At 71.3% G+C, this 57671-nt stretch carries 49 protein-coding genes and 1 pseudogene (2 of these 50 cut by a window edge); 22 read left to right on the top strand and 28 right to left on the bottom strand.

The window, feature by feature from the left end; translation table 11 throughout:
• Positions 1-607 carry the 5' portion of an FAD-dependent monooxygenase gene (locus ABH941_RS15500; protein WP_370129739.1) on the bottom strand. The gene continues 527 nt to the left of window position 1, outside the view, so the window shows 607 of its 1134 coding nt (coding positions 1-607); it begins with the start codon at positions 605-607; the stop codon falls past the left edge of the window.
• Between the two features lie 93 nt (positions 608-700).
• Here ABH941_RS15500 and ABH941_RS15505 point away from each other — a divergent pair, with 93 nt between their 5' ends.
• Positions 701-1297 (top strand): TetR family transcriptional regulator, encoded by a 597-nt coding sequence (locus tag ABH941_RS15505; protein ID WP_370129740.1) that lies wholly within the window; start codon positions 701-703, stop codon positions 1295-1297.
• Positions 1298-1494: 197 nt separating this feature from the next.
• Positions 1495-1878 (top strand): hypothetical protein, encoded by a 384-nt coding sequence (locus ABH941_RS15510; protein ID WP_370129741.1) that lies wholly within the window; start codon positions 1495-1497, stop codon positions 1876-1878.
• A 70-nt stretch (positions 1879-1948) separates the two neighbouring features.
• Here the strand turns inward: ABH941_RS15510 and hemQ are convergent, their stop codons facing one another.
• Positions 1949-2653 (bottom strand): hydrogen peroxide-dependent heme synthase, encoded by a 705-nt coding sequence (gene hemQ / locus ABH941_RS15515; RefSeq protein ID WP_370129742.1) that lies wholly within the window; start codon positions 2651-2653, stop codon positions 1949-1951.
• Complete coding sequence (hemG, locus tag ABH941_RS15520; protein WP_370129743.1) at positions 2650-4092, bottom strand: protoporphyrinogen oxidase; 1443 nt, start codon at positions 4090-4092, stop codon at positions 2650-2652. The genes hemQ and hemG overlap by 4 nt, the downstream gene beginning before the upstream one ends.
• Positions 4093-4236: 144 nt before the next feature.
• Between hemG and ABH941_RS15525 the strand changes: the two genes are divergently transcribed.
• The gene (locus ABH941_RS15525; RefSeq protein WP_370129744.1) at positions 4237-5307 is read left to right on the top strand and encodes a DUF4349 domain-containing protein; all 1071 of its coding nucleotides are present in this window, start codon (positions 4237-4239) and stop codon (positions 5305-5307) included.
• Between the two features lie 4 nt (positions 5308-5311).
• Here the strand turns inward: ABH941_RS15525 and hemE are convergent, their stop codons facing one another.
• Positions 5312-6385: a uroporphyrinogen decarboxylase gene (gene hemE, locus ABH941_RS15530; RefSeq protein ID WP_370129745.1), complete on the bottom strand. Its 1074-nt coding sequence runs from the start codon at positions 6383-6385 to the stop codon at positions 5312-5314.
• 89 nt (positions 6386-6474) lie between these two features.
• On the opposite strand from hemE, the gene ABH941_RS15535 reads away from it, so the two are divergent.
• The 8 genes from ABH941_RS15535 to ABH941_RS15570 all read left to right on the top strand — a co-directional run bounded on the left by ABH941_RS15535 (position 6475) and on the right by ABH941_RS15570 (position 16294).
• Positions 6475-7146, top strand: a complete 672-nt coding sequence (locus tag ABH941_RS15535; RefSeq protein WP_370129746.1) for a DUF3000 domain-containing protein — start codon at positions 6475-6477, stop codon at positions 7144-7146.
• 251 nt (positions 7147-7397) lie between these two features.
• Positions 7398-8123: a LuxR C-terminal-related transcriptional regulator gene (locus tag ABH941_RS15540; protein ID WP_370129747.1), complete on the top strand. Its 726-nt coding sequence runs from the start codon at positions 7398-7400 to the stop codon at positions 8121-8123.
• 186 nt (positions 8124-8309) lie between these two features.
• On the top strand, positions 8310-9644 hold the full coding sequence (locus ABH941_RS15545) for an HRDC domain-containing protein (RefSeq protein ID WP_370129750.1): 1335 nt from the start codon (positions 8310-8312) through the stop codon (positions 9642-9644).
• Between the two features lie 179 nt (positions 9645-9823).
• Positions 9824-11044, top strand: coding sequence for an acetyl-CoA C-acyltransferase (locus tag ABH941_RS15550; protein ID WP_370129752.1), 1221 nt, complete (start codon positions 9824-9826; stop codon positions 11042-11044).
• Positions 11044-13173: a 3-hydroxyacyl-CoA dehydrogenase NAD-binding domain-containing protein gene (locus tag ABH941_RS15555; RefSeq protein ID WP_370129753.1), complete on the top strand. Its 2130-nt coding sequence runs from the start codon at positions 11044-11046 to the stop codon at positions 13171-13173. Before ABH941_RS15550 ends, ABH941_RS15555 begins: the two co-directional genes overlap by 1 nt.
• 159 nt (positions 13174-13332) lie before the next feature.
• Entirely contained in the window at positions 13333-14886 is a 1554-nt protein-coding gene (locus ABH941_RS15560) for a phenylacetate--CoA ligase family protein (RefSeq protein WP_370129754.1), read from the top strand.
• A 5-nt stretch (positions 14887-14891) separates the two neighbouring features.
• Positions 14892-15362: a DUF4188 domain-containing protein gene (locus ABH941_RS15565; RefSeq protein WP_370129756.1), complete on the top strand. Its 471-nt coding sequence runs from the start codon at positions 14892-14894 to the stop codon at positions 15360-15362.
• The gene (locus ABH941_RS15570) at positions 15359-16294 is read left to right on the top strand and encodes a hypothetical protein (RefSeq protein ID WP_370129758.1); all 936 of its coding nucleotides are present in this window, start codon (positions 15359-15361) and stop codon (positions 16292-16294) included. The genes ABH941_RS15565 and ABH941_RS15570 overlap by 4 nt, the downstream gene beginning before the upstream one ends.
• Here the strand turns inward: ABH941_RS15570 and ABH941_RS15575 are convergent.
• The 10 genes from ABH941_RS15575 to ABH941_RS15620 form a co-directional block, all read right to left on the bottom strand.
• Positions 16260-17579, bottom strand: a complete 1320-nt coding sequence (locus ABH941_RS15575) for an alpha-amylase family protein (RefSeq protein WP_370129759.1) — start codon at positions 17577-17579, stop codon at positions 16260-16262. The genes ABH941_RS15570 and ABH941_RS15575 overlap by 35 nt on opposite strands.
• A 202-nt stretch (positions 17580-17781) precedes the next feature.
• Complete coding sequence (locus ABH941_RS15580) at positions 17782-18654, bottom strand: thioredoxin domain-containing protein (RefSeq protein ID WP_370129760.1); 873 nt, start codon at positions 18652-18654, stop codon at positions 17782-17784.
• Positions 18655-18720: 66 nt separating this feature from the next.
• Positions 18721-20289 carry an ArnT family glycosyltransferase gene (locus ABH941_RS15585; RefSeq protein ID WP_370129761.1) on the bottom strand — a complete coding sequence of 523 codons (1569 nt, stop codon included), beginning with the start codon at positions 20287-20289 and terminating at the stop codon, positions 18721-18723.
• Positions 20290-20358: 69 nt separating this feature from the next.
• A complete protein-coding gene (gene dxs, locus ABH941_RS15590; RefSeq protein ID WP_370129762.1) occupies positions 20359-22263 on the bottom strand; it encodes a 1-deoxy-D-xylulose-5-phosphate synthase in 1905 nt (634 codons plus the stop codon).
• Positions 22264-22529: 266 nt separating this feature from the next.
• Entirely contained in the window at positions 22530-23795 is a 1266-nt protein-coding gene (locus ABH941_RS15595) for a sugar ABC transporter permease (protein ID WP_370129763.1), read from the bottom strand.
• Positions 23792-24571, bottom strand: a complete 780-nt coding sequence (locus tag ABH941_RS15600; RefSeq protein ID WP_370129764.1) for an ATP-binding cassette domain-containing protein — start codon at positions 24569-24571, stop codon at positions 23792-23794. Before ABH941_RS15600 ends, ABH941_RS15595 begins: the two co-directional genes overlap by 4 nt.
• Before the next feature lie 246 nt (positions 24572-24817).
• Positions 24818-25942 (bottom strand): sugar ABC transporter substrate-binding protein, encoded by a 1125-nt coding sequence (locus ABH941_RS15605; RefSeq protein WP_370129765.1) that lies wholly within the window; start codon positions 25940-25942, stop codon positions 24818-24820.
• A gap of 121 nt (positions 25943-26063) precedes the next feature.
• Positions 26064-27284: an ROK family transcriptional regulator gene (locus ABH941_RS15610; RefSeq protein WP_370129838.1), complete on the bottom strand. Its 1221-nt coding sequence runs from the start codon at positions 27282-27284 to the stop codon at positions 26064-26066.
• Between the two features lie 239 nt (positions 27285-27523).
• Complete coding sequence (locus ABH941_RS15615) at positions 27524-28804, bottom strand: MFS transporter (protein ID WP_370129766.1); 1281 nt, start codon at positions 28802-28804, stop codon at positions 27524-27526.
• A gap of 84 nt (positions 28805-28888) precedes the next feature.
• Positions 28889-30235, bottom strand: a complete 1347-nt coding sequence (locus ABH941_RS15620; protein WP_370129767.1) for a GH1 family beta-glucosidase — start codon at positions 30233-30235, stop codon at positions 28889-28891.
• Between the two features lie 109 nt (positions 30236-30344).
• On the opposite strand from ABH941_RS15620, the gene ABH941_RS15625 reads away from it, so the two are divergent.
• Positions 30345-30962 (top strand): TetR family transcriptional regulator, encoded by a 618-nt coding sequence (locus ABH941_RS15625; RefSeq protein WP_370129768.1) that lies wholly within the window; start codon positions 30345-30347, stop codon positions 30960-30962.
• Positions 30963-31023: 61 nt separating this feature from the next.
• On the opposite strand, the gene ABH941_RS15630 is transcribed toward ABH941_RS15625, so the two are convergent.
• Both ABH941_RS15630 and acnA read right to left on the bottom strand, forming a co-directional pair.
• Positions 31024-32364: a glycoside hydrolase family 18 protein gene (locus ABH941_RS15630; protein ID WP_370129769.1), complete on the bottom strand. Its 1341-nt coding sequence runs from the start codon at positions 32362-32364 to the stop codon at positions 31024-31026.
• A 153-nt stretch (positions 32365-32517) separates the two neighbouring features.
• On the bottom strand, positions 32518-35226 hold the full coding sequence (gene acnA / locus ABH941_RS15635; RefSeq protein WP_370129770.1) for an aconitate hydratase AcnA: 2709 nt from the start codon (positions 35224-35226) through the stop codon (positions 32518-32520).
• Between the two features lie 196 nt (positions 35227-35422).
• Here acnA and ABH941_RS15640 point away from each other — a divergent pair, with 196 nt between their 5' ends.
• The gene (locus ABH941_RS15640) at positions 35423-35608 is read left to right on the top strand and encodes a hypothetical protein (RefSeq protein ID WP_370129771.1); all 186 of its coding nucleotides are present in this window, start codon (positions 35423-35425) and stop codon (positions 35606-35608) included.
• 28 nt (positions 35609-35636) lie between these two features.
• Here the strand turns inward: ABH941_RS15640 and argF are convergent, their stop codons facing one another.
• The 6 genes from argF to ABH941_RS15670 form a co-directional block, all read right to left on the bottom strand.
• Positions 35637-36638 (bottom strand): ornithine carbamoyltransferase, encoded by a 1002-nt coding sequence (argF, locus tag ABH941_RS15645; protein WP_370129772.1) that lies wholly within the window; start codon positions 36636-36638, stop codon positions 35637-35639.
• Between the two features lie 100 nt (positions 36639-36738).
• Complete coding sequence (locus ABH941_RS15650) at positions 36739-37257, bottom strand: GNAT family N-acetyltransferase (protein WP_370129773.1); 519 nt, start codon at positions 37255-37257, stop codon at positions 36739-36741.
• A gap of 48 nt (positions 37258-37305) precedes the next feature.
• Entirely contained in the window at positions 37306-39864 is a 2559-nt protein-coding gene (locus ABH941_RS15655; RefSeq protein ID WP_370129774.1) for a polynucleotide kinase-phosphatase, read from the bottom strand.
• On the bottom strand, positions 39861-41354 hold the full coding sequence (locus tag ABH941_RS15660; RefSeq protein ID WP_370129775.1) for a 3' terminal RNA ribose 2'-O-methyltransferase Hen1: 1494 nt from the start codon (positions 41352-41354) through the stop codon (positions 39861-39863). The genes ABH941_RS15655 and ABH941_RS15660 overlap by 4 nt, the downstream gene beginning before the upstream one ends.
• Positions 41355-42085: 731 nt before the next feature.
• The gene (locus ABH941_RS15665) at positions 42086-42340 is read right to left on the bottom strand and encodes a hypothetical protein (protein ID WP_370129776.1); all 255 of its coding nucleotides are present in this window, start codon (positions 42338-42340) and stop codon (positions 42086-42088) included.
• Positions 42341-42567: 227 nt separating this feature from the next.
• Positions 42568-43098, bottom strand: a complete 531-nt coding sequence (locus ABH941_RS15670) for a cupin domain-containing protein (RefSeq protein ID WP_370129777.1) — start codon at positions 43096-43098, stop codon at positions 42568-42570.
• 82 nt (positions 43099-43180) lie between these two features.
• Between ABH941_RS15670 and ABH941_RS15675 the strand changes: the two genes are divergently transcribed.
• A complete protein-coding gene (locus ABH941_RS15675; RefSeq protein ID WP_370129778.1) occupies positions 43181-43783 on the top strand; it encodes a TetR/AcrR family transcriptional regulator in 603 nt (200 codons plus the stop codon).
• Between the two features lie 353 nt (positions 43784-44136).
• On the opposite strand, the gene ABH941_RS15680 is transcribed toward ABH941_RS15675, so the two are convergent.
• Positions 44137-44802 carry a maleylpyruvate isomerase family mycothiol-dependent enzyme gene (locus ABH941_RS15680; RefSeq protein ID WP_370129779.1) on the bottom strand — a complete coding sequence of 222 codons (666 nt, stop codon included), beginning with the start codon at positions 44800-44802 and terminating at the stop codon, positions 44137-44139.
• A gap of 83 nt (positions 44803-44885) precedes the next feature.
• Here ABH941_RS15680 and ABH941_RS15685 point away from each other — a divergent pair, with 83 nt between their 5' ends.
• The 6 genes from ABH941_RS15685 (at position 44886) to ABH941_RS15710 (ending at position 51241) form a co-directional block, all read left to right on the top strand.
• On the top strand, positions 44886-45347 hold the full coding sequence (locus ABH941_RS15685) for a MarR family winged helix-turn-helix transcriptional regulator (RefSeq protein WP_370129780.1): 462 nt from the start codon (positions 44886-44888) through the stop codon (positions 45345-45347).
• A gap of 145 nt (positions 45348-45492) precedes the next feature.
• Positions 45493-47151, top strand: a complete 1659-nt coding sequence (locus ABH941_RS15690; protein WP_370129782.1) for a LuxR C-terminal-related transcriptional regulator — start codon at positions 45493-45495, stop codon at positions 47149-47151.
• 128 nt (positions 47152-47279) lie between these two features.
• Positions 47280-48464: a flavin-containing monooxygenase gene (locus ABH941_RS15695; protein WP_370129783.1), complete on the top strand. Its 1185-nt coding sequence runs from the start codon at positions 47280-47282 to the stop codon at positions 48462-48464.
• A gap of 347 nt (positions 48465-48811) precedes the next feature.
• On the top strand, positions 48812-48952 hold the full coding sequence (locus tag ABH941_RS15700; protein WP_370129785.1) for a hypothetical protein: 141 nt from the start codon (positions 48812-48814) through the stop codon (positions 48950-48952).
• A 481-nt stretch (positions 48953-49433) separates the two neighbouring features.
• Complete coding sequence (locus ABH941_RS15705) at positions 49434-50717, top strand: molybdopterin-dependent oxidoreductase (protein ID WP_370129786.1); 1284 nt, start codon at positions 49434-49436, stop codon at positions 50715-50717.
• A gap of 11 nt (positions 50718-50728) precedes the next feature.
• Entirely contained in the window at positions 50729-51241 is a 513-nt protein-coding gene (locus ABH941_RS15710) for a hypothetical protein (protein WP_370129787.1), read from the top strand.
• A gap of 1674 nt (positions 51242-52915) precedes the next feature.
• Here ABH941_RS15710 and ABH941_RS15715 read toward each other — a convergent pair.
• The 4 genes and pseudogenes from ABH941_RS15715 to ABH941_RS15730 form a co-directional block, all read right to left on the bottom strand.
• Complete coding sequence (locus tag ABH941_RS15715; protein ID WP_370129839.1) at positions 52916-53635, bottom strand: DUF2064 domain-containing protein; 720 nt, start codon at positions 53633-53635, stop codon at positions 52916-52918.
• Positions 53612-54289 (bottom strand): annotated as a pseudogene (locus tag ABH941_RS15720) (glycosyltransferase family 2 protein); the annotation flags it as partial. The gene ABH941_RS15715 and the pseudogene ABH941_RS15720, both read right to left, overlap by 24 nt.
• A gap of 81 nt (positions 54290-54370) precedes the next feature.
• Positions 54371-55300: a GlxA family transcriptional regulator gene (locus tag ABH941_RS15725; RefSeq protein ID WP_370129788.1), complete on the bottom strand. Its 930-nt coding sequence runs from the start codon at positions 55298-55300 to the stop codon at positions 54371-54373.
• Between the two features lie 10 nt (positions 55301-55310).
• Positions 55311-55871 carry a cysteine hydrolase family protein gene (locus ABH941_RS15730; protein WP_370129789.1) on the bottom strand — a complete coding sequence of 187 codons (561 nt, stop codon included), beginning with the start codon at positions 55869-55871 and terminating at the stop codon, positions 55311-55313.
• Between the two features lie 140 nt (positions 55872-56011).
• Between ABH941_RS15730 and dapD the strand changes: the two genes are divergently transcribed.
• Together dapD and ABH941_RS15740 are read left to right on the top strand one after the other, a co-directional pair.
• The gene (dapD, locus tag ABH941_RS15735; protein ID WP_370129790.1) at positions 56012-57004 is read left to right on the top strand and encodes a 2,3,4,5-tetrahydropyridine-2,6-dicarboxylate N-succinyltransferase; all 993 of its coding nucleotides are present in this window, start codon (positions 56012-56014) and stop codon (positions 57002-57004) included.
• A gap of 308 nt (positions 57005-57312) precedes the next feature.
• On the top strand, positions 57313-57492 hold the full coding sequence (locus ABH941_RS15740) for a hypothetical protein (protein WP_370129791.1): 180 nt from the start codon (positions 57313-57315) through the stop codon (positions 57490-57492).
• Positions 57493-57518: 26 nt separating this feature from the next.
• Here the strand turns inward: ABH941_RS15740 and ABH941_RS15745 are convergent, their stop codons facing one another.
• A protein-coding gene (locus tag ABH941_RS15745) for a DUF6099 family protein (protein WP_370129792.1) crosses the window boundary here: on the bottom strand, positions 57519-57671 show its 3' end. Its footprint extends 381 nt past the window's final position; only the last 153 of its 534 coding nucleotides appear in the window; its start codon lies off the right edge, out of view; it ends in the stop codon at positions 57519-57521.

The following is a 57671-nucleotide window of genomic DNA, read 5'->3' on the forward strand; positions in this document are numbered from 1 at the left end:
GCGAGACCTCCTCCGCCCCCGGCGCCCAGTCCATCTCGACGTCGGCGAGGACGAAGGACTCGCCGTAGGCGGATCCGGCGAAGCCGATCCCGGCCGCCTCCCTGACCGCGCTGTGCATCCCGTCGGCACCGACCGCGTACTCGGCCCGGAGGGTCTCGCCGGTGCCGGTGGTGACGGTGACTCCGCCTTGGTCCTGGACCACGCCGGTGACCTCGTACGGCCGGTGGACGTCGCCGCCGAGCTCGCGCAGCCGCGCCAGCAGCACCGCCTCGGTCCGGTCCTGCGGCACCATCAGGGCGTACGGGTACGGCGTGGGCAGCTTGCCGAAGGTGGTGGAGAGCAGCGTGCGGGCGCCGTCGCGGACGGTGAAGCGGTCGATCTTCAGGCCGCGGGCGATCAGTTCCCGGTCCGCCCCGAGCTCGTGCAGCACCTCCAGGGTGCGGGCGTGCACCACGGCGGCACGGGAGGTGTTGGCCCCCTCGGGCAGCCGGTCGAGCAGGACGTGGTCGATGCCGGCCTGGGCCAGCGTGGCGGCCAGCGCGAGCCCGGTGGGGCCGGCCCCGACGATCGCGACGGTGGTGCTTGCGGGAAGAGCTGTGGCGTTCATCCGAGCCTCCGACGGTCGTGCCAACGTCTGTTGGCATTACTGTGTCGCAGCTCCCGCTTGAGTGTCAACACATGTTGGCCTACAGTTGTTGGCATGACTTCCGACCACGAGCCCCGCGCGTCCGGCACCGCGGAGAAGCGCTCGGACCGCACCAAGGCCGCCATCCTGCGCGCGGCCCGCGACCGCTTCGCCGCCGACGGCTACGAGCGCACCACCATCCGCGCCGTCGCGGCCGACGCCGCCATCGACCCGTCCATGGTGATGCGCTACTTCGGCAGCAAGGAGCGGCTGTTCGACGCCGCTCTCGCCATCGACCTGCGACTGCCGGACCTCAGCGCCGTCGCCCCGCAGGATCTGGCCGCAACGCTGATCCGCCACTTCCTCGCCCGCTGGGAGAGCGATCCGGCCGACGACGCGCTGCTGGTGCTGCTGCGCTCGGCGGTCACCAATGAGCGGGCCGCGCTGCGGATGCACGAGATCTTCGCGACGCAGGTGGCCCCGGCGCTGGGCGCCGCGCTCGGCCCGCGGGCCGCCGCGGTGGCCCCGGTGCTCACCACGCAGCTGCTCGGACTCGCCCTGACCCGCTATCTGATCCGGCTCCCCGCGGTCACCGCGCTCGACCCGGAGCAGGTCGTCCAGGCCCTGCTGCCGTCCGTTCAGGCCACCGTGCAGTCCACCCCCGCACACTGACCGCACACTGACGGCCCGCCGGGCCGCTGGGCCGCGAAAGGGGCGAAGGGAGCAAGTTGCGCGACGCGCCGCAGGAAAGCTCAAATCTAGCTCTGAGAATTGCGGCCGCCTCTTCCCCCATCGACAACCCGGGGAGATGCTCAGCAGCATGGAGCCGGGTGCGGGGGACCCGGCTCCTCTGCCTTTGGAGGTGCGGGGTGAGCCTTGACGTCTCGTTCGCCGTTTCCGGAGCCGCTGTGGGTGCGGCCTCGCTGAACCTGGTGAGATGCGCGGTCCGGGGGCAGCGCCGCAGCAGGTCCGGGCTCGCACCCGCCAACCGGCTGATGTCCTGGGCGCTGCTGCTGACGCTCGCGCTCGGAACCGTGGCGACGCTCGGCTGGGCCGACGACAGCATCCAGGGCAACCAGGGGCTGGACCGCAATCCGCCGCTGCTGGGCACCGCCGTGCTGTGCGTGGTCGGCGTCGTCGTCATCGTCGCCGTCAACGCCCTGGCCCGCAGGCTTCCTGACAGGCCGTCAGTCGGCCGCGACGCCGTGCCCGCGCGCCGGGACCGCTGGAGATCGGCCTCCGGCACCCACTAGGGGCCGGGGCAGGTGCGGCGCGGACGCTGCCCGGTGACGCTTCGTCAGCGCCGCACTGTGTGACGACGGCTCAGGCCAGACCGGCCAGCAGCTCTGCGACCGGCTTGCGGCGCCCGGTGAAGAAGGGCACCTCCTCGCGGACGTGCCGCCGGGTCTCGGAGGCGCGCAGGTCGCGCATCAGGTCGACGATGCGGTAGAGCTCGTCGGCCTCGAACGCCAGCAGCCACTCGTAGTCGCCCAGCGCGAAGGAGGCGACCGTGTTGGCGCGCACGTCGGGGTAGCCGCGGGCCAGCATCCCGTGCTCCATCAGCAGCCGGCGGCGCTCGGCGTCCTCCAGCAGGTACCACTCGTAGGAGCGGACGAAGGGGTAGACGCAGACGTAGTCGCGCGGGGTCTCGTCCGCGAGGAACGCGGGGATGTGCGACTTGTTGAACTCGGCCGGGCGGTGCAGCGCCATGTTCGACCAGACCGGCTCCAGGGCGCGGCCCAGCCGGGTACGGCGGAAGCGGTTGTACGCCTCCTGCAGGTCGTCGCTGTCCTCGGCGTGCCACCAGATCATCAGGTCGGCGTCGGCGCGCAGCCCGGAGACGTCGTAGGTGCCGCGGACGGTGACGTCCTTCTCGGCGAGCTGCGCGAAGAGCTCCTCGACCTCGGCCGCGTGGGCGGTGCGGTCGTCCGGGAGCACGTCCTTGAGCCGGAACACCGACCACAGGGTGTACCGGATGACCTTGTTGAGGTCGCGGGCCTTCGGCTTGTTCTCACTGCTTTCCGTCATGCGCCCATTGTCCCTTCCCGGGCGAGCGCCCCCTGCACCAGGGTTGCCGCCCGCCAGGCGCCGGCGATGCAGGCGGGGATGCCGACGCCCTGGTAGGCCGCCCCGCACAGGGCCAGCCCCGGCAGTGCGGTGACCTCCTTCTCGATCCGGTCGACCCGGTCCAGGTGCCCGACCGGGTACTGCGGCAGTCCGGCCCGCCAGCGGGTGACCGTGCTGGCGAAGGGCACGGCGGTGATGCCGGCGGCCTCGGCGAGGTCCCGCAGCGAGCGGGCGACCAGGTCGGCGTCGTCCCGGTCGAGGTCCTGCTCCTCGCGGTGCCGGCCGACGGAGGTGCGCAGCACGAAGGTGTCGGGGGCGGCCTCGGCCAGCCAGCGCCACTTGTTGCTGGAGAAGGTGGAGGCCTTGATCGAGCGTCCGTCGACCGGCGGCACCAGGAAGCCGCTGCCGGTGAGTCCGCCCAGCTCGGAGCGGTGGAAGGCCAGCGTGACCAGCGCCATTCCGGCGTACTCGACGGCGGCCAGCTCGGCCGAGGCGGCCGGGGCCTCGTCGGCCAGCAGCCGCGCCGCGGCCGGGGCCGGCACGGCGAGGACGACCGCGTCGGCCGTCAGCAGCTCCTCCCCGGCGCGGACCTGCCACCCGTCGACGGTACGGCGCAGCGCGCGCACCTCGGCGCCGAGCCGCAGCTCGACCCCGGCGGCGCGGCAGGCGTCCGCGACGGCGAGCGGGAGCCGGCCGATGCCGCCGTCGATGCCCTGGAAGACCGGGGCCGGATTGGCCGGATTGGCCCGATTGGCAGCCTGCAGCGCACGTACGCCCTGGACCAGCGAACCGCCGCCGCGCGCGGTGGCCAGCAGCTGCGGAACGGCGGCGCGCAGCGACAGTTGGTCGGCGTGGCCGGCGTAGACCCCGCCGAGCAACGGCTCGACCAGCCGGTCGACGACCTCGCGGCCGAGCCGTTCGGCAATGTAGGCGCCCACGGCGACATCGTCGCCGACGTCCGACGCCGGACGGTCGGGATCCAGGTCCTCGCTGATCCTGGCCAGGCCCTCGGGCGAGACCACGCCGGAGGCGGCGAGCGCGTCCAGGTCCCCGGGCACGCCCATCACGTGTCCGGTGGGCATCGGGCGCAGCGCGCCCCGGGTCCAGATCGCGGCCTTGGCCGTGGCCGGTGGCTGCAAGGCGTCGCCCAGGCCGACGGCGCGGGCCAGTTCGACCGCCTCCGGTCGGCGGGCCAGCATGGACTCGGCGCCGAGGTCGACCTGAATGCCCGCCAGCTCGCCGGTTCTGAGCTTGCCGCCGAACCGGTCGCCTGCCTCCAGCAGGGTGACCCGGGCGCTGCGGGGCGAGCCGTCGGCGCCGGACAGCCGCGCGGCGGCGGCAAGACCGGCGATACCGCCGCCGACGACCACGACATGGGGCAGGGAACCTGTACTGTGCATGCCCTTCACTCTCGCACACGCGGTTGGGCGCCCGAATCGTGACCTCGACGTGACGCCGCGTCGGGAACCCGCCGCGCGGTCGCGGGGTCCAATCGCCGGATCTGCCCGCCGATGGCGGGCCCGGGAAGGCGGGGAGAACAGGACATGAAGCAGAACAGACGCCGGGGTACGGCGCTCGGAGCCATGGTGCTGGCGGGCGGACTGGCGCTCGGAGCGTGCGGGACGAGCGGAGGGAGCAGCGCGAGCTCGGCCGGGAACGCGGCGGTCCGGGCCCCCGGGGCAGCGCCGCAGGCGGGAGCCGCCGACAAGGCCGCCGCGGGCAACGCTGGCAGCGGCGCCAAGACCACCGGCGGCACGACCTCGGCGCAGCTGCAGGCCGCGCAGGCGGCGCGGTCGATGATCTACACCGGTGAGATCCAGCTGCGCACCGGCGGGGTGGCCGCGGCCGCGAAACTGGCCGAGACGCTGGTGAAGTCGGTGGGCGGCTATGTCGACTCGGAGGTCACCGGCACCGTGGGCACCCTCCCCTACGTCCCCTACCCGCAGGCCTCGACCGCCACCGGCGGCGGCTCGACGACCCAGTCCCTCGCGACGCCCACCGACGCCAGCGGGGAGTCCGCGCAGCTGGTGCTGCGGGTACCGGCCGCCGCCTACGACGGCGTCTACAACCAACTGCTGACCTTCGGCACGGTGCTGGCGCAGCAGCGCGCGGCGCAGGACGTCACCCAGCAGGTCGTGGACATCAACAGCCGGGTGAAGTCGGAGCAGGCCAGCGTGGACCGGGTGCGGGCGCTGTACGCCAAGGCTCAGAGCATCGCCGACGTCACCGCGCTGGAGCAGGACCTCACCCAGCGCGAGTCGGACCTGGAGTCGCTGGAGGCGCAGCAGCAGGCCCTGGCGTCGCAGACGTCGATGTCGACGGTGACTCTGGAGCTCTACGCCAAGGCGACCGCCCCGGCCGCGCCGCACGGCAAGAGCGTGGGCGGTGCGGCGGGTTCGGCCCTGAAGAGCGGCTGGCACGCCCTCTACCTGACGTTCCGCTGGCTGCTGGTCGCCCTCTCGGCCGTGCTGCCGTTCCTGGTGCCGATCGGGCTGCTGATGTGGCTGGTCCAGGTCCTCGCCAGGCGTCGGCAGCGGCCCCAGAAGGACGCGGAGCAGCAGCACGAGGCTCAGCCGGAGCCGGCCGGGAACGGCCCGTCCTCCTCCTCCGACTGACCCGTCAGCTCCGGGCGGTGGCCTCGTGGACGTGGGCGACCAGGCGGGTCAGGGTGTCGGGGTCGGTGCTGGGCAGCACCCCGTGGCCGAGGTTGAAGACGTGCCCACGTCCGCTCGCCTCGGCCGCCGCCAGCACCTCCTCGGTCTTGGCACGGATCGCCCGCTCCGGGGCGAACAGCAGCGTCGGGTCGAGGTTGCCCTGCAGCGCCTTGCCCGGGGCGACCCGGCGGGCGGCCTCGTCCAGCGGGACCCGCCAGTCGACGCCGACGACGTCCGCACCCGCGTCGCCGATCAGTCCGAGCAGCTCACCGGTGCCCACGCCGAAGTGGATCCGGGGCACCCCGTACCCGGCGACCGCGTCGAACACCTTGGCGCTGGCCGGCATCACCGAGCGGCGGTAGTCGTCGGGGGCCAGCGCGCCGACCCAGGAGTCGAACAGCTGCACCGCCGAGGCTCCGGCCTCGATCTGCACCTTGAGGAAGGCGGCGGTGATGTCGGCGAGCCGGTCCAGCAGCTCATGCCACAGCTCCGGGTCGCCGTACATCAGCGCCTTGGTGTTCTCGTGGTTCTTGGACGGGCCGCCCTCGACCAGGTAGCTGGCCAGCGTGTAGGGGGCGCCGGCGAAGCCGATCAGCGGGGTGCCGCCCAGTTCGGCGGTGAGCAGGCCGATGGCCTCGGTGACATAGGTCACGTCCCCGGGCTCCAGCGGCCGCAGCTGCTGCAGGTCGGCGCGGCTGCGGATCGGGTTGGCGACGACCGGGCCGATGCCGGGCTTGATCTCCAGATCCACGCCGATGGCCTTGAGCGGCACCATGATGTCGCTGTAGTAGATCGCGGCGTCCACGTTGTGGCGGCGCACCGGCTGCAGGGTGATCTCCTTGACCAGCTCCGGCATCATGCAGGAGTCCAGCATGGCGATGCCCTCGCGGATCTTCAGGTACTCGGGCAGCGACCGCCCGGCCTGGCGCATGAACCACACCGGGGTGTGCGGCACCTCCTCGCCCCGGCAGGCCCGAAGGAACGCCGACTCCTGCACCGCACCGGACTTGGCCACCGTCTCACTCCCGCTGTCGCTCACGCGACAAATCCTCGCACGCGCGGAACGCTGCTCACGCCCGCCCGTGGTGCCTCCCGCACGCGAAGGTGCCCGCGTCTTACTCTTCCGGCATGGCAGCGGTCAGCGGGCACCCAGCGAGTGAGGACGGAACCCCCGGCGTACCGCCGGTCTTCCGCGAGGCCGTGGAGGCGCTGCGCGGAACGCGGCTGCGCCCCGAGGTGGTCATCGGCGACACCCCGGCACCGCGCAAACTGGCCTCCTTCGCATACGCCCTGACCGCCACGGTGGAGGTGGACGGGGAGGAACTGGCGGACGGGCGGCTGGTGCTGCTGCACGAGCCGGGCGGCCACGAGGCCTGGAACGGCGAGTTCCGGCTGGTCTCGATGGGCCGCGCCGAGCTGGAGCCGGAGATGGGCTCGGACCCGCTGCTGGGCGAGGTCGGCTGGTCCTGGCTGATGGACGCGCTGGCCCAGCAGGGCGCCCGCTGGACCGAGCCCAGCGGCACGGTCACGCGCTGCTCCTCGCAGTACTTCGGCGGCCTCGCCGAGCGCGAGGGCTCCACCGAGATCGAGATCCGCGCCTCCTGGACCCCACTGCCGCACGACCTCCCCGGCGGCGGCTTCGCCGAGCACCTGCGGGCCTGGTGCGAGCTGCTCTGCCAGTGCGCCGGACTGCCCCCGGCCCTGCCCCCGGCCCTGCCCACGGCCTCGGCCGGACCCGCCGCGTCCGGGTCCGGCGCGGCCGGCGTGGTCCCGATGCCGATGCGCCGTCGCCCGCTCTGACCCGAGAAGGCAGACCGAAGAAATTCGGGCAGGCGTTCGGCGTGTCGACCGCTTTTGATCACTTTAGGGTGACTTACGCTCGGTCGAGTTGGTCAAAATGCACGAAGTGCCCGATTTGACGCTCACTCAATCGTGATCATTCGCTAAAGCCGGGCAACCATCATGCCGAAGCAGTCAGTGACCCTTTCCACCCGAGGACCCCACCCCATCTGCAACTGACCGGGTCTTCGAGCCATCCCTCAGGAGGCCTGGTGTCTGTTCTTCTCGAGCACCCCGCAAACCTGGTCGCCTATCGTCCGACCAAGCCCACCGCCATGGTGGTCGTCGCGGACCCCCGGGTCCGCAGCACGGTCACCCGGCACCTCTGGGCCCTGGGCGTTCGCGACGTGATCGAGGCTTCCTCACTCGCCGAGGCCCGCCCCCGGGTCGGCACCCCGCGCGACATCTGCATCGCCGACGTCCACCTCCCCGACGGATCGGGGCTGGCGATCCTCGCCGAGACCCGCGCCGCGGGCTGGCCCAACGGCCTGGCCCTGTCCGCGGCCGACGACATCGGCGCGGTCCGCAGCGCGCTGGCCGGCGGGGTGAAGGGCTACGTGGTCACCGGTACCCGGGTCAACACCGGCCTGCCGCAGCGTCCGGGGATGGCCGGCGCCCCCGGCCTGGGCGGCCGACCTGGCCTGTCGGGCCACCTGCGCCGTCCGGGAATGCCCGCCGGCGCACCGGGCAGCGCGCCCGGAACCGCCCAGGGCGCCCCCGGCACTCCCCCGCCGCCCGCCTACCGCGAGCTGTCCGGGCGCGAGGTGGAGGTGCTCCGCCTGGTCGCCGAGGGGCAGTCCAACAAGGCCATCGGCGTCGCCATGGGCCTGTCCGCACTCACCGTGAAGAGCCACCTCGCCCGGATCGCGCGCAAGCTCGGCACCGGCGACCGCGCCGGGATGGTGGCGGTCGCCCTGCGCACTGGGATCATCCACTAGTACGACCAGCGCCTCACCGTATGAGGGAACGTTCCTCCGCTCCCCTGCGGTGAGGCGCCGCCCTTGTGCGGACGGCACACCAGGGGCCCTCGGCGAGCGCGGGGCCAGGCCGCCACGACCGTGCGACCCCTGTGCGACCCTGTGCACGCAGGCGGACGGGCAGGCGCACGGGCGTAGGCTTGGCGCGTGACCGACGCCCGCGAAGCCACCACCGACAGCACCGACGACGCCACAGGCAGCCAGGCTGCCGGCGACGGGGCCGACGCCCCGGAGGCCGGCGGTCCGATTCCGCTGCTGGAGCCGCGTGAGGGCATCCCCCCGGTGGTCGCCGACGCCACGGCTCTCGCCGAGGTCGTCGCCCGCTTCGCAGCCGGGACCGGCCCGGTCGCCATCGACGCCGAACGGGCCTCAGGATACCGCTACGGCCAGCGCGCCTACCTGGTGCAACTGCGCCGCCAGGGCGCCGGCAGCACCCTGATCGACCCGGTCGGCTGCCCCGACCTCTCCTCGCTGGGCGCGGCCCTGGCCGACACCGAGTGGGTGCTGCACGCCGCCACCCAGGACCTGCCCTGCCTGGCCGAGCTGGGCATGCGGCCGACCTCGCTGTTCGACACCGAGCTGGCCGGACGCATCGCCGGCTTCCCCCGGGTCGGCCTGGGACCGATGGTCGAGAGCGTGCTGGGCTTCACCCTGGAGAAGGGGCACTCGGCCGTCGACTGGTCCACCCGGCCGCTGCCCGAGCCGTGGCTGCGCTACGCGGCGCTGGACGTCGAGGTCCTGGTGGACCTGCGGGACGCGCTGGAGGCGGAGCTGGACGCCCAGGGAAAGCTGGACTGGGCCAAGGAGGAGTTCGCCGCGATCGCCGCCGCCGGACCCCCCGCACCCAGAGTGGACCCCTGGCGCCGGACCTCCGGCGTGCACAAGGTGCGCCGCCGCCGGCAGCTGGCCGCGGTCAAGGAGCTGTGGCAGACCCGCGACCGGGTCGCCCGGGACCGCGACATCTCGCCGGGACGGATCCTCTCCGACGCCGCCATCGTCGCCGCCGCGCTGGCCATGCCGGCCAACATCCACGCACTCCAGGCGCTGCCCGGTTTCGGCCCGCGGGTGCACCGCCGGGCGCTGGAGCAGTGGTTCTCGGCCGTCGAGTCGGCCCGGGCCGTCCCCGAGGCGCAGCTGCCGCCCCCGTCGGCCCCGCACGAGGGCCCGCCGCCGCCGCGTTCCTGGGCCGAGAAGGACCCGCTGGCCGCCGCCCGGCTCGCGGGCGCGCGCAGCGCGGTGGGAACGCTCGCCGAGTCGCTGAACCTCCCGCAGGAGAACCTGGTCTCGCCGGACCTGGTGCGCCGGGTCTCCTGGGCCCCGCCCGCACCCGCCACCGCCGAGGCGGTCGCCGCGGCGCTGCGCGGCCACGGTGCGCGCGGCTGGCAGTCCGAGCTGGTCGCGCCGGTGCTCGCCAAGGCGTTCGCGCAGGCCCGCACCCCTGCCCCGGGCGTCGCGACTGCTCCCTTCAACGGCCAGGGCTGACCTGCCGCAGGGCGCCCGGAGGACTGCTCCGGGTTCGGTATGGGAAACGAAGTTACTAGCAGGTAGCATCTCTTCCAGGGACGTCGTCGACCCAGTGCGGCCGACGTCTGCCCGGACCGGTCCAGCAGGGCCGCTACGACATTTGGGCCCCCACATGGGGACTTGGGAGGAGAGCCACCGTGCCTCGTACCGCGAGGGACGTCGTCTTCGTCGACGGCGTCCGCACCCCGTTCGGCAAGGCCGGACCGAAGGGCATCTACGCGGAGACCCGCGCCGACGATCTGGTGATCAAGGCCATCCGCGAGCTGCTGCGCCGCAACCCGAGCCTGGACCCGGCCCGCGTGGACGAGGTGGCCATCGCCGCCACCACGCAGATCGGCGACCAGGGCCTCACCCTGGGCCGCAGCGCGGCGCTGCTGGCCGGCCTGCCGAAGACGGTGCCCGGCTACTCCATCGACCGGATGTGCGCCGGTGCGATGACCGCCGCCACCTCGGTCGCCGGCGGCATCGCCTTCGGCGCCTATGACATCGCCATCGCCGGCGGCGTCGAGCACATGGGGCGCCACCCCATGGGCGAGGGCGTGGACCCCAACCCCCGCTTCATGTCCGAGAAGATCGTCGACGAGTCGGCGCTGTTCATGGGCATGACCGCGGAGAACCTGCACGACCGGTTCCCGCACCTGACCAAGGAGCGCTGCGACGCCTACGCCGTCCGCAGCCAGGAGAAGGCCGCCAAGGCGTACGCCAACGGCGTCATCCAGCCCGACCTGGTGCCGGTCGCGGTGCGCCGTACCAACGAGGCGGCCGGAGAGACCGGCTGGGGCCTGGCCACGGTCGACGAGCCGATGCGCCCGGGCACCACCATGGAGATGCTGGCCGGTCTGAAGACCCCGTTCCGTCCGCACGGCCGGATCACCGCGGGCAACGCGGCCGGACTCAACGACGGCGCCACCGCCTCGCTGATCGCCGCCGAGGACGTGGCCCGCGAGCTGGGCCTGCCGGTCAAGATGCGCATGGTCTCCTACGCCTTCGTCGGCGTGGAGCCCGAGGTCATGGGCATCGGCCCGGTCCCGGCGACCGAGAAGGCGCTGCGCCAGGCCGGTCTGACCATCGCCGACATCGGCGCGTTCGAGATCAACGAGGCCTTCGCCATCCAGGTCCTCTCCATGCTGGACCACTTCGGCCTCGCCGACGACGACGAGCGGGTGAACCCGTACGGCGGCGCGATCGCCTACGGCCACCCGCTGGCCTCCTCCGGCGTCCGGCTGATGACCCAGCTGGCGCGGCGCTTCGAGGAGCGCCCCGACGTCCGCTACGGCCTGACCTCCATGTGCATCGGCATGGGCATGGGCGGAACGGTCATCTGGGAGAACCCCAACCACGTCGAGGGTGGCAAGTGATGAGCGACACCACTGAGCTGCTGAAGCGCGCTCACGAGCTGTTCCCGGACGAGGTCGTCACCAGCGCCCACGTGCGTCACCTGGACCTGCCGCTCGGGGCCGGCCGCTTCGCGCTGGTCACGCTGGACAACGGCTTCGACCACACCAAGCCGACCACCTTCGGCCCCGGCTCGCTGGCAAAGCTGAGCGAGGCGCTGGACCAGGTCGAGCGTGAGGCCGCGGCCGGCGAGATCGCCGCCGTCGGCATCACCGGCAAGCCGTTCATCTTCGCGGTCGGCGCCGACCTCAAGGGCGTCGAGGTGCTCAAGGAGCACAGCGACGCGCTGGCCATCGGCAAGGGCGGCCACGACGTCTTCAAGCGGATCGCCGCACTGCCCGTCCCGACCTTCACCTTCTACAACGGTGCGGCGATGGGCGGCGGCGTCGAGATCGGCCTGCACTGCGACTACCGCACGATCAGCGCAGGCGTCCCGGGGTTCTCGCTGCCGGAGTGCTTCCTCGGCCTGGTCCCCGGCTGGGGCGGCTGCACCATCCTGCCCAACCTGATCGGCCCGGCGAAGGCGATCTCGGTCATCATCGAGAACTCGCTCTCGCAGAACCGCCAGCTCAAGGGCAAGCAGGTGTTCGACCTGGGCATCGCCGACGCGGTGTTCGCCCCGGCCGACTTCCTGGAGCAGTCGCTGCTCTGGGCCGCCACCGTGCTCAAGGGCGAGACCGTCGTCGAGCGCCCGGAGATCGACCGCGGCGAGGCCTGGGACGCGGCGGTCGCGCACGGCCGCGCCATCGCCGACTCCAAGGTGCACGGCGCAGCCCCGGCCCCGTACCGGGCACTGGACATCATCGCCGCCGCCAAGGATGGCGACCTCCAGGCCGGCTTCGACGCCGAGGACGCGGCGCTGGCCGACCTGATCATGGGCGGAGAGCTGCGCAGCGGCATCTACGCCTTCAACCTGGTGCAGAAGCGCGGCAAGCGCCCCTTCGGCGCGCCGGACAAGTCGCTGGCCCGTCCGGTCACCAAGGTCGGCGTCGTCGGCGCGGGACTGATGGCCTCGCAGCTGGCGCTGCTGTTCGCCCGTCAGCTCAAGGTGCCGGTGGTGCTCACCGACATCGACCAGGAGCGGGTCGACAAGGGCGTGGGCTACGTCCACAGCGAGATCGACAAGCTGCAGGCCAAGGGCCGGCTCAACCAGGACGGCGCCAACCGGCTCAAGGGCCTGGTCACCGGCTCGCTGGACAAGGCCGCCGCGTTCGGCGACGCGGACTTCGTGATCGAGGCCGTGTTCGAGGAGCTGGGCGTCAAGCAGCAGGTGTTCGCGGACGTCGAGGCCGTGGTCTCGCCGACCTGCATCCTGGCGACCAACACCTCCTCGTTGTCGGTCACCGAGATGGCCGCCAAGCTGGAGCACCCCGAGCGGGTCGTCGGCTTCCACTTCTTCAACCCGGTCGCGGTGCTGCCGCTGCTGGAGATCGTCCGGGGCGAGAGCACCGACGACGCCTCGCTGGCCACGGCGTTCGGCGTGGCCAAGAAGCTGAAGAAGACCGGCGTGCTGGTCAAGGACGCCCCGGCGTTCGTGGTCAACCGCATCCTCACCCGCTTCATGGGCGAGATCCAGACGGTCATCGACGAGGGCACCCCGATCGACACGATCGAGAAGGGCGTGGAGCCGCTGGGGCTCCCCATGTCGCCGATCGTGCTGATCGAGCTGGTCGGCCCGGCCATCGCGCTGCACGTGTCGGAGACGCTGCACGGGGCGTTCCCGGAGCGGTTCAACGTCTCCGAGAACCTGCGCCGGGTCGTCGCGGCCGGCAAGCGCGGGTTCTACACCTGGGCCTCCGGGCAGCAGGAGATCGACCCCGAGGTGGCAGCGCTGCTGCAGGTCGGCGACGTGGTGCTGACGCCGGAGCAGGTTCTCGACCGGGCCCTCACCGCGGTGGCGCAGGAGATCGCGCTGATGCTGGACGAGGGTGTCGTGGCCGAGGCACAGGACATCGACCTGTGCCTGATCACCGGCGCGGGCTGGCCCTTCCACCTGGGCGGGATCACTCCCTACCTGGACCGCAGCGGGGTCTCCCAGCGGGTGAACGGCAAGCCGTTCCTGGCACCCGGGATTGCCAGCGTGCCTGCTTAAGACCCACAGGGGGCGCGGGGAACTGCGCGACCAGCCCTCTACGGAGGTGCATGGTTGGCAGCGCAGTTCCCCGCGCCCCCTGGTGAGTGGTGCACTACTCAGCGCAAGTTAGGTATCCGTACGGTTCCTTCCGCGCTGATGCGCCGTCAGTCTTGGTTCATGGGGACCTTTCTGCGCCAATGGATGCTTCGCATCCTGAGCTTCGGGTTGACCGGGATGTACCGGGTCTACCGCTCGCACCCTGCGATCTGGCGGGCGATAGCGCGCAACTACCGGCCGTGGATGGGCGACTTCGCCCGCCTGCACGCCTGGATGACTTGCCAGTTCGCCGCGTTGGACGTCCCTGCCTACCGGGAGCACCTGGAGCGCGGGGGCTGGCGGTTCCGCTGGTTCTCGCTGGCCTCGTACCCGCCCACCGACAAGGTGGGCTACGTCAAGGCGTACCCGGAGGACGCCCGCTGCTGGAAGGGCCGGGTCGAGGTCGCGGGCAGCGTGGTGGACGAGTCCTCGGGGTCGTCCGGGACCCCGTACAACTGGGTGCGCAGCCGGCGCGAGCTGAACACCGTGCACCGCAATGTCGCCGGGTACACCTCGCTGGTGTTCCCCTCCCGGCGGCTGTTCGTGATCAACGCCTACTCGATGGGCGCCTGGGCCACCGGCACCAACACCGGCATCGCGGTGGCGAGGATCGCCACCGTCAAGAACACCGGCCCCGACCTCGACAAGATCGTCGACACCCTGCGCCACTTCGGACCGCGCTACGACTACCTGGTCACCGCCTATCCCCCGTTCCTGAAGCACCTCCGGGACCGCTTGGCCGGGGAAACGTGGTTCAAGGGGTATCGCATGGCGGCCATGGTCGGCGGCGAGGGGATGACCGAGGCCCTGCGCGACTACGTCGGCGATGTGTTCGCCAAGGTCCGCTCCGGGTACGGAGCCTCGGACCTGACGATCGGCATGGGCGGCGAGACCACCTTCAGCGTCTGGCTGCGCCGCCGGATCCGCGAGGACGCCGCGTTCCGTACGGCCTTCCTCGGCCCGGACGAGCAGCGGCTGCCCATGGTGTTCCAGTACAACCCGCTGGAGACCTATCTGGAGACCACCGGCGAGGGACGCACCGGGGAGATCCTCTGCACCATCAACTCCACCGCCGTGATGGCCCCCAAGCTGCGCTACAACATCGGCGACGAGGGCACCCTGCTCAGCTTCCCCGAGGCCTGGGAGCGGATCACCGCACTCGCCGCCGACCGCCCCGAACTGCTGGAGCAGGCCACCCGCACCCATCTGCGCGAGCGGATGCAGCTGCCGCTGCTGTTCCTCTACGGGCGGGCCGACTCCACCGTCTCCTACATGGGCGCCAACATCTACCCCCAGGACGTCGAGTACGGGCTCTACCAGGACAATCCGCTGGCCGACGCCATCGAGGGGTTCGCGCTCGGGCTGGAGGAGGGCGCCGATCTGGAGTCCCGTCCCGTCGTGCATGTGCAGCTGCGGCCGGGCGCCGTGGAGACCGATCCGGAGCGGGAACAGCTTGCCAAGGCATGCCGGGCCGGGGTGCTCCGTCATCTCGCCTCCTGCAGCCGGGACTTCGCCCAGTCGATGGCCGAGGACGCCTCGGCGGCGGAGATCGCGGTACGGATCCACCCGCACGGCACCGGGCCCTTCGTCGGCGGCACCCGCATCAAGAACACCTATCTGGTCAAGGAGAGTTGAGCCGGATGCGCAGTGACGACTTCTCGCTCGCGCCGCCGCCGGCCCAGGCCGGTGCGATGTTCGTGGGGGCGACCCAGTACTCCGGGCTGTGGTCGATCCTGGCCCTCGGGCCGGGCTGGCTGCGGATGGTCCGCGAGATGAAGCGGATGAAGGGCTACGTCTGGCACAAGGTGTACTGGCGCGCGCCCTTCACCCTGGGCACCATCGCCTTCTTCAGCGACCGCGACGAACTGCTGAAGTTCGCCCGAGGCACCGCTCATGCCCGGCTGATGTGCTGGCTCACCGACGAGGGCGCCAAGCGGGCGACCGCCGGGTGGATCAGGATCTACACCGCCGACGCGCATGGCTACACCAACGGCGTCTGGCGCGCGGAGGACGGTGCGCTCAACCATGTCGACACCTTCGCCCCGCTCAGCACCGAGACCGAACGCGGCCTCCCCGCCCGCCCGGTGAGGCACCTGGGCAAGCCGTCATGACCTGGACCGAGGACCTCCGCGCCCTGGCGCCCCTCGCCGCCCGCGCGCCGAGCCCGCACAACGCCCAGCCCTGGAGCGTCAGTTACGGCGAGTCCGCGCTCACCATCGGCTGGGACCCGGCCCGCTCGCTGCCGGTCGGCGACCCCACCCGACGGGACCTCCACCTCTGCCTCGGCGGCTATGTCGAGACCTGGCTGATCGCCGCCGCCGACGCGGGCCTGGACGTCCGAGCGGAGATCCAGGTCGACGAGGTCGGCCGTACCGTCGCCCGGCTGGTCCCCGCGGACTCCCGCTATGCCACCGACTTCACCGCCGACGACATCGCCGCGCGCGGCTGTGCCCGGGGCGGGCACCGGGCCGGGCGGCTCGACCCGGAGGAGATCGCCCGCGCCAGGCTCCAGCTGACCACCGCCGGGTTGGCCGAACTGCCCGGGCACGAGCTGGCCGGCCTCGCGGTCCGGGCCGACCGCTGGCTCTGGTCCGCCCCCAGGGTCGCCGCCGAGCTGCGCTCGTGGCTGCGGCTGACGCCAGGTCACCCCCGTTACCACCAGGACGGTCTGACCTACGAGGCACTGGCAATGTCGCGGCCCGAGGCGCTCGCGCTGCGGGCGGTCCTGGCCGCGCACGCGAGCCGGCCGCTGGCGCCGGTGCTGGCGGCCACCCAGTCCGGCCTGCTCCGCGGCGAGGGCAGCGTGCTGGTCCTCAGCGGCAGCCACGAGACCGCCGAAGACATCATCCGCGCTGGGCGTGAGCTGCTGCGGGTCTGGTACGCGCTGGCGGCCCAGGGCATCTCGGTGCACCCGCTCAGCCAACTGATCGACTGCCCGGAGACCGAGCGGGAACTGCGCCGCAGCGTCGGCGCCCGGCCGCTCGCGGTCCTCCGGGCCGGGCGCCCGGTCAGCGCGCCGCCGCGGTCGGCCCGGCTGCCGTAGCCACCAGCCAGCCGGCCGTGGGGAGTTCGGCCTCGCCGTGGTTCACGGCACCGGGGCCGGCGGCATGCTGCCACCCTCCCTCGGGCAGCGGCAGCCGGACCGGCTCCTCCCCCAGGCTGAGCGCCACGGCGAGGCTCTGCCGCCCCTCGCTCAGCGTGTACACCAGGGTGGTGTTGGTCAGCAGCCGGACCGTGCTGCGGGCCCGGGTCAGCCAGGGGTGGCGCCGGCGCAGGCCGATCAGCTGCTGGTGCAGCCGGTGGTGCACGGCGCCGTACGGGGCCAGGCCGCTCGGCAGCGCGGGGAAGGCCGGGCGGACGGCGTCGTCCCCGCCGACCCGCTCCTCCTTGACCCCGCGGAACGCCTGCTCGTCGCCCGAGTAGACGGACGGATGCCCGCCGAGGGTGAGCAGCACGGCGAGGGCCGGGGCCAGGTGCCGCTCGTCGTCCAGTCTGCTGGCGATCCGGGTCACATCGTGGTTGCCGAGGAAGGTCATCGGGACGAAGGTGTCCAGCAGCGTGTTGTGCCGGTCCAGCGCCCAGGCCAGCTCGTAGAGGTTGCGGTCGTTGCAGGAGCTCCACAGCGCCTTCCAGAGCTCGTACTGGGTGACCGAGTCCAGGCCGCCCTTGTCCACGAAGGCCGGGTAGTCCCCGTGGATCACCTCGCCGACGAACCAGGCGTCCGGGAAACGGGCCCGGACCCGGTCGGTGACGGTGCGCCAGAAGGCCTGCGGGACGGCGTAGGCGGCGTCCAGTCGCCATCCGGCGACGCCCAGCCCCAGCCAGTGGCACATCACCTCCACCACATGGTCGGCCACGGCGGGTTCCTCGTGGTTGAGGGCCACCAGCTGGTGATGCCCCTCGAAGGTGCGGTAGTCGCCGGTGGCGGAGTCGACGGTGAACCAGGTGGCGTACCGGGAGTCCCGGCCGCGGGCGTCCACGTCGGCGAAGGCCGGGAAGCCCCGGCCGACGTGGTTGAACACACCGTCGAGGACGATCCGCACCCCGCGTTCGGCGGCCTGGTCGACGAGGCGGCGCAGATCGTCCTCAGTGCCCAGCCGGGAGTCGATCCGCAGATGGTCGACGGTGTCGTAGCCGTGCGTCTCCGAGGCGAAGACCGGGCCCAGCGCCAGGCCGTTGCAGCCGAGCCCGACCAGGTAGTCCAGCCAGTCGGCGATCCGGGACAGCCGGTGCACCGGCGGCGCGTCGGGCGGCTGCGCCTGCGGTTCGGCCCCGGTGAAGCCCAGCGGATAGACCTGCCACCAGATGGCGTGCTCTGACCAGCGCATCGCGGATTCCCCTCGGAGTGACGATGGGTCACGGTTGGGTCGCATGGGTGGAGCCGGAGCCGTCAGCGGCACGTCGGTCCATCTGTGATGCTGCCAGTCGAAGCACGTCCCGCTCGGTAGGCGTGAGCGGGACGTGTCTGCGCGGGACGAGTTACGCCCCGCGGTGGGGTCCGGTAAGAGCGGGCCACACCCGATTCTTCCGTCAGGGAGTGCTTGACGAGGCCGAGGCCGACGCGGAGGCGCTCGGGGCGGTCACCACCGCGGCTTCGCTGGGCAGCGGGGCGACCTTCGCCGCGTTGATCACCGTGTCGGTGAGCTGCTTCAGGGTGGCCTTGGAACCGTTGCCGACCAGGACCACGGGCGTGCTGTCGCCGGTGGTGGCCATGGTGAGCACCGGGGCGCTGCCGTATCCGGCGGCGGTGAAGTTCTTCTGCGAGTCCTGCACCCACACCTTGTGGTCGCCCTTGTCGAGGCAGGCACGGAAGACGTCGGTGTCCAGCGCCTTGACCTTCTTGGCCAGAGAGATCAGCTTCGCGTTCGAGGCGTAGGCGTCGTCGGTCACATCCGCGGGCTGGTGCTCCAGCAGCACCTTGCGGTACTGGGCGAAGTCGGCGACCGAGGTGTCGACGGCACAGGCCAGCGCGTTCCCGGCCTGCAGCGAGCCGGTACCGCCGTGGGCCGCGTCCGTTCCGGTGGTCTCGCGGTAGGTGACATTGGCCGCCCCGGAGGCGACCAGTTGCGCCAGCGTGGCGTCGTACTGCTCGGCGAAGGCCAGCGAGGCCGGGTCGCGCATGTCCTCGTAGACGGTCAGGGTGACCGCCGCGTGGCCCCAGACCGGCACCGCGAGGTTCTGCGTCCCGGTGGCCGTGGCCGGCGGGCTGAGCTGCTTGGACTTGTGGTCGCGGACCAGCGAGCCGACGAAGCCCGCGGCGACGAACACCGCGACCACGCCTATCCCGGCCACCACCCAGCGGCCGGTGGAACTGCGCCGCACCGTGTCGCCGGTGCCGACCGCACCCACCTGGTCCTGCTTCGTCCCGTCGACCGCCGGGACCTTGCCTGCGGAGCGCTTCACCGTGGTTCTCTCTCCTCGCCGTCCAGCCGTGCACCCGACAGGATGCCATGGCCGGCTGGGAGTCCTTCACCCGGGGACGCGGCAGGTCTGCGGATCCTTGAGCCGGTAGATCACCGTGGTGCCGTCGGTGCCCACCTTCTGGTAGTGGGCCGCCAGCAGGGCCTGCATCGGGGCGATGTACCTGGGGGCGTACGGTGCGCTGCCGGAGTCGTCCACGACCACCTCGGGCAGCTGTTCGGACATCTCCGCGTCGAAGGTCTTCCAGGCGTTGGCCATGCCGTCGGCCACGCCCACGCTCTCGGGGTTCCGGCCGCCGGAGTAGTTGGTGAGCAGACCCGCGGTGAGATAGCGGGTGGCCGGCTTGCGGTCGGCCAGCCAGTACATCTCCGGGTGCATGCCCCAGACCAGCACCGAGTCCTGCGGCTTGGTGTCCTTGGTCACCTCGGCGGCCACCGACTCGGCGTGCTGCAGCGGCTGGTGCGGCCAGAGGAAGCCGAGGACCACGAAGGCGGCACTGGCCGCGAGCGAGTACACCAGCACCGGCTTCCAGCGGGCCGCCCCCTTGGCCACGGCGCCGACCCCGAGGAGCACCAGCGGCGGGATCAGCTGCAGGTAGTAGTGGCCGAAGAAGTGGAACCCGGTGATCACGCCGAGCCCGGAGGATCCGAACCAGATCCACAGGTCGACGTCCTCCCGCACCCGGCGCCAGCGGCGGGCCAGCGGCACCAGCAGCCCCAGCGCGGCGACCGCCAGGATCGCGGCGTTGCCGAAGGCCCGGCCGAGCATGTTGAGCCAGGCGCCGTCCAGCGAGGCGTACTCGCTGCTGCCGGTGATCACCCAGAAGGCGAAGTTCTTGACTCCGGTGGAGAGCGCGATCACCGTCACCGGCAGCCCGAAGCCGAAGGCCAGCGCCGCCAGCGAGGTACGCGGCCGGGAGCCGCCCGGCCTGCGGCTGTCCTGGCGCAGCAGCCAGAGCACGGCGAACAGCACGGCGCCGCCGGTCTGCTTGGTCAGCCCGGCGGCGGCCACCGCCGCCCCGGCCGGGCCCCAGCGGCGGTTCTGGGCGAACCAGAAGGCGGCGGCGGTGGCCGGCAGCATGAAGACCTCGAAGGTCGCCGCCTGGCTGTCCTCCGGCGACAGGCCGATGGAGACCAGCAGGTACAGCGCGCCCGCGGCGGCGCCGGCCCGGTTGCCCCAGCGCTTGCGAGCGATGGCGGCCAGCAGTACGGCCGTGGCCAGGTGCGCGCCGATGGCGAGTACCCGCAGCGGCCACAGCGAGGTCGAGCCGAAGAGGGCGAAGGCGCCCTCGTACAGCCAGGGCAGCAGCGGCGGCTTCCGGTCCACCACGGTGTCGTAGAGCACCCCGCCGCCGGCCAGCATTCTGGCCTGGGTGGCGAGGTAGCCCTCGTCCGGGCTCCAGACCGTACGGGCGAACGACGGCAGATGGGTGAGCACGGCCAGCGCCCCGTACAGGGGCACCAGCCGGGCCCAGTAGCCCGTGCGCAGCGCTTCGCGGGCGCGCGCGACCATGATGCCGAGGGCGCCCAGCGAGAGGCTGCCCAGCGGCAGAGCGGCTGAGCCGCCGTTCATCCTCAGCTCGGACGAGCGGCGGCGGTCCGGCGGCTGATTCGACACAAGGGCCACGCTACCCGGTGACTCCGTGGTCACGCAGGCGGGTTTGGCCCTGGCGGACGAACCCGCTGATCAGACCGCGGCGGCCGCCGTGACCTTGGCGACGACGCCGGCCACCCGCTCGGCGATGGCGGGACCGGTGAGCCCGATCTGCTCCAGGATCTCGTTGCGCGAGGCGTGGTCCAGGAACTCCTGCGGGATGCCGAAGTCGCGCAGCGGCACGTCCACCCCGGCGTCGCGCAGCGCCTGCGCGATCGTCGCGCCGACGCCGCCGACCCGGCCGTTGTCCTCGACGGTGACCACGACACGGTGCTCGGCGGCCAGCCCCGGCAGGGCCGGGTCGACCGGCTTGACCCAGCGCGGGTCGACCACGGTGCTGCTGATCCCCTGGGCGGCCAGCAGCTCGGCGGCCTCCAGGCAGGTCGCGGCCATCGCCCCGACCGCGACCAGCAGGACGTCGGCGCGCACCGAGCCGACCGGCTCGCCGCTGTCGCGCAGCACGTCCATGCCGCCGATCCGGCCCACGGCCGGGATCGCCGGGCCGACGCTGCCCTTGGAGTAGCGGACCACGGTGGGCGCGTCCGACACCGCCACCGCCTCGCGCAGCTGGGCCCGGAGCTGGTCGGCGTCGCGCGGCGCGGCCAGCCGCAGGCCGGGGACGACCTGGAGGATGGACATGTCCCACATGCCGTTGTGGCTGGCGCCGTCGGTGCCGGTGACCCCGGCCCGGTCCAGCACGAAGGTGACCCCGCAGCGGTGCAGGGCCACGTCCATCAGGACCTGGTCGAAGCAGCGGTTGAGGAAGGTCGCGTAGACCGCGACCACCGGGTGCAGCCCGCCGGTGGCCAGGCCCGCCGCGCTCACCGCGGCGTGCTGCTCGGCGATCCCGACGTCATACGTCCGTTCGGGGAACTCCTTGGCGAACGGGGCCAGGCCGACCGGGTGCAGCATGGCGGCGGTGATGGCGACCAGGTCGCGGCGCTCGCGGCCGAGCGCCACCATCTCCTCGCCGAAGACCGAGGTCCAGTCCTGTCCGGCCGTCTTCACGGGGAGGCCGGTGTCGGGGTGGATCACCCCCACGGCGTGGAAGCGGTCCTCCTCGTTCTGCTCGGCGGCACGGTAGCCGCGGCCCTTCTGGGTCAGGCAGTGCACGATGACCGGCCCGCCGAAGCCCTTGGCGCGCTTCAGCGCGGACTCCAGGGCCTGCTCGTCGTGGCCGTCGATGGGGCCGATGTACTTCAGGCCGAGGTCCTCGAACATGCCCTGCGGGGCGATGAAGTCCTTGAGGCCCTTCTTGGCGCCGTGCAGGGTCTCGAAGATCTGCTGGCCGACCACCGGGGTGCGCTGCAGCGCGTCCTTGCCCCAGCTGAGGAAGCGCTCGTAGCCCTGGGTGGTGCGCAGGGTGGCAAGGTGGTTGGCCATGCCGCCGATGGTGGGCGAGTAGGAGCGCTCGTTGTCGTTGACCACGATGATCAGCGGACGGTCCTGGGCCTCGGCGATGTTGTTCAGCGCCTCCCAGGCCATCCCGCCGGTCAGCGCGCCGTCGCCGATCACCGCGACCACGCTGCGGTCGGTCAGCCCCTGCAGCTCGTTGGCCTTGGCCAGGCCGTCGGCATAGCCGAGCACGGTGGAGGCGTGCGAGTTCTCGATCACGTCGTGCTCGGACTCGGCCCTGGACGGATAGCCGGACAGGCCGCCCTTGACCCGCAGCCGGGAGAAGTCCTGACGGCCCGTGAGCAGCTTGTGGACGTAGCTCTGGTGGCCGGTGTCGAAGAGGATCCGGTCCTTCGGGGAGTCGAACACCCGGTGCAGGGCCAGGGTGAGCTCGACCACGCCGAGGTTGGGACCGAGGTGGCCGCCGGTCTTGGACACCTCCTCGACCAGGAAGCCCCGGATCTCCTCGGCCAGGACGCTGAGCTGCCCCGGGCTGAGTCGGTCCAGGTCGCGGGGTCCCCGAATGCGGGTCAGCAGGGCCACCCGTTCCTCCTTGCGTCGTCGACTCCGTCGTCGTTGGACAACGGAGAGACCTGAGTCTAGTAGGGACCGCTCCGAACGGTGGCACCTGAGGGCCCGTCCGCGGGCATGCGACTGCCCGGCACCGGAGCGGTTCGGTGCCGGGCAGTCGGCGTGGTGCGGGGAAAGCCCCGCATCCCGCAGCCACCGGCCGCGTCCGCAGCGGACCTCCCCCTCAGAGGTCCGTCCCGGAACTGTCGGGCCGGTGGAGCCGATGGAGCGTCGAAGCCTCAGGCGCGGCCGGAGGACTTCTGGGTGCGGCGCGACAGCGAGTCGACGACCACGGCGGCCAGCAGCACGCCACCGGTGATCATGTACTGCACCGACTGCGCCTCGCCGAGCATGAACAGCCCGGCGTTGATGGACTCGATGACCAGCATGCCGAGCAGCGCCGACCAGACCTTGCCGCGCCCGCCGAAGAGGCTGGTGCCGCCGATGACCGCGGCCGCGATGGCCATCATCAGGTTGTTGGGGTCGGAACCGCCCTGGTTGGCGGAGCTGATGGTCGCGGAGATCACCAGGCCGCCGAGGGCGGCGAAGAAACCGGAGATGGCGTAGACCGAGATCCGGATCGCGGCGACGTTGATACCGGCGCGACGGCTGGCCTCGATGTTGCCGCCGACCGCGAAGATCTTCCGGCCGTAGCTGGTGCGGCGCAGCACGAAGTCGCAGATGATCAGCGCGGCGAGGAAGAACACCAGGTTGTTGGGAACGCCCTTGTGCAGGTTGAGCACATACGCGGCGCCGAAGGCGGCGATCGCGAGCACGACCGTGCGCAGCACGATCTCGCTGGTGGGACGGAACGGGACCTTGGCGGTGCGGCGGCGGCTCTGCTCGCCGAGGCTGCTGATCAGCAGTGCGGCCACGCCGACCCCGGCGAGGATGTAGGCGCCGGCGATGTCGCCGTTCAGGAAGAAGCTGTTGCCGCCGAAGAGGTGGATCAGACCGGTGTCCGGCAGGTTGATGGTGCCGGTGTCACCGAGCAGCCACAGCATCAGGCCGTTCCAGCCCAGGAAGCCGGCCAGGGTGACCACGAAGGCCGGGACGCCGATCTTGGCGAAGACGAAGCCGTGCAGCGCGCCGATGGCCGCGCCGGTGGCCAGGGCCGCGACGGTGGCCAGCCAGAGGTTGACCCCGTGGGTGACCGAGAGCACCGCGAAGATGGCCGCGGACAGACCGCTCACCGAGCCGACCGAGAGGTCGATCTCGCCCAGCAGCAGGACGAACACCAGGCCGATGGAGAGCGTGCCGATGCCCACCATGTAGTAGGCGATGTACTCGAAGTTGGACGCCGACAGGAAGTTGCCGTTGGAGGCGGCGAAGGCGGCCCAGATGATGATCAGTCCGATGATCACGGGCAGCGAGCCGAGCTCGCCGCCGCGGATCTTGCGCTTGAACTCGCTGAGGTAGCCGGAGAAGCCCTGCTCGCGGACGAGCAGCCGCGGGTCGATGGCCTGCTCCACCGCGGGGGCGGGGGTGTCGATGTTGTTGCTCACTTGGTGGCCTCCGCCGTGCGGCTCTGGCGTCGGGTCACCGCGTTGTCGGTGGCACCGGTGATCGCGGCGATGATGGTTTCCTGAGTGGTCCCCTGGACCGGGAACGTCCCGTTGTTCTTGCCCAGCCGCAGCACGGCGACCCGGTCCGCGACCGCGCGGACGTCGACCATGTTGTGGCTGATCAGGATGACGCCGAGGCCGCGCTCGCGCAGCCGCTCGACCAGGTCGAGGACCTGGGCGGTCTGCTCGACGCCGAGGGCGGCGGTGGGCTCGTCCAGGATGACGACCTTGGGGTCGCCGATCAGCGAGCGGGCGATGGCGACCACCTGGCGCTGGCCGCCGGAGAGGCTGGCGACCGGGATGCGCACGCTGGGTATGCGGATGGACAGGGTGCTGAGCAGTTCCTGCGCCTTCTGCTCCATGGAGACCTCGTCCAGGGTCCCGCGGCGCTTCAACTCGCGGCCCAGGTAGAGGTTGTTGACGACGTCCAGGTTGTCGCAGAGCGCCAGGTCCTGGTAGACGGTGGCGACGCCGAGGTGCTGGGCGTCCTGCGGCCGGTTGATGTGGACCGACCGGCCCTCCCACTCGATGGTGCCCTCGTCGATCGGGTGAACGCCCGCGATCGTCTTCACCAGGGTGGACTTGCCGGCGCCGTTGTCACCGACCAGGGCGACCACCTCACCGGCGTGGACCTCAAGCTCGACGTCCGTCAGTACCTGGACGGCGCCGAAGCGCTTGGAGACCCCGCGCAACGCCAGTACGGGTGCGCTTGTCACGTAAACCAACTCCTTAACCACCCGGTGCCTCGGGTGGGTTGCCGCGCCGTCCCGGGCGCAGACGGGTATGCGATGTCCAACTCGGGGCGCTGAGCCCCGGCCCCCTGCGACCAACCGGACGCCCGGGGCTGATGCCCCGTCACTTGTCCATGGTCCCGCGCCGAGCCCCGCGCGGGAATCCTTCCGGCCGGTGGCCGGGATCGGATGTCCCACGCGGGGCGATCGGACTGGGTTGCTGCTCGGCTGCTACTGGATGCCGGCGGCGGTGCAGGCGGTCTTGTAGGCCGCGGTGCAGATGTCGGCGGCGGTCCACAGGCCGTCCTTGACCACGGTGGACTCGACGTTCGCCTTGGTGACCAGCTGCGGGGTCAGCAGGTCCGAGGGGACGCTGTCGCCCGAGCCGCTGGTCTTGGTGGTGGTGGCGACCGAGGAGATGCTGGTGCCGTTCAGCAGGTCGACCGCGAGGGTGGCGGCGGCGTCGGCCTCGGGCTTGTACGCCTTGTAGACCGTGTACGCCTGGGTGCCGGCGATGATCCGCTGGATCGCGTCGAGCTGCGCGTCCTGGCCGCCGATCGGCAGGTTGCTGATGCCGGCGTTCTTCATCGAGGTGACGATACCGGCGGCCATGCCGTCGTTCGCCGAGTAGAAGCCGGCGATGTTCTTCGCGCCGACCTGGTTGATCGCGGCGGAGGCCTTCTGCGCGGCGACGTCGGACTTCCACAGACCCGAGGCGTCGTAGGCGATGGTGAGCTTGCCCTTGACCGCGGCCTGGAAGCCGGACTTGAAGTCGGCGGCGTTGGGGTCGGCCGAGTCGCCGTCGATCTCGACGATCTTGGCGGACGGGGTGGCCTTGGAACCGAGGGCGTCCAGCAGGCCCTGGCCCTGCAGCGTGCCGACGGCCACGTTGTCGAAGGAGACGTAGGCCGAGACCGCGCCCTGGGCGAGACGGTCGTAGGCGATGACCTTGATGCCCTTGGCCACGGCCGCGGTGACCGAGGACTTGATCGCGGCCGAGTCCTGCGCGTCCACGATGAGGACCTTGACACCAGCGTTGATCATGGTGGTGACCTGCTGCGCCTGGGTGGCGGCGCTGCCCGCGGCGTTGGCGTACTGAACCGTGGCGTTGGGAGCGAGCTCCTTGATCTTCGCCTCGATCAGCGGCTTGTCGAACTTCTCGTAGCGAGTGGTCTGGTTCTCCGGGAGAAGCAGACCGATGGTGCCGGTACCGGCAGCGGCGGCGGTGGAGCCGGTCGCAGCAGCCGAGGTGGTGGAGGAGCTGGAGCTGCTGCCGGCCTTGCCACATGCAGCCATACCGAGCGCCATCGAGACTGCAGCAGTCACGACAACAGTGCGGCGAAGAGAAGTGTTCATCTTTTGGGGTGCCTCCCTGACGCGGTCGCCACTTTGCGACCGAGGTGTGAGGGAGTCAACCTCCCTGGTGAGGCTGGCGTCAATAAGTAAATCCTCACCACCGCCAATCCGAACCTTTTCGTTATCTTCCTGAAGGCACGACCGCAACAGAACGGGCCGAATCCCTACCGTCGGTGGCCGGCAATGCCCCAGAGTCACCCATCTCCGACATGACCAGCGCCAGCGCCCCGAGGACCTCGGCGCGGCCCCCCAGCGTGCCCGGGACGACCGACAACTGACGGGCCGCACTGGGGATGGCATAGCGGGCCACGGACTCCCGGATCGGATCCAGCACCAGGTCACCGGCCTCGGCCAGGTCGCCGCCGAGGATCACCCGGCGCGGATTCAGCAGGTTGCAGAGGTTGGCGACACCGGTGCCGATCTGCCGCCCGACGTCCGCCAGCACCCGCCTGCACCCCAGGTCGCCGCGCTGGGCCAGCTGGACCACCTTGGAGAGCGTCAGATCGGTGCCGTGGCTGCTGGCCAGCAGGTTCAGGACGTGACGGGAGCCGACGAAGGTCTCCAGGCAGCCGCGGTTGCCGCAGCGGCACACCGGGCCCGACTCGTCCAGGGTGATGTGTCCGATCTCACCGGCCGTCCCGCCCGGGCCGCGGTAGATCTGACCCGAGATCACCAGCCCCGCGCCGACACCGCTGGCGACCTTGATGTAGGCCAGGTCGGACAGGCCGCGGCCGGCCCCCCAGACCAGCTCGCCCAGGGCGCCCAGGTTGGCGTCGTTGTCGACGTAGACGGGCATCCCCAGCCGGCTGGAGAGCTCACGCCCGGGGGCGATCCCGGTCCAGCCCGGGAGGATGGCGGTGGATCCCAGCGCCCCGGTCTCGCCATCGATGGGCCCGGGCACGCCGAGGCCGACGCCGATCACCTTGTCCGGGCGGAAGCCGGTCTGCTCCAGCAGCCGGGCCACCAGCTGCTCGGCGCGGCCGAAGCCCTGGTCCGCCGAGGCGTCGGTGTCCAGCGGCTCGCTCTCCTCGGCGAGCACCCGGTGGGCCAGGTTCCCCACCGCCACCCGGAGGTGCGAGTGGCCGAAGTCGACGCCCACCACGATCCCGGCGTCGGCGCTCAGCGAGACGCTGCGGGCCCGCCGTCCGCCGGAGGAGGTCGGGGTGACCACGACGGTGCCGACGTCCTTCAGCTCCCGCACGATGTTGGACACCGTGGCGGCCGACAGGCCGGTGGTCCTGGCGATCTCGGCCTGGGTCAGTGAGCCGGCCATCCGGACCGCTCTCAGCACCCGCTCCAGATTGGCCCGATGCAGAGAGGACTGCGATCCTGGCGTGTCCACGGACATGTTCCACCCTCCCAGGACCTGGCGACCCGACCGTCCACCAGGGCCCGCCGCGACGTTGCGGCCAAGCTCAGTTACAACTTATGAAGCCTAAGCTCAGCCAATGGGGTGTTGTCACGTCAAGGCTGAAGGCCGATCGTTGCGAAACCTATGCCGGGATGCGGGGGGATTGGGATGATTTGCCCAGCAGGATTGTTTGGTGTCGCGCGGCTCCGACAACCGGACGCGGCTTCGAGTCAGTCGACCGAGCGGACGTTCCGGACCAGCACTCCGCCCAGCACGGTGACCGCCGCGGTGGCGAGGTAGAGCCCGGTGTAGCCGCCGAGCCAGGCGACGATCGGCGCGGCCAGGGCGGGCGCAAGCACCTGCGGCCCCGAGTTCGCGACATTGATCACACCGAGGTCCTTGGCCCGGTCCAGGGCGGCCGGCAGCACCTGGGTCACCAGTGCCTGGTCCACCGCGAGGTAGATCCCGAAACCCGCGCCGAGCACCGCGGCGGCCGCCATCGCCGCCGTCCAGGTGTGAACGAAGGCGAGCAGGACCGCCGCCGCCGCCATCACCGAGCAGCTGAGCACGACGAACGGCTTGCGCCGTCCGAGCCGGTCGGAGATCCGGCCGACCGGGACCGCGGTCAGGGCCGCGAACAGGGTGTAGATCACAGTGAGGATCAGCACGCCGGTGCCGGGGTCGCCGTAGTGGACCGAGTCGGTGAGGAAGAAGAGCAGGTAGAGCGTCGCCAGGGCGTTGCCGAGGTTGATCAGGAAGCGGGTCAGCCAGGCCCAGGCGAAGTCGGGGTGGACGCTGGGGCTGATCCACAGGCCGGCCAGGATCCCGCGCAGGTCGAACGCGGGCCGCAGGGCGCGCGGCAGCACCGGTTCGGGGAAGCGCAGCGCGAAGGGCAGCGCTAGCACCACCGTGAGCAGCGCCAGGCTGCCGTAGCCGGACCAGACGCCGGTGAACAGCAGGGTGGTCAGCAGGGCCCCGAAGACCAGCCCGAAGGACTGCATGATCCCGGTCCAGCCGGAGACCTCGGCCCGCTGTTCGACCGGGACGGTGTCGGCGACCGGGGTGGTGACACCGGCCAGCATGCCGTTCAGCCCCGCCTGGGCGACGCACCAGCCGAGCGCCACGCCGACCACCGTGTGCTGGGCGGCGGTGACGGCGAGCCCGGCCGCTCCGGCGAGGGCGCCGCCGACGATCCAGGGGCGGCGGCGCCCCCAGCGGCTCACGGTGCGGTCCGACAGGGCGCCGGCGAGCGGGTTGGCGACGACGGCGACCAGTGCCCCCGCCCCGGTGACCCAGGCCAGCGCCGTCGACTTGTGGGCCGCGTCGATGTGTTCGAGCTGGAGCGGCAGCAGGATCTGGATCGGCGTCATGAAGGCCATGAACACCGCCAGGGTGGACAGGCTCAGCGAGGCGGTCCAGGCGGGCCCGACCCGGACGGTGGGTTCACCGAGGCCCGCGGACCCCGGGGCGCCGGAACCGTCGAGCGGCGTGTCCACACTGAGCTCGGGCATCTGCACTCCCACCCACCGCGCGGAACGTGAGTCAATCTCACGTTTGCGCGAAGTGTAGTGGTGCACAGCATCCCTGGGAAGGCGTCAGCGCCGACGGTGTTCGGCGATGCGGTCGCGGTACCAGGCGTAGGAGGCCTTGGGCGTCCGGGCCTGTGTCTCGAAGTCCACGTGGACCAGCCCGAAGCGCTGGTGGTAGCCCTCGGCCCATTCGAAGTTGTCCAGCAGCGACCAGGTGAAGTACCCGCGGACGTCCACACCCCGGGCGACGGCCTGCGTCACGGCGTCGATGTGGTCACGGAGATAGTCGATCCTGGCGCGGTCGTCGACGGTTCCGTCCACCAACGCGTCCGACTGCGAGCAGCCGTTCTCGGTGATCCACAGTGGCGGCAGCGCGTCCCGGTAACGCTCCCTGGTGCCCACCAGCAGCTCGGTGAGCCCGTCCGGCACCACCGGCCAGCCGAAGGCGGTACGGAGGTACGGTTCCTCGGGCTCCAGCAGGTCGAAGGGCAGATCCGCGTCCGGGGTCTCGGGCGCCTTGATCCAGGTCGGGTTGTAGTAGTTGAGACCGAGGCCGTCCAGCGGTGCGGAGATGACCGCCAGGTCGCCGTCCCGGACCAGGCCGCCCCAACTCGGGTCGCTCACCCCGTAGCCGGAGAGGTCCGGGTAGCGGCCGAGCAGCAGCGGATCGGTGAACAGCCGGTTGTGCAGGGTGTCGTAGGCCGCGGCGGCCCTGCGGTCCTCGTCGGTGTCGCCGACCACCCGAACGGGCGTGCAGTTGTTGGCGATCAGCACCTCCTCGGCCCCGCGCCCGCGCAGCTCGGCGACGGCCAGGCCGTGGGCCAGCAGCTGGTGGTGCGCCACCGGAAGCGCGTCGAGCATCAGCGCACGACCGGGGGCGTGGAGGCCGAAGGCGTAGCCGTACGCCATGTGCACGAACGGCTCATTGAGGGTGATCCAGCGCTTGACCCGGTCGGCGAGGCGGTCGGCGGTGACCGCCGCGTATTCGGCGAAGCGGTGGGCGGTGTCGCGGTTCAGCCAGCCGTTCTCCTGCTCCAGCGCCTGCGGCAGGTCCCAGTGGAACAGGGTGGGAGTGGGGGTGATCCCGGCCACGAGCAGCTCGTCCACCAGTCGGTCGTAGAAGTCCAGACCGGCCTTGTTGACGGCGCCGGAGCCGGTGGGCAGGATGCGCGGCCAGGAGATCGAGAAGCGGTAGGCGTCCAGGCCGAGGCCCCTCATCAACGCCACGTCCTCGGGGAAGCGGTGGTAGTGGTCGCAGGCGGTGTCCCCGGTGTGGCCGTCCCGGATCGCGCCCGGACGCCTGGAGAAGGTGTCCCAGATCGAATCGCCCTTGCCGTCCTCCCGGGCGGCGCCCTCGATCTGGTAGGCGGCGGTGGAGGCGCCCCAGATGAACGAGTCGGGAAGCTGCGGCATCGGCGATCCACTCCTTGAACAGGCGGTGAGCAGGCATTGAGCAGTTAACATGAGCTATGCTCGCATTTCTTGCTCGCCAACGCTACACCCGATCCGGCAGAGTGGGGGCATGCAGACCGCAGTACGCCGCCGTCCCGTCCAGCGCCGCAGCCTGGAGCGCTTCGAGCGGATCCTGGACTCCTGCGCCGAACTCCTGGACGAGGTCGGCTACACCGGCCTCACCACCAAGGAAGTGGCCCGCCGCGCGCAGGTGCCGATCGGCACCCTCTACCAGTTCTTCCCCGGCGTCGAGGGCCTGCTCGGCGCGCTCGCGGAACGCAACCTGGAGCACTTCACCGACCGGCTCGCCCGCCGCGTCGAGGCCGAGCAGCCCGACCGGATGGGCGCGCTGGTCGATCTCGCGGTCGAGGAGTACGTCGCCATGCACCGCGCCGTGCCCGGCTTCGGCGTGGTGGACTTCGGCGCGATCGGCATCACCGAGGACGAGCAGAACCTGCACCTGCTGGACGACGTGCTGGACAACAACTCGGCCGTGGCCGAACGCCTCTGGACCTTCGCCGCCGACCTGCTGGGCTCCGACGGCGACCGGCCCGACCCGCGGCTCTCCCTGCGGATCGCCCTGGAGTGTGCGGACGCCATCCTGCGCCTGGCCTTCCGCACCGACCCCGAGGGCGATCCCGCCCTGATCGCCGAGTGCAAGCGGCTGCTCCGCGGCTACCTCTCCTGACTCGACAACGGCGCCAGTGCCCGCCGCCCGGCGGGCACTGGCTCCCGTGTCTCATCCGCTGTCAGAAACCGGTGTTCAGACCCTTGTTGAGGGCCGAAACCAGGTCGCCGGCGGCGGTGTCGTTGTCGAGCGACCAGGCCATCACGCCGCCGAGGCCGAGCCAGCGGGAGTAGGCGGCCTTGGTCTCCAGCACCTGGGGCGTGTCATAGGTGTAGAAGGACTGGCTGGCGGCGTCGTACTTGGTGCTGGCGCCGGTGAGCCAGTTGTAGTGCAGCGTTCCTGCGGTGTTGACCAGGGTGTTGTACGGGATGCTGCCGAGGGTGCCGGTGGCGGGCTGGTACAGGCCGTTGTTCGTGGGGCCGACGCCGCTCCAGCCGTAGCCGTAGAAGGGCGTGCCGAGCACGATCTTCTTCGCCGGGACGCCGTGGCTGAGGTAGTCCCAGAGGACGCCGTCGATGCTGTAGTTGAGATCGGCGGCCTTGGCCGGGTCGTTGGGGGCCTGGTGCAGGTTGGCCGCGTCATTGGTCGGCCCGGTCGCCTCCCAACTGCCGTGGAAGTCGTAGGTCATCAGGTTGAACCAGTTCACCGACTTGGCGGCGGTGGACAGTTCGAGCTGGGCGGCCTTGGGGCGGCCGGCCGAGGTGTCGGCGGTGAGCAGGTAGTGCTTGCCGGTCTGCTTGCCCAGCGCGTCCAGCTGACTGCGGAACTCCTGGAGCAGCAGGGTGAAGTTGTGGCCGTCCTGCGGGCTGACCTGGTTGCCGTCGGCGCCGCCGCCGCCCGGGTACTCCCAGTCGATGTCGATGCCGTCGAAGATGTTCGCCGCCGCGCCCTGGCCGCCGTTGACGCCGTCCAGCACCGGCAGGTCGCCCTTGATGAACTGGTCGATGCAGGAGGAGACCAGCTTGGCGCGGGACTCCGGGGTGGCCGCCGCGCTGGAGAAGTACTTCGACCAGGTCCAGCCGCCCAGGGTGATGATCGGGTGCAGCTGCGGGTACTTGGCCTTGAGCTCGCGGAGCTGGTTGAAGTTGCCCTTCAGCGGCTGGGCGGCGGTGTCGGCGACGCCGTTGACCGCCTCGTCGGCGCCGACCGGACGCTGGTAGTCGGCCCAGGCGTCACCCTGTCCGGCCTGGTTGGCCTCGAAGCAGGTGCCGTCGGAACCGACGTTGCCGAAGGCGTAGTTGAGTGTGGTGAGCTTCGCGGCCTGGCCGCTGGTGTCGACCTTCTTGGCCGAGAAACCGCTGTAGATGGACCACTGGGTGAAGAAGCCGACCCGCTGGCCCACCAGGGCCGGTGACGCGGGATGGGCGGAGGCGCTGGGGCCGGCGGCGAGAACGGTGCCGGTGGCGAGCGCGAGAACGGTGAGCAGCCCGGTGGCCTTGTGGCCGGATACGGACAGACGCATGAGCGACCCTCTCAGGGGGTGAGCAGCGCAAAATTGGTCTGGACCAAGTGAAGAACAGGTATAGGCCAATCGACAGGCTCTGCACAAGAGGTGAGAGGAAACAGCAGCGCCCCCGCCGTGGTTCGGCGGAGGCGCTGCTGGAGTGATCAGGTGTTACTTGGCGATCAGCGACCGCAGCACGTACTGCAGGATGCCGCCGTTGCGGTAGTAGTCGGCCTCACCGGGGGTGTCGATACGGACCTTGGCGTCGAACTCGATATCGCCCGCCTTCACCTTCACGGTCTCCGGGATGCCGCCGTCGTTCAGCGCGGTCACACCGGTGATGGAGAAGGTCTCCTCGCCGGTGAGGCCCAGGCTGTCGGCGCTGGCGCCCTCGGGGAACTGCAGCGGCAGCACGCCCATGCCGATCAGGTTGGAGCGGTGGATGCGCTCGTAGGACTCGGCGACCACGGCCTTGACGCCCAGCAGCGCGGTGCCCTTGGCGGCCCAGTCGCGGGACGAGCCCGAGCCGTACTCCTTGCCGGCCAGGATCACCAGCGGGACGCCGGCGGCCTGGTAGTTCTGCGCGGCGTCGTAGATGAACGACACCGGCGCGTCCGCCTGGGTGAAGTCGCGGGTGTAGCCGCCCTCGGTGCCGGGGGCGATCTGGTTGCGCAGCCGGATGTTGGCGAAGGTGCCGCGGATCATCACCTCGTGGTTGCCGCGGCGCGAGCCGTAGGAGTTGAAGTCGCGCTTCTCCACGCCGTGCTCGGTGAGGTACTGCGCGGCCGGGGTGCCCGGCTTGATGTTGCCGGCCGGGGAGATGTGGTCGGTGGTGACCGAGTCCCCCAGCTTGGCCAGCACCCGGGCGCCGGCGATGTCGGTGACCGGGCTCGGCTCGTGCGCCATGCCCTCGAAGTACGGGGGCTTCCGGACGTAGGTGGACTCGCTGTCCCACTCGAAGGTGTTGCCGGTCGGGATGGGCAGCGACTGCCAGCGCTGGTCGCCCGCGAAGACGTCCGCGTAGTCCTTGGTGAACATGGCCTGGTCGATCGAGGAGGCCACGACCTCGGCGATCTCCTTCTCCGTCGGCCAGATGTCGGCGAGGTAGACCGGCTTGCCGTCGGCGTCGGTGCCCAGCGCGTCCCGGGTGATGTCGACGTTCATGTTGCCGGCGATCGCGTAGGCGACCACCAGCGGCGGCGAGGCCAGGTAGTTCATCTTGACGTCGGGGTTGATCCGGCCCTCGAAGTTGCGGTTGCCGGAGAGCACCGAGACAGCCGCGAGGTCGTGCTCGTTGACGGCCTTGGAGACCTCGTCGGGCAGCGGGCCCGAGTTGCCGATGCAGGTGACGCAGCCGTAGCCGACCAGGTTGAAGCCCAGCTTCTCCATGTAGGGGAGCAGGCCGGCCTTCTCGTAGTAGTCCATGACGACCTTGGACCCGGGGGCCAGGGTGGTCTTGACCCAGGGCTTGGCGTGCAGGCCCTTCTCCACGGCCTTCTTGGCGAGCAGGGCCGCGCCCAGCATCACCGAGGGGTTGGAGGTGTTGGTGCAGGAGGTGATCGAGGCGATCACGACCGCGCCGTTGTCGATCTCGTAGGTGGTGCCGTCGGGGGCGGTGACCAGGGTCGGCTTGTGGATGCCGTTGCCGCCGGCCGGGACGTCGGAGGCCGGGAAGGACTCCTTGCCGGCCTCGTCGTCCAGGGTGATGTAGTCGCGGACGGCGCTGCGGAACTTCTCGGCCGCCTCGGCGAGGATCACCCGGTCCTGCGGACGCTTGGGGCCGGCGATGGACGGCACCACGGAGCCGAGGTCCAGCTCGATGTACTCGGAGTAGACCGGCTCGACCGACGGGTCGTGCCACAGGCCCTGGGTCTTGGCGTATGCCTCGACCAGGGCGAGCTGCTGCTCGCTGCGGCCGGTCAGCTTGAGGTAGGCGATGGTCTCGGCGTCGATCGGGAAGATCGCGCAGGTGGAGCCGAACTCCGGCGACATGTTGCCGATGGTGGCCCGGTTGGCGAGCGGGATGGCGCCGACGCCCTCGCCGTAGAACTCGACGAACTTGCCGACCACGCCGTGCTTGCGCAGCATCTCGGTGATGGTGAGCACCAGGTCGGTGGCGGTGGCGCCGGCCGGGAGCGCGCCGTTGAGCTTGAAGCCGACCACGCGCGGGATCAGCATGGAGACCGGCTGGCCCAGCATCGCGGCCTCGGCCTCGATGCCGCCGACGCCCCAGCCCAGCACGCCCAGGCCGTTGACCATGGTGGTGTGCGAGTCGGTGCCGACGCAGGTGTCGGGGTAGGCCTGGCCGCCGCGGACCATGACCGTGCGGGCCAGGTGCTCGATGTTGACCTGGTGCACGATGCCGGTGCCCGGGGGGACGACCTTGAACTCGTCGAACGCGGTCTGGCCCCAGCGCAGGAACTGGTAGCGCTCACGGTTGCGGCCGTACTCGATCTCGACGTTCTGCGCGAAGGAGTCCTTGGTGCCGAACTTGTCGGCGATGACAGAGTGGTCGATGACCAGCTCGGCCGGGGCCAACGGGTTGATCTTCGCCGGGTCGCCGCCGAGCTCCTTGACGGCCTCACGCATGGTCGCCAGGTCGACGACACAGGGGACGCCGGTGAAGTCCTGCATGATCACGCGGGCGGGCGTGAACTGGATCTCCTGGCTGGGCTGCGCGGTGGCGTCCCAACTGCCCAGCGCACGGATGTGGTCGGCGGTGATGTTCGCGCCGTCCTCCGTGCGGAGCAGGTTCTCCAGGAGCACCTTCAGGCTGTAGGGGAGGCGCTCGGCGCCTTCTACCTTGTCCAGCTTGAAGATCTCGTACGACTCGTCGCCCACCTGCAGCGAGCTGCGGGCGTCGAAGCTGTTGGCGGACACGACTGTCTCCCTGAGTGTCTCTGGTGCGCGGTGACGCGATCATACCGAGGATATCTTGATGTCGAGATAACCATAGTGCATCCCCGTTGACGCGGCGAAGCAAGGACACCCTCAGCAAACCCCTCCGTTCGGACCGGGGCGTACGGTGAGAAGTGCTGGAGCCGGACGTACCCATTCGAGAGCGTGAGGCACACCCATGAGCAGCCTGTTGAACGGTCTGGGCGATGCGGCGGGCACCGTCATGAACGTGACCAGCGATGTGGCGCTGACCGGGTTCCTGGTGCTGCTCGGGCTGCTGGTGGTCGGGGCCCCGCTGTACATGCTCTACGCCGTGCTGAGCAGTCTGCGGCCGGGCAGCCAGCGGTCGGCGGCACGGAAGTAGCTTCCGCACCGCCGCGGCGGCTTTGGGCTCAGTCGCCGAGGGTGGCGACCAGGACGGCCTTGATGGTGTGCAGCCGGTTCTCGGCCTGGTCGAAGACGACCGAGTGCTCGGACTCGAACAGCTCGTCGGTGACCTCCAGCTCGGTCATCCCGGTCGTGGCGTGCAGCTGCCGCGCGACCTCGGTGCCGAGGTCGTGGAAGGCCGGCAGGCAGTGCAGGAACTTCACGGCCGGCTTGCCGGTGGCACGGACGGTGTCCATGGAGACCTGGTACGGCGTCAGCAGTTCGATCCGCTCGGCCCAGACCTCCTTGGGCTCGCCCATGGAGACCCAGACGTCGGTGTAGAGGAAGTCCGCACCGAGCACGCCCTCCGCCACATCGGCGGTGAGGGTGATCCGCGCCCCGGTACGCTCGGCCAGCGCGGCGGCCTCGGCGCGGACCTCGGCGGTCGGCCAGAGCTGCTCGGGGGCGACGATGCGGATGTCCATCCCCAGCATGGCGCCGGTGATCAGCAGCGAGTTGCCCATGTTGTTGCGGGCGTCGCCCAGGTAGGCGAGCGCGACCTCGGGCAGCGGCTTGGTGCTGTGCTCCTGCACGGTCAGGATGTCGGCGAGCATCTGGGTCGGGTGCCACTCGTCGGTCAGCCCGTTCCAGACCGGGACGCCGGCGTGGGCGGCCAGCTCCTCGACGATCTGCTGGCCGTGGCCCCGGTACTGGATGCCGTCGAACATCCGGCCGAGGACCCTGGCGGTGTCCTTGATCGACTCCTTGGCCCCCAGGTGGGAGCCGCTGGGGTCGAGGTAGGTGGTGTGCGCGCCCTGGTCGGCCGCGGCGACCTCGAAGGCGCAGCGGGTCCGGGTGGAGCCCTTCTCGAAGACCAGCGCGATGTTCTTGCCGCGCAGCCGGGGCTGCTCGGTGCCCGCGTACTTGGCCGCCTTCAGCTGGGCCGACAGGTCGAGCAGGAAACGGAACTCCTGGGGGGTGAAGTCCAGCTCCTTGAGGAAGTGCCGGTGCCGGAGGTTGAAGGCCATGGCGGTCTCCTGGGATGACGGGGGCGGGGGCTGATCCAGCAATTCTATACGTAAGTCGGCATGAATATGCGATCAGCCCCGTCCCTGTTCCCGCCAGGGGTCACCCGAGGACGAGTTCCATCTCCAGTTCCCAGGCCGAGGGGTCCAGCGGATAGGGGACGGTCCCGCCGGTGCGGACAAAACCGCGCCGCTCGTAGTAGGCGATCGCGCGGGCATTGGCCTCGTGCACCTCCAGCAGCAGCCGCGGCACCCGGGCCGTGTCACGGGCCCAGGCGATCACGGCGTCCAGCAGGGCGTCGGTCACGCCCAGCTTGCCGCCGCGGTGGTCCGGGTGCACCCAGACGCCGACCAGCCAGGCGAGGTCCGCGGCGTCCTCGGGGACGTAGGCGTTCATCCCGCCGACCCAGTCGCCGGTGGCCTGCTCCACGGCGGCGTAGGAGGTGCTGCCGGGGCGGGTGCCCCGACCGGCGCGGAGCACCCACTCCTCCGGTGCGCGGCCCAGAGCCTGCTCATAGGTCTCCAGGTAGGCCATCGGGGTGTCCTGGATCATGGCCAGCCGCATGCTCCGGACCCGGTCGGCGTCCTCGGGCTGGATGAGGTGGATGCGGTACTCGGACATGCTGCTCCTTGCAGAAGATGGGACTCAGGGATACCGAGCCGCAGGGATTCAGAGCCGGGGGTCGACCGGCTCCGACTCCAGGGCCAGGACCGCGAAGACGGCCTCGTGGACGCGCCACAGCGGCTCGTTGGCGGCGAGGCGGTCCAGGGCCTCCAGGCCGAGGGCGTACTCGCGCAGGGCCAGCGAGCGCTTGTGGCCCAGGGCACGCGAGCGCAGCCGGTCCAGATTGGCCGGGAGGGTGTAGTCGGGGCCGTAGATGATCCGCAGGTACTCGCGGCCCCTGACCTTGACCCCCGGCTGTACCAGCCGCCCGCCCTCGGGGCGCACCAGCGAGGCCAGCGGCTTGACGACCATGCCCTCTCCCCCGGCCGCCGTCAGCGCCTCCCACCAGCGCACGGCGGCGGCGACGGACTGCTCGGCCGCGGTGTCCACCAGCAGCCGTCCGGTGCGCCTGAGCAGACCGGAGGCGTCGGCGTCGACCAGCGCGTCGATCCAGGCGAGGTGCTGGTCGTGCGGACGGACCGCCAGGTCGGCGCCCTCGGCGGCGAGGATCTGGAACGGGGCCAGCCTGATCCCGTCCAGGCCCTGCACCGGCCAGCAGTACTGCCGGTACGCCTCGGTGAAGGCGTCGGCGTCGGCCCGGCGCGCGGACTGGCGGGCCGTCAACTCGTCGGTGTCGACGCCCCGGGCCCGGGCCGCCGCCAGCGCGGTCAGGGCAGCGGGCAGGGCCGCCCCGGCGGCCGCGCCGACCGCCGCGTACTGGCGCTTGAGCAGGCCGACCGCCTTCAGCGACCAGGGCATCAGCTCGGCGTCCAGCAGCAGCCAGTCGCTGCCGAGCTCGTCGAACAGACCGGCCGCGACCGCGGCCGAGCGCAGCCGGTCCAGGATCGCCGAGGTCAGCGCCTCGTCGTCAAGGAAGGCTCGCCCGGTGCGGGTCCAGATCGCACCGCCGGTGGCGACGCCGAAGCGCTTCTCCAGTGCGGCGGCGTCAGCGCCCAGCAGGACGACGGCGCGCGAGCCCATGTGCTTCTCCTCGCACACCACCTGCCGCACCCCGTCCGCGAGGAAGCCGGCGAAGGCCTCCTCGGGGTGCTCCAGGTAGCCGTCGCGACGGGAGGTCGCGACAGGGGCCATGGTCGGCGGCAGGTAGGCGAGCAGCCTCGGGTCCAGCGCGAAGCGGCTCATCACCTCCAGCGCCGCGGCGGCGTTCTCCTCCTTGACGGCGACCCGGCCGTGGTGGGCCGTCTCGACGATCCGGCGGCCCTGGACGTCGCTCAGCGCCAGCGGGCGGCCCTCGCGGCCCCCGGGAGCGTCGGTGATCAGCGGGCGGACCGGCTCGTACCAGACCTGCTCGGCATCGACCTGGACCAGCTCGCGCTCGGGGTAGCGCAGGGCGGTCATGGTGCCGCCGAAGACCGCGCCGGTGTCCAGGCAGATGGTGTTGTTGACGAAGCTCGCGGTGGGGGTCGGGGTGTGGCCGTAGACGACCAGGGCGCGGCCCCGGTACTCCTCGGCCCACGGGTAGCGCACGGGCAGGCCGTACTCGTCGGTCTCGCCGGTGGTGTCCCCGTACAGGGCGTGCGAGCGCACCCGGCCCGAGGTGCGGCCGTGGTACTTCTCGGGCAGCCCGGCGTGGCAGACCACGAGCCTGCCGTCGTCCAGCAGGTAGTGGCTGACCAGTCCGTCGATGAAGGAACGGACCCCGGTGACGAACTCGGCCGGCTCGGCGGCCAGCTGGTCCAGGGACTCCTGGAGGCCGTGGCTGACCGTCACCTTCCGTCCGGCCAGCGCCCGGCCGAGCTTGTTCTCGTGGTTGCCCGGCACGCACAGCGCGTGCCCGGCCGCGACCATGCCCATGACCAGGCGCAGCACCCCGGGGGTGTCCGGGCCGCGGTCGACCAGGTCGCCGACGAACACCGCGGTACGGCCCTGCGGGTGCGCGGCGTCCACGGCGCGGCCCTCGGCGTCGCGGGCCACCTCGTAGCCGAGCCGGCCGAGCAGGGTGACCAGCTCGGACCGGCAGCCGTGGATGTCGCCGACGATGTCGAAGGGTCCGCTGAGGTGCCGCAGGTCGTTGTAGCGCTTCTCCAGGACGATCTCGGCGGCCTCCACCTCGGCCACCCCGCGCAGCAGGTGGACCTTGCGGAAGCCATCGCGCTCCAGGAACCTCAGCGAGCGGCGCAGCTCGCGCTGCTGACGGGGGATCACATGCGGGCTGAAGGCGGCACGATCCGGACGCAGGGCGTTGCGCTGGGCGCAGACGCTCTCGGGGACGTCCAGCACGATCGCGACCGGCAGCACGTCGTACTCACGGGCCAGGTTCACCAGGTGGCGCCTGGACTCCGGCTGCACATTGGTGGCGTCCACGACGGTGAGCCGGCCGGCGGCCAGGCGCTTTCCGGCGATGTAGTGCAGGACGTCGAAGGCGTCCTTGGTCGCCGACTGGTCGTTGTCGTCGTCGGAGACCAGGCCGCGGCAGGTGTCGGAGGACAGCACCTCGGTGGGCAGGAAGTGCCGCGCGGCGAAGCTGGACTTGCCGGAGCCGGTGCTGCCGACCAGGACCACCAGGGACAGGTCGGGTACGGGGAGCTGACGCTTGTCGCTCATCGGTTGGCTGCTTCCTGCGCTTGCTGCGGCTCGTCGGTGCGGGTGAAGGTGGCGAGCTGGGTCGGCGGGCCGACCTCGGGGTCGTCGGGGCCGACCGGTGCGAAGGCGACGCCGTAGCCGTAGCCGTCGGCGACCTGCTCGGCCCAGGCCCGGAACTCGGTGCGGTCCCACTCGAAGCGATGGTCCGGGTGGCGGACATGACCGGCCGGGAGCGACTCCCAGCGGACGTTGTACTCCGCGTTGGGGGTGGTCACCACGACCGTACCGGGGCGCGCGGCGCCGAACACCGCGTACTCCAGCGCGGGCAGGCGCGGCGGATCGACGTGCTCGATCACCTCGGCGAGGACGGCGGCGTCATAGCCGGTCAGCCTGGCGTCGGTGTAGGTGAGGGCGCCCTGGACCAGGCGGACGCGGGCGGCCTGGCGCTCGGACATCCGGTCCAGGTGCAGCCGACGCGCGGCGATGCCGAGGGCGCGCGAGGACACGTCCACGCCCAGGACCTCGGTGATCCGGGGCTCCTTGAGCAGAGCGGCGACGAGACTTCCCTCGCCGCAGCCCAGGTCGACCACCCGGGTCGCCCCGGCAGCGCGCAGCGCCTCGACGATGGCGGCGCGGCGCTGGACCGCGAGCGGGGTCGGCTTCTCCTCGGCCTCCTGCTCGGTCTCCTGCTCGGGGACGGCGTTGTCGATCTCCGCCAGCTCGCGGTCGTCGGCCTCGGCGAGACGGGCCAGCTCCAGCTGCTCCATCGCGCTTCGGGCCAGCGACCAGCGGCGGGCCAGGTACCGACGGGTGATCAGGGCCAGTTCGGGATGCGTCGCCAGCCATCCTTCGCCGACCCGCAGCAGCTTGTCGACCTCGTCCGGGGCGACCCAGTAGTGCTTGGAGTCGTCCAGCACCGGCAGCAGGACGTAGAGCTGGTTGAGCGCGTCGGCCAGTCGCAGCGTGCCGGTCAGCTCCAGGCTGACGTAGCGGGAGTCGCCCCAGTCGGGGAAGGTCGGGTCGAGCGGGATCGGCTCGGCCTGCACCTGCCAGCCGAGCGGCTCGAACAGCCGGCGCACCAGCTCGGGGCCGCCGTCCTGCCCGGCCTTGGCGGGCAGCACCGGAACGGTGATCGTCAGCGGCAGCGGGGCGGCGGCGAGCTCGGGGCGCTGGTCACAGCGGCCCTTCATGGCGCTCTTGAACACTGCGCCGAGCGCGACCGCGAGCAGCGAGGACGCCGCGTAGGGGCGGTCGTTGACGTACTGCGCCAGCGCGAAGTCGGGCGACCCGCCCCGGCCCTTGCCGCGGCCTCGCCGGACCAGACCCACCGGGTCGATCTCCAGCAGCAGCGCGGCCGTGCAGCGCTCGTCCCCGGCCTCGGGATAGAAGACATGCGCGAGGCCGTGCGAGGTGGGGAACGACTGGGCCTTGCCCGGGTGCTTGTGCAGCAGAAAGCCCAGGTCGGAGGCGGGTCGCTCGGGGGCGCCGGTGGTGCTGATCGTCAGGAACACACGGACGAGTATCGCCGGACTCGTCGCCGCAGCCCACCGGCTTTTCCGCTGGCGGCCAAACTGCCAGGTCGTCCGGGAGTGACCCCTCGTGGGGCATACCTCACCAGCACGGGCCCCACCATGACCAGCTCGGGACCTCGCTTGGCGCCGCAGATCGCTGGCGACAGCGGAAACCCGGTGGGATCCCGCACAGGCGTCCCGTACCGTGGCGAGCCATGTGCTTCTACGCCATGCACGCCTATCCACTCCACTACGTGTGCGTCGGGTGCAGGCTCTCCTCCAAGCACTGCCCCTGGCCCGTGCACAGCCACCTCTGCCCGAGCTGCCGCAGGGAACTCGTCTGCGCCGGCCACGACTTCGCCGCGCCCCCACGGGCAGACAAGAGGGCCTGGTCCATCGTCGCCGCTGTCCTCACGGAAGGCCTCCGCTACGACGAGCGGCCCGGCTGCGGCTGCTCAAGCCGACGGGGGCCGCGAGACCTCTCAACGCGTCTCGTAGCCCCTCATCCGGGTTCGGGTTCGGGTCACCTCAGCTTGGCCGGAACCGCGGCGGTATCGGCAGCGTGCGGCAGAGGATCGCGTCCACCACCTGGCATCGATGACGATCGCAGCCAATGAGCGTAGGTGGTCATGCAGTACCGGCAGTTCGCGACGCAGGTACTCGCGGGTGTCCCCGATGCGGCCCCAGTCGTGGTAGTCCTGGCGCGCATCCAGTCGTGCCAGCATCGTTGGCTAGTCGATCTCCAGCAAGAACACATGAGTGAAGCGGTCGCCAATATCTTGCTGGTTGTCCGCACCGCCGCAGACGTACGGAGTCGCTGGCACGGCGGCCCGAATCAGTTCGTCCAAGCGGGCCGGATCCCATGCCCAGCAGTGCTGGGCAAGCCAGGCCAGGTCTGGCGCCGTCGGCTGTTTCGCCACCACGGCGCCGCCAGGATCAACGAACCGGGCAAGCAACGGGTCGTCGTCGGCGTCGATGGATACCATGCCGCGACCGGCCAACATGGCGGCAACCAACCGTGGACTTCCCGGCGCCGGAGGAGCCTGCGATCTGGACAGCGCTCATAGGCGCCTATCGTCGGCCACCTGCGAAGCCGGGGGCAAGCGAGTTCCGCACCATCAGGTGATGCCCGGTTTGGCCTTTTGGTTGAGATGAACAGGCTTGTTGCGGCCTCGCTGGAGGGTCTACGGCCGTGGCAAGGCCCGCCGCCGGGTCACTGGCTCGAGCGGGCGCCGGACGGCGAGGTCAGGCCGTACCGCGCGATGACGTCGGGCAGCCAGTCGGGTTGCCCGAACTGGAGCCCGTACTTGGCGGCGAGCTCTGGTATCGCGTCCTCGGTCGGCGGCGGCCCGTCGGCGAGCATCTCGGCCAGTTCGCGGAAGCAGTGTTCGAAGCCGGCCGGACTGATGATCTCGATCATCCGAGCCGGGACAGGACCGGCGTTCCACATCGTGTGCAGCTCCCCGCGGGGCTTGGTGATGTAGCCGCCGGCGCCCAGGACGACTTCGCGGTCACCGGAACGGAAGCCGATCTCGCCCTCGGTGACGATCGAGTATTCGTCTTCCCGGGTGTGCAGGTGCGGCGGCACCAACGCCCCAACCGGGAAGGGGTGTTCGACGACGGAAACCGAGCCGTTGGTGTCGGCGCCCCAGAGCTTGAAGGCGACCCCGATCGAGCCGAGGTAGCCCTCACCTCCCTCGCCGGGGCGGACAATGGTGAGCGGCGGGGCCAGCGGCTCTGTCATGGTGATCACTCCTCCAAGCAATTTGGAGATACACTGGCGTTCCCCTAAAAAGTCTCCACCTCGGATCGCAGGGCGTCAACAGGTGAGTGAGAAGCAGCGTTCATCGAAATCGCGTGGCTACGAGATGCGCAAACGCGCCGAGGCCGTGGGCCGGACACGGCAGCGCATCGTCGAGGCCGCCGTGCATCTGCACGGCACCGCAGGACCGGCGTCGACCAGCATCGCGGCGATCGCCGAGCGCGCCGGGGTCACCCGGCTGACCGTCTACCGTCACTTCCCCGACGAGACCGCGCTGTTCCAGGCCTGCTCGGGGCACTGGCTGTCGCAGCAGAAGCTGCCCCAACCCGAGGAGTGGGGCGCGATCGAGGATCCGGTCGAGCGGCTGACGGCCGGGCTCGCCGACCTCTACCGCTTCTACCGCGCGGGCGAGCAGATGCTGACGCTGGTGAGTCGCGACCTGCACGCGGCGCCCGAACCGATTCGCGAGGCCTGGGAGGCGAGGAGCAGGCGCTACGTCGAGGTGCTGGCCGATGTGCGGCCGACGGCGGCTGACCGCGTCCGGCGGGCGGTGATCGGCCATGCGGCGGCGTTCTCGACCTGGCGTTCGCTCTGCCGGGAGCAGGAGTTGGCGGACCGTGAAGCGGTCAGAGTCATGGTCACGTTGGTGGGAGCGGTCGGCAACTGACGGGTCAGGCAGGAGAGTGCTTCTGGACCCCCGCTTCGAGGCACCCTCGGGGACCTCTTCCAGCGTCCTGACCACGACCTCCTCGACCTTCGCGTCCGGTATCGAGCGCGGTACACCGGGTCGCGGCTCGTCGTTCAGCCCAGTGAACCGCACCCCGGCGAAGCGTCCACGCCAGCGCCCGCCCGTCTCGCGCGTGATCTCGGTTCGGCGGCCACCGCCCTATTGGTCATCCCGTCCGCGCGCAGTTCACGGTGCACTCCTTCGGTACTGGTGGTTCGGTGCGTTGGGTGCCGGACCTGCTCCCGCGATCTCTCGGCCCTGGCGCTCGCGATCGTGCATCGTGCTTATGCCTGCTACTCCGGTGGACCGGGCGCCGGAAGCCGACTCATAAGCAGGGGGAGCCCGGGACCGGACAGTTGCGCTGTTCCGGCCGGGCGGCCGGTGAGGACGAGCAGGATCGCGCCCATCGGGCCCTCGACCGTGACGCCCTCCCCGGCGGACCAGTCGCAGTCGGTGGCGGTGAACCGGATCCCGGCCAGGCGCCGTCCGGCACGGAACGGGAAGAGGTTCGGCCACACCCGGTCGGCGGCCAGCGCGGCTGCCCGCGGTGGGACGGGCCGGTTCCGGTGCAGCGGGATGGTGATGTCCTGGCCGTGTACGAGCACGTCGATGAGCGGCTCCAGCGGGGTGACGCCCGGGGCCTTCCTGCGGGAGCCGACCATGGCTCGCAGGATCTGCGCGTACGCCTCGACGGGCAGACGGGCCCGGCGCCGTGCGGTGTCGCGGACCATGCGGTCGAAGCTCCCCCGGGCGCGGATCATGGCCCAGGCCACCGCCGGCACCGTGGCGTGGGACAGCGTCAGGTGCGCGGCGACCTCCCGCACGCGCCACCCCTTGCACAGCGAGGGGGTTTCCCACTCGCGCTCGGACAGGTCGCCAAGGAGGTCGGCAAGGCTGGCGCGCTGCTCGTCGATGGCCTGCCACACGTCGTCGAGGTTCTGGGCCGTCGTCTGGGGCATACGGGGCCTCCGCTAGACTTTTAGTATGAGTCTCTGACCAATAATGGTCAGAGAGACTGTCTATGTCAAGGGATGGCAGCCGCATGAGCGACCGCACCGAGGAGCCCGAGGACCAGGGCGCGCTCAACCTTGGGCTGCTGTGCTACATCGCCTACCGGGCCCTGGAGACCCGGGTGTTCCAGGCCGTCGCCGACGCCGGCTTCGGCGACATGACGGTGGCACAGGGCCGCATCGCCGCCCGCATCGCCCCGAACGGCTCCCGGGTGACCGACCTCGCCGGGCAGGCCCAGGTGACCAAGCAGACCGCGGGCTTCCTGGTCGACCAGTTGGAGAAGGCCGGCTACGTCCGCCGTGTCCCCGACCCTGCCGACGGCCGCGCCCGCCTGGTCCAGTTCACCGAACGCGGAGCAGCGGTGGTCCGCGTCGCGCGCGAGGTCGAGGTGAGCGTCGAGGCCGAGTGGACCAAGCACCTCGGCAAGCGCGGATCGGACCAGCTGCGCCACCAGCTCACACGCCTCCGCGAAATCACCGACCCGTACCTCTGACCCGCTTCCGCCGGCGGTCGCCGATACCCCGGGGAGAGGTTCCAGAGGCCGGATGCACCTTGAAGCGGGTGGTCCGGCCGGCCGCCCCTGGATGACAGCGTTCCTGCGCGGGGGTGGAATGGGAGAAGTCGCGGCGGGAGGTGTCATGGGCGGTGGTGTGGAGCTGGATGAGGCCCGCCAGGCGTACGGACGGCGCGCCTGGTCGTCCGCGTTTGCGGGGTTCACCTCGGCGGACGCGCGGTCCGGGCTGGCCCCGGAGGATCTGGAGCGCCTTGCCGAGTCGGCTGACATGACCGGCCGCGGCGAGGAGGCGGCTGCTGCCCTGCAGCGGGCCTACACCGCGTACGAAGCGGCCGGTGAGCGGGGCCGGGCGCTGCGCTGCGCCTTCTGGCTGCAGAGCACCCTGGGGTTCAATGGCTCCTTCGCCCGTGCCGCCGGGTGGGCCGAGCGGGCGGGCCGGCTGGTAGGCGACGGTGCGGACTGCGCCGAGCGCGGGTACCTGCTCACCGCGCAGACCCGTCGTCTGTTCGAGGCCGGCGACTTCGCCGCTGCCGCCTCCACCGCCGCCCAGGCGGTCGACCTTGAACGCAGCTGCGGGGACCCGGACCTCCGGGTGTTGGCGCTGCATGCCCTGGGCCGGGCGCTGATCCGGTTGGACCGCCAGGAGGAGGGGCTGGCGCTGCTGGATGAGGCTATGGTCGCGGTGATCGGGGGAGAGCTGAGCCCGCGCGCCACCGGCATCGTCTACTGCAGCGCCATCGGGGCGTGCTCGGAGCTCCAGGACCTGTACCGGGCACGTGAGTGGACCGCCGCGCTGGCCGACTGGTACGGCGGGCAACCGGAATTCACCGGGGCCTATCACGGGCTGTGCCGAGTGCACCGGGTAGCGGTTCTGCGCGTCGGCGGCGCATGGGCGACCGCGCAGCAGGAGGCGGAGGCTGTCTGCCGGGAGGTCACCGACGGTTCCGGGGGGCACCAGGTGATCGGTGCGGCGTACTACCAGCTGGCCGAACTGCACCGGCTGCGCGGCCGGTTGGAGCAGGCCGAGCTGGCCTACCGCGCCGCGCTCCGGCATGGCTGGGAAACCCAGCCCGGTCTGTCCCTACTGAGGCTGGCCCAACGCCGAACCAGTGCCGCCGCGGTCGCGGTCCGGCGTGCGCTGGCCGAGACCGCCGAACCGCTCGCCCGTCTGCCGCTGCTGTCCGCAGCGGTTGAGATCCTGCTCGCCGCGCAGGATCAGCAGGCCGCGCGCGATGCCTCCGCCGAGCTGGCCGAGCGGGCGGAGCTGATCGGCACCCCGGCCTTGCTCGCGGCGTCCGCCTGGGCGCACGCTGCGGTGGCGTTGGCCGGCAGGCCCAACGACGACTCCGCTGCGACGGCGCTGGCGGATGCCCGGCGAGCCTGGCGGCTCTGGCGGGACCAGGACGCGCCGTACGAGGCGGCCCGAGCCCGGGTGCTGGTCGCCCTGGCATGCCGGACGCTGGGCGACGAGGAGGGTGCCGCGATGGAGCTGGACGCGGCTGCCGAGGTCTTCGGTCGGCTGGGTGCGGCACCGGACCTGGCGCTCGTGCGGGAGTTGCTTGGAGCGCGCCGCGGCCCGGGGGCGCTGACCGCCCGCGAGTGCGAGGTGCTGCGGCTGGTCGCCTTGGGTCTGACCAACCACGCCATCGCCGGTGAGCTGTTCCTGTCCGAGAAGACCGTGGCCCGGCACCTGAGCAACATCTACCCCAAGCTCGGTGTCGCCTCCCGCACGGCCGCCGCTGCGTACGCCTTCGAGCACGGCCTGTACCCGGGATCTGCATAGTTCTGCGCATGCCCGCGGTGCGCACGGATGCATCGCTTGCCCGAAGCCGCTGCGCCGCACGCCGCCTAGATTCGAAGCCGTCCAGGGCAGCTGCCAGGTCGGCGCCGCCCACGGCCCGAGGAGGAGCGATGACGAACGGCACCGAGCACGTGCGGACCTTGATCGTCGGCGGCGGCCAAGCGGGACTCTCGGTCGGCTACCACCTGGCCCGCCACAGCCAGGAGTTCCTGATCCTTGACGAGAACCAGCGAGTGGGCGACCAGTGGCGGCACGCGGCCTGGGACTCGATGCGACTGTTCAGCCCGGCCAAATACGACGGCCTGCCCGGCCTGCCCTACCCCGGCCCGCGCTACGCCTTCCCGACCCGCGACGAGTACGCCGACTACCTGACCGACTACGCGGAGCGGTTCGCGCTCCCGATCCGCCCCGGAGTCTCGGTGGACGGCCTCCGGCGCGAGGACGACCGGTTCCTGGTGACCGCGAACGACCTGCGGTTCGAGGCCGACCAAGTGGTCGTGGCCATCGGCCCGCACCATGTTCCGTCCACCCCGCCGATCGCCCGGCAGCTGGATCCGCGGATCCGGCAGCTGCACTCCAGCCAGTACCGCAATCCTGGGCAGCTGCGTCCCGGGCCGGTGCTCGTCGTCGGGGCCAGCCACTCGGGCGCGGACATCGCGCTGGAGCTGGCGGCGACGCACCCGACCCTGCTGTGCGGGCGGTACCACGGACAGCTGCCGTTCCGGCCTGGGTCCTGGCCGTCGCGGCCGGTCCTGCCGGTGCAGTGGTTCGTCTTCCGCCACGTGCTGACTGTCCGCACGCCGCCTGGCCGGCTCATGCGCAAGGCCGTCCGCAGCCACGGCGCACCGCTGCTGCGGGTGCGGAAGTCCGATCTCGCGGTGGCCGGGGTCGAGCGGATGCTCGACCGGGTGACCGGTGTCCAGGAAGGCCTGCCGGTCCTCGGCGACAGCCGGATGGTCGAGACCGCCAACGTGATCTGGTGCACCGGCTTCCGTCAGGACTACGACTGGATCCGCCTCCCGGTGACCGACGCCGAGGGCTACCCCGTCCAAACCCGCGGCGTCTCGCCCGAGCCCGGCCTGTACTTCGCCGGAGTTCCGTTCCAGTACTCCTTCGCCTCCATGCTGATCGGCGGCATCGACCGGGACACCGAGTACGTGGCGAGGCACATCGCCACCAGGGCAGCACTGGCGTCGGCCACCCCAGGGCGCCGGACGTCGCCGCAGTTGGCGAGCGGGCCCAAAGGAGGCCGGATCGCTCGCCCGGAGAGCACACCGGAGTCGACCAGCCCCTGAAAGTGCAACCCGCGCACCGCACCGAAGGTCAACTTCACTCTCGAGTCGCCCATCCGGGGCCCGGATCTCGTGACCGGGGCCACGCCTGAGTGACAGTCCGTCAGCAGAGCTTGAAGGTGATGGTGATGCAGCCGTTGCCAACCTGCGCGCCGGGTGTGACGGTGCTGCCGTCCGGGCCGACGCTTGACCCGCCACCACCGCCGCCGGCGTCGCCACGCCGTGGGCGGAGGCGGGGCCTGCCCCGCCGCCGCCAGTCCCGAACGAGCCCGGTGCGCCACCGCCGCAATGGTTCAGTGACAGAGAGTCAGCAAGTCTCGCGCTGGAACCAGGACAGACAGGGGAAGACCGTGAACGAGCCGTCCGGACAGCCGTCCCCCGAGCGGACGCCGTGCTCGGCGACCAGGCGCTTCGCGATGCGGTTGACGTTTGCCCAGTCGAGCTGTGTGGACCGGGCCTGGGGGTTCATCGCGAGCCAGAGCGAGGAGTGATTCCGGAGCCACCGCCGACGTCGAGGATGGAGAGCGGTCCGGCCGTGGCCAGGCCCAGGCGCAGGAACACACGGACGAGTATCGCCGGACGGCGCGGCACAGCCCACTGACTTTTCTCCTGTGCCGACCGAGCTGCCGGGCCGCCCGGACGTGACCTCGTCGGGGGATGCCCCGTCGGACTCCTCACGGCGGGATGTCGTAATGAGTCGCTTCAGTCGATATGTCCCTCAAGGGCATACGGTCGTGCCAGTCCGACCGCTCACCGGCGCCCCACTCGTCAAGGAATCGACCCATGGATACGGACGACAGCAAGCAGGATGGTCCGCCTTCCGCGCCCGACCGACCGGCAACCGGGTCGCATGCCGCCGCAGGGTCGCCCGCCGGCCCTGCGGACCCGCCGCCTGTTCCACCGGTCCGGGCCCCAGGTCAGCAGGGTGTGAAGCCTCACCGCCCCCCATCGAGGAGTGGTCGGCTCCGGGCCGTGTTCGGTTCCGGAGCGCCGCCCGGTCCTGCCCGTCCGGAGTTCTGGCGCAGTCCGCTCCGGGGGCCGTGGCTGACCTCGGTGTTCGGGCTGGTTCTGTTGTTCGGCATTCCGGTCCTGTTCGGGACCGGCCTGCTGTCGTACGCCGCCTACAACCCGGACCTGGCAGCGGTCAACGACCAGACCCCGGACAAGGGCTGGCTCGGCTTCTATCTCTTCTCCTGGCCGACCGACCCGTCCTGGCTCTATCGGCTCAACCAGGGGGTGCACGTCACGCTCGGCGTGGTGCTGGTCCCGGTGCTGCTGGCCAAGCTCTGGTCGGTCATCCCCAAGCTGTTCTCCTGGCCGCCGATCCGGTCGGTGGCCCACGCCGTGGAGCGGTTGTCGCTGCTGCTCCTGGTCGGCGGCGCGCTGTTCGAGTTCGTCACCGGGCTGCTGAACGTGCAGCTGCACTACATCTTCCCCGGCTCGTTCTACACCCTGCACCTGTACGGGGCGTGGGTCTTCATCGGAGCCTTCGTGGTCCACACCGTGTTCCGCGTCCCACTGATGGTCCGGGCTCTGCGCAGCCGCCGACTCCGTAACGAACTGCGCGTCCCCGCCTCGGGGACCCGGCCCGAGCCACTGGACGAGACCGGGCTGGTCCCACCGCGGCCGGCCCAGGCCACCATGTCCCGGCGCGCCGCGCTCGGCACGGTGGGCCTGGGCTCACTGGTCCTGTTCGCGGTGACGGCCGGTCAGAGCATCGGCGGTTCGCTGCGCCGGACGGCCCTGCTGGCCCCGCACGGCCGGGAACCCGGCAGGGGACCCAACGGCTTTCAGATCAACAAGACCGCCGCAGCCGTCGGCATCCGTGCGGCCGACATCGGCCCCCAGTGGCGGCTGGTGATCCGTGGCCCTGGGTACGCAAGCGCCCTGACGCGGGCCCAGGTGCTGGAACTGCCCCAGTTCGAGGCCGCCCTGCCCATCGCCTGCGTGGAGGGCTGGTCCACCGACGACCAGCACTGGAGCGGGGTGCGGCTGCGGGACCTGGCTGCCATGGCGGGCTTCCACGACCGGGCGCCGGAGGTGTTCGTCGAGTCCGTGGAGCGCGGCGGATCGTTCAGCTCGACCGTACTGAGGGCCAATCAGGTCCACGACCCGCGCTCACTGCTGGCCCTGCGGGTCAACGGCGCCGACCTGTCGCCGGACCACGGATACCCCGCCCGGATCATCGTCCCGGCCAACCCCGGGGTGCACAACACCAAATGGGTGACCCGACTGACCTTCGGGGCGTCCTCATGAACCGCCCGCGGATGCCACCTCTGCGCGACCGCTACGGCGCGTCCCCGCTGCACCTGCTGCTCGTCCTGTGCTCCTTCGCCCTGGCCCTCTACGCCGGACTGCGGCTGTTGAAGGGCGACCCGGTCGGGGTCGCGCTCTGGTTCGTCGGCGCCGCCCTGCTCCACGACCTGGTCCTGCTCCCGCTCTACACCCTGACCGACCGCGCACTGCAACTCCTGCTCCCGGCCCCGGACCGCCGCCGGCCCCCGGCGAACGGCGGCCGGGTCAACTACGTCCGGATCCCGGGGCTGGTCTCCTTGCTGCTGCTGCTCGTCTGGTACCCGCTGATCCTGCGCCGGGTCCCGGGGTACCAGGTCAGCACCGGCCTATCTGCGGGCAGCTTCCTCGGTCACTGGCTGCTGATCACCGCTGCCCTCTTCGCCGCCTCGGGGCTGTGTCTGCTGACCGCCATGGCCCGCGAGAGCCGTAAAACCCGCAGGACCCGCAGGATCCGCAGGCGAAAGCCCGCTGAACGGAAGCGGTGACGGGGCGGTGCGCGCCAGTCGGCGCACCCCCGCGCCGGCCAGGACCAGGCAGAGCGCGGCGGTGTAGCCCTGCTGCTGGAAGGCTCCGGCGGACAGGTACCCGACCTCGCCGGCCACCGGCAGCGCGAGCCACTCCCAGCGGCCGTCGAGAGCCACCAAGGCCACCACCAGCAGCGCGTACCAGGGGTAGTCGGGCGTGGCCAGGAACAGAGCGGTGCCGATGACCGTCAGCGCGCCACGCCACGGTGCGTCCGGATCACCCGCACGCAGCACATACAGCGCGGCGGCCAGCAGCACACCGGCAAAGGCCAGCGGCAGCAGGTGCTGGGGGATGCCGAGAAGGGTGAGCAGGCCGAAGCCGTTGCCCTGGTCATACCCCTGCTCGTGGAGATATCCCGGTAGGAATCCGAGCACGCCCAGGCCCGAGGCTACGGCATAGGGCGCGTAGCAGAGCAGGAAGGTCAGCCCGGCGGCGGCAGGCGGCATCACGTCTCGGACACTCAGGCGCCTGCCCTTCGCGAGACAGCCCGACATGAGGCCCGGGAGCGCCAGCGCCGGGATCAGCTTGGTCCCGGCAGCCAGACCGAGCAGCACCCCGCCGGTGCCCCGCCGACCGCTGCAGGCCAGGCCGAGGCCGCAGACCATGAACAGCGCTCCCAGGGTGTCCACGTGTGCGTCGTTCACGGCCCAGGCCGCCACGCCGGGGCACCAGCCCCACAGTGCGGCCCGGTGCGCGGGGGCCCGGGTACGGCGCAGGACCAGCAGCAGCGCACCGGTGGTCGCCACGGCCAGGAGCGCACCACCGGCCTGGGCCGTCCCGATCCCCGGCCGGCCGGTGAGTCGGCCCGCCTCATGCAGGCCGAGAAACCAGAACTCCGCGACGGGCGGGTAGATGGTGTGCACGGTGGGCCGGTTGATGTGTGTGCACACTCCGCCGGCCTGGTGCAGGTCCCAGCCGGTGCAGTCACCGGTGACCGGGAACAGTGCCGGGTTCCGGGTGCGCAGGCCGGCCAGTGCCGGGGCGACGGGGGCGTCGGCGTAGGGCGAGCCGCCCGCTGCCTGGACCTGGCCGTCCCACAGGTAGCGGTAGGCATCGTCGCTGGTCCGAGGCGGTGCGAGCAGCCCGGTGAGGGCGACCGCCAGGCTGCCCAGGAGCACCAGGGCGGTGATGCGGCGGGGCGGGACCCGCCGTGCGAGCACGACCGCGAGCGTGAACAGCACGGCATCCGCGGCGTACCAGGCATACAGCGGGTCCTTGTCGCCGAGGTTGCCCGAACAGGTGAAGGTCCCGCCCAGCGCCGCCACCAGAGCGGCCAGTGCCAGGAGGCACAGCCGGGCAGCAGCATCCGGGGAGGGCCGGCCCGGCATGGAGCGAGGCAGGGTGATGACGGACATGGACATGCGTTCCCCATGCTGGTGACGCCCAGGCCGGGTCAGGGCCCGGAGGAGTTCGGAATGGATCGGTGGGGCCGGACTAGCGTCGTAAGGCGAGGAAGTGCCGGCCCCGGCAGGTCCGGGCGTCGACCGGGGCGAACCCAGCGTCGGCCGCACAGCGGACGGTGGCGGGGGCACCCAGCCGGGCCCAGGGAAAGGCAGGCCCTCTGCGGGCCTCGGTGTAGGGACCATCCGACCAGGGGCGGGGCTTCGGGCCGGGAGCGAGGCTCCCGAGGGGGTTCACCCGAGCGCTCCCTGCGGGGCGGGCTGTGCCGTCCCGGTGCGGGTGGCAGAGGCGGTGACGGTGTGCCAAGTCCGCGCGAAGTGGCTGCCCGGTGCGAGCGTGGCGACCTCGGCGGCGTCCGAGACCGTGTCCACGTCGTTGAGCACCGGCAGGGTGGAGATCCGCAGTCCCGCTTCGGCGAGCCGGTCCCGCAGCACCGCGCCCGTCGAAGGGTTGGACATCGGGACACCGAGCAGCAGTCGGCGGGCCAGGGCAGCGTCCGGTCGGGCCAGTCCGAACGCCCAGAAGCCGCCGTCCGTGGCGGGCCCGAACCAGGCGTCGGAGTCCGTCCTGGCCGCCGCTGACAGCGCTTCGGCGAGCACCCGGGACTCCAGCTGCGGGGTGTCCATGCCGACCAGCAGGACAGGTCCACCGTCCCGCCCGCACACGGCGGCGAAAGCAGCGGCCAGCCGGGCGTCCAGGCCCCCGGCGATCTGCGGGATGACCTCCCATCCGGGTGGGAGCCAGCACCCTACCGGGCCGTCCAGGACCAGCACCCGGCGTCCGGCCGGCACTCGGGCCAGGGCGGCGAAGGTGTCCACCAGCGCCGCTTCGGCGAGCCGGGCGGCCTGCTCGGGCGAGCAGGCGGGCGACAGGCGGGTCTTGACCCGTCCGGGCCGTGGGGATTTAGCGATGACCAGCAACGTGGGCAGGGGGGCGGCGAGGATCGCGCGCATGTCGCGGATCGCCTGCCGGGTGCCGCGCAGGGTGCCGGTGACCTTGGAGCGTCCGGCGCGCGGCCGGTAGCCGACATCCCGCTCAGCGATGCGCATCCCGGCAGCCGCGCCCGAGAGCACCATCTCCAACGGGTAGCCGGAGCGGCGGTCGCCGAGCCCCAGGTCCAGCAGCCGGTCCCGGCGCGCGGCGCGCATCGGGCCAAGATCGTGCAGGCCCGCACCGGTGCGAGCGCGCACCCTCCGGGCCAGCTCGGCGTTGGCCAGCCGGGCATGCACAGGCCAGGCGCCGGGCCTTGGGCGCCGTCGTCCCAGGACCAGGTCAGCGGTGCCCCGGTTGACAGCGGCGACCAGGCCGGTGAGGTCGGTCGGGTCGAGCGAGGCGTCGCAGTCGCAGAAGCACACCAACTCGGCCGTGGCCGCCAGCAGCCCGGCATGGCAGGCCGCCCCGAACCCTCGCCGGGGCTCGGTGACCACCAGCGCGCCCAGTGAACCGGCGAGTGCAGCCGAACCGTCGGTCGAGCCGTTGTCCACCACGATCGCGCGGTAGCCGTCCGGCATCCGTTCCAGCACCCACGGCAGCGCTGCCGCTTCATCCAGGCATGGCAGGACGACATCCACGGCCGTTGGAACGGATCCCGAATGGAAATCTGTCATGAGCGAACGCTATGAGAAGCAGACGGACAAATGCCGCATCACCACGTTACCGAAGTCCTACGGAGATCCTCAGGGCAGGAATCAGGGCTGTCGGACTGCGACGGTCGTCGGCCTGGCGCGGAGGCGGCGGAGCATGCGGGGGTCCTCGAAGCCGACGGTGCGGGCGGCGTGGTCCACGGTGGAGCCGTGGGAGATGAGGTGCTCGGCCCGCTCCAGGCGCAGCGTCTGCTGGTAGCGCAGCGGGGTGAGGCCGGTGGCGCGGGTGAAGAGGCGGGTGAGGGTGCGGTCGCTGACACCGATCGCGGCGGCCAGGTCGGCGAGCGGGAGCCGGGAGTCGTAGCGGCTGTCGATGACGTCCTGGGCGCGGTGGACCGTGTCGTCCAGGTGTGAACGGTGCCGCAGCATCGCGCTGTGCTGCTGCTCATGGCCGTTGCGGCGGGCGTAGACGACCATGTCCCTGGCGATCTGGGCCGCCGCGGCCGGGCCGTGGCGCTGGGCCACCAGGTAGAGGGCGAGGTCGATGCCGCTGGCGATGCCGGCGGAGGTCACCACCCGGTCGTCCAGGGTGAACAGGACGTCGCGGACCACGATCGCCCGGCGGTAGCGGGCGGCCAGCTGCTCCTGGAGGTCGTGGTGGGTGGTGCAGCGGCGGCCGTCCAGCAGTCCGGCCCGGCCGAGGGCGTCCGCGCCGGCGCAGACGCTGGCGACGGTGCCGCCGGCGGCATGGTGCTCGCGCAGCCTGCGCAGCGCGTCCGGGCCGAGCGCGGACTCCTGCTCCAGGGAGAGTGAGCGCCAGCCCGGGACCAGCAGCAGATCGTCCGGTCCCAGCGCCGGCCAGTCGGTGGCGGCCTGCAGCGGGATGCCCTGGGCGCTGGTGATCACCGGTTGTTCGGCCACGTACCCGAGGGTGTAGTCGTGGCCGAAGTCGGCGGCGGTGGAGAAGACCTGGGCGGGCCCGGCGAGGTCGAGCAGGTGCACGCCGGGCACCAGCAGGAAGAGGACGCGGCTCATGATGGGCCCATCATCCCCGGTCGGCTGCCTGGGCTTCCAGCTCGTCCACGGTGGCGATGGTGGCGAAACGGTCGGCGAGGACGAACTCGGTGCGCTGGACCAGCTCCTCGGCGCTGAGAGTGACCCCGTTGCGGGTGATCGGGCTGGTGGAGGTGGCGTCGGAGACGAAGGTGACCCGGTAGCCGAGGTCGCTGGCGACCCTGGTGGTGGTCTCCACGCACTGCTCGGTTCGGATGCCGCAGGTGACCAGCTCGGTGATCCCCCGCTCCATCAGCTGCTGCTGCAGATTGGTCGTGGTGAACGCATTGTGGGAGGTCTTGTGAATCGTGAGGTCGCCGTCCTGGTGGTCCAGCTCCTCCAGCAGCCGGACATGGCCGAGCGCCGGGTCGAATACGGTGTCGGAGCCGGGTTCGGAGTGCAGCACCCAGACCACCGTGTCACCGGCGGACCTGGCCAGCGAGACCAGCCGGTTGACCGGCTCGGCGATCTTGGGGTTGTAGCTCTCGGCCCACTCCTGAGTGCGGGCGCGGAAGGATTCCTGGACGTCGATGACAATCAGTGCTCGGCTCATGGACTCAAGTCTGTCCTGGTCAGGGTGGTGCGGCCAGACCCGATCGAGTCCCGGGGCGGACCGATCCGGTCACACCGACGGCGCTGTCCGCGCAGCGGTACGGTTGCGCGGCCCGTCGGGCGATTCGTTACCGTGACGGGGTGACGAACGAATCCGCTTCCCCTTCCCCCCGTGGCGCCGTGGCCGCAGGCCTGGCCACCATCGCCGACGACGGCACTGTGCTGGACACCTGGTTTCCCGCTCCCTCGCTGACCTCGGAACCCGGACCGGCCGGCACGGTGCGGCTGTCCGCCGCCGAGGCCACCGCCGAGCTCGGCGCCGGCGTGGCCGGCGCCCTGCGCAAGGACCCGCGCCGCGGCGTGGAGGTCGTCGCGGTTCGGACCGTGATCGCCTCCCTGGACGAGAAGCCGCTGGACACGCACGACGCCTATCTGCGCCTGCACCTGCTCAGCCACCGCCTGGTGCGGCCGCACGGCCAGAACCTGGAGGGCCTGTTCGCCCTGCTCGCCAATGTCGCCTGGACCAGCATCGGCCCGGTTCCGGTGGACAACGTCGAGGCCGCGCGGCTCGCGGTCCGCGCCGAGGGCGGCCAGCTCGCGGTGTACGGCCTCGACAAGTTCCCCAGGATGACGGACTACGTGGCGCCGAGCGGGGTGCGCATCGCCCACGCCGACCGGGTCCGCCTGGGCGCCCATCTCGCGGTCGGCACCACGGTGATGCACGAGGGCTTCGTCAACTTCAACGCCGGCACCCTGGGCACGTCCATGGTGGAGGGACGGATCTCGGCCGGTGTGGTCGTCGGCGACCACAGCGACATCGGCGGCGGCTCCTCGATCATGGGCACCCTCTCCGGCGGCGGCAAGCAGGTGGTGTCGGTGGGCGAGCGCTGCCTGCTGGGCGCCAACGCCGGAATCGGGATCTCGCTGGGCAACGACTGCGTGGTCGAGGCCGGGCTCTATGTGACCGCGGGGACCAGGCTCACCCTCCCGGACGGCACGGTCGCCAAGGCCGTGGAACTGTCCGGGCAGGACAACCTGCTGTTCCGCCGCAACTCGCAGACCGGCGCGGTCGAGGTCATCGCGCGTTCCGGTTCCTGGGGCGGACTCAACGCCGAGTTGCACGCGCACAACTGACGTACCGACGGACGCACCGGCGGACGCCCTGAAGGAGACGGCGGCCCGCTCGAACTCCCGCTCGACGGGATCGGTCAGGTCAGGCCCGGCGCAGGCCTCGCATCCCCCGTGGGTGTGACGGTCAGTGACCGGGCCACGGCGCGGCTCGTTTGCCCGCTCGGGAACGGCAACTGCCCGCCGTCCTGTCCGCCGCACCCAGGAGGGGCACGTCCACTCGGCCTCAACCGGCGGGTTCCGTCTCGGCGACGTTGACCACCTGCGGGTTGCGTGGGGGTTCGGGGGGTCGCTCCCCGAAGAATTGGAGCACCATGTCCGAGGCATCCGTCGTACCGGAGGGCCAGAGCACCTCCTCCCCCGCTCCCGCCGCCCCGCAGAGCCTGCTCGCGCAGATGGAGCAGATGCTCGCCGCGCTCAACGCCGACCTGGTGCGTCTGGACGCCGACCTCCAGACGCCACCCCCGCACCACACAGACACCCACCAGTCCTAGCAGGGCCAGTACGCCCGACACCACAGTCATGACGCACCGCCTTCCCCCGGCTGCCAGTCGCCCACCGGCAGGAGTTCACGGCAGCCCGGGTCGACGGCGCGCAGCAGCTGCGCGGCCAGATCCTGGCATTCGGCGACCGCGTCCACCGAGTCGATGCAGCGCCAGTACAGCTCCTGTTC

The sequence above is a fragment of the Streptacidiphilus sp. EB103A genome (genome assembly GCF_041261405.1).
GTDB lineage: Bacteria > Actinomycetota > Actinomycetes > Streptomycetales > Streptomycetaceae > Streptacidiphilus.

What these genes read in the sequence shown, in the direction of transcription:
- ABH941_RS15505 (WP_370129740.1), top strand. Translation starts at nt 701, where the DNA reads ATGACTTCCGACCACGAGCCCCGCGCGTCCGGCACCGCGGAGAAGCGC.
- hemQ (WP_370129742.1), bottom strand. Translation starts at nt 2,653, where the DNA reads ATGACGGAAAGCAGTGAGAACAAGCCGAAGGCCCGCGACCTCAACAAG.
- hemG (WP_370129743.1), bottom strand. Translation starts at nt 4,092, where the DNA reads ATGCACAGTACAGGTTCCCTGCCCCATGTCGTGGTCGTCGGCGGCGGT.
- ABH941_RS15525 (WP_370129744.1), top strand. Translation starts at nt 4,237, where the DNA reads ATGAAGCAGAACAGACGCCGGGGTACGGCGCTCGGAGCCATGGTGCTG.
- ABH941_RS15535 (WP_370129746.1), top strand. Translation starts at nt 6,475, where the DNA reads ATGGCAGCGGTCAGCGGGCACCCAGCGAGTGAGGACGGAACCCCCGGC.
- ABH941_RS15555 (WP_370129753.1), top strand. Translation starts at nt 11,044, where the DNA reads ATGAGCGACACCACTGAGCTGCTGAAGCGCGCTCACGAGCTGTTCCCG.
- ABH941_RS15560 (WP_370129754.1), top strand. Translation starts at nt 13,333, where the DNA reads ATGGGGACCTTTCTGCGCCAATGGATGCTTCGCATCCTGAGCTTCGGG.
- ABH941_RS15565 (WP_370129756.1), top strand. Translation starts at nt 14,892, where the DNA reads ATGCGCAGTGACGACTTCTCGCTCGCGCCGCCGCCGGCCCAGGCCGGT.
- ABH941_RS15570 (WP_370129758.1), top strand. Translation starts at nt 15,359, where the DNA reads ATGACCTGGACCGAGGACCTCCGCGCCCTGGCGCCCCTCGCCGCCCGC.
- ABH941_RS15575 (WP_370129759.1), bottom strand. Translation starts at nt 17,579, where the DNA reads ATGCGCTGGTCAGAGCACGCCATCTGGTGGCAGGTCTATCCGCTGGGC.
- ABH941_RS15605 (WP_370129765.1), bottom strand. Translation starts at nt 25,942, where the DNA reads ATGAACACTTCTCTTCGCCGCACTGTTGTCGTGACTGCTGCAGTCTCG.
- ABH941_RS15615 (WP_370129766.1), bottom strand. Translation starts at nt 28,804, where the DNA reads ATGCCCGAGCTCAGTGTGGACACGCCGCTCGACGGTTCCGGCGCCCCG.
- ABH941_RS15620 (WP_370129767.1), bottom strand. Translation starts at nt 30,235, where the DNA reads ATGCCGCAGCTTCCCGACTCGTTCATCTGGGGCGCCTCCACCGCCGCC.
- ABH941_RS15625 (WP_370129768.1), top strand. Translation starts at nt 30,345, where the DNA reads ATGCAGACCGCAGTACGCCGCCGTCCCGTCCAGCGCCGCAGCCTGGAG.
- ABH941_RS15630 (WP_370129769.1), bottom strand. Translation starts at nt 32,364, where the DNA reads ATGCGTCTGTCCGTATCCGGCCACAAGGCCACCGGGCTGCTCACCGTT.
- ABH941_RS15640 (WP_370129771.1), top strand. Translation starts at nt 35,423, where the DNA reads ATGAGCAGCCTGTTGAACGGTCTGGGCGATGCGGCGGGCACCGTCATG.
- argF (WP_370129772.1), bottom strand. Translation starts at nt 36,638, where the DNA reads ATGGCCTTCAACCTCCGGCACCGGCACTTCCTCAAGGAGCTGGACTTC.
- ABH941_RS15650 (WP_370129773.1), bottom strand. Translation starts at nt 37,257, where the DNA reads ATGTCCGAGTACCGCATCCACCTCATCCAGCCCGAGGACGCCGACCGG.
- ABH941_RS15655 (WP_370129774.1), bottom strand. Translation starts at nt 39,864, where the DNA reads ATGAGCGACAAGCGTCAGCTCCCCGTACCCGACCTGTCCCTGGTGGTC.
- ABH941_RS15665 (WP_370129776.1), bottom strand. Translation starts at nt 42,340, where the DNA reads ATGGTATCCATCGACGCCGACGACGACCCGTTGCTTGCCCGGTTCGTT.
- ABH941_RS15670 (WP_370129777.1), bottom strand. Translation starts at nt 43,098, where the DNA reads ATGACAGAGCCGCTGGCCCCGCCGCTCACCATTGTCCGCCCCGGCGAG.
- ABH941_RS15680 (WP_370129779.1), bottom strand. Translation starts at nt 44,802, where the DNA reads ATGCCCCAGACGACGGCCCAGAACCTCGACGACGTGTGGCAGGCCATC.
- ABH941_RS15685 (WP_370129780.1), top strand. Translation starts at nt 44,886, where the DNA reads ATGAGCGACCGCACCGAGGAGCCCGAGGACCAGGGCGCGCTCAACCTT.
- ABH941_RS15690 (WP_370129782.1), top strand. Translation starts at nt 45,493, where the DNA reads ATGGGCGGTGGTGTGGAGCTGGATGAGGCCCGCCAGGCGTACGGACGG.
- ABH941_RS15695 (WP_370129783.1), top strand. Translation starts at nt 47,280, where the DNA reads ATGACGAACGGCACCGAGCACGTGCGGACCTTGATCGTCGGCGGCGGC.
- ABH941_RS15710 (WP_370129787.1), top strand. Translation starts at nt 50,729, where the DNA reads ATGCCACCTCTGCGCGACCGCTACGGCGCGTCCCCGCTGCACCTGCTG.
- ABH941_RS15715 (WP_370129839.1), bottom strand. Translation starts at nt 53,635, where the DNA reads ATGCGCGCGATCCTCGCCGCCCCCCTGCCCACGTTGCTGGTCATCGCT.
- ABH941_RS15725 (WP_370129788.1), bottom strand. Translation starts at nt 55,300, where the DNA reads ATGAGCCGCGTCCTCTTCCTGCTGGTGCCCGGCGTGCACCTGCTCGAC.
- ABH941_RS15730 (WP_370129789.1), bottom strand. Translation starts at nt 55,871, where the DNA reads ATGAGCCGAGCACTGATTGTCATCGACGTCCAGGAATCCTTCCGCGCC.
- ABH941_RS15740 (WP_370129791.1), top strand. Translation starts at nt 57,313, where the DNA reads ATGTCCGAGGCATCCGTCGTACCGGAGGGCCAGAGCACCTCCTCCCCC.